The sequence below is a fragment of the Dorea sp. YH-dor226 genome (assembly GCF_039832105.1).
In the GTDB taxonomy this organism is placed as follows: Bacteria; Bacillota; Clostridia; order Lachnospirales; family Lachnospiraceae; genus Dorea_A.
This window is the reverse complement of sequence record NZ_JBDOHS010000011.1, coordinates 1-57671: the sequence shown is the minus strand read 5'-3', so window position 1 is coordinate 57671 and position 57671 is coordinate 1. Positions and strand designations below refer to the sequence as shown.

At 44.1% G+C, this 57671-nt stretch carries 56 protein-coding genes and 1 riboswitch (1 of these 57 running past the window's edge); of the genes, 10 read left to right on the top strand and 46 right to left on the bottom strand.

Going from position 1 to position 57671, the window contains the following annotated elements:
• On the bottom strand, positions 1-1248 hold the 5' portion of the coding sequence (locus ABE547_RS10555; protein ID WP_347378745.1) for a DUF512 domain-containing protein. 180 nt of this gene lie to the left of the window's left edge; the window shows 1248 of its 1428 coding nt (coding positions 1-1248); the start codon lies at positions 1246-1248; the stop codon falls past the left edge of the window.
• Between the two features lie 365 nt (positions 1249-1613).
• Complete coding sequence (gene gap / locus ABE547_RS10550) at positions 1614-2678, bottom strand: type I glyceraldehyde-3-phosphate dehydrogenase (protein ID WP_347378744.1); 1065 nt, start codon at positions 2676-2678, stop codon at positions 1614-1616.
• Between the two features lie 233 nt (positions 2679-2911).
• Here gap and ABE547_RS10545 point away from each other — a divergent pair, with 233 nt between their 5' ends.
• Positions 2912-4204 carry a LysR substrate-binding domain-containing protein gene (locus tag ABE547_RS10545; protein ID WP_347378743.1) on the top strand — a complete coding sequence of 431 codons (1293 nt, stop codon included), beginning with the start codon at positions 2912-2914 and terminating at the stop codon, positions 4202-4204.
• A 74-nt stretch (positions 4205-4278) separates the two neighbouring features.
• Here ABE547_RS10545 and ABE547_RS10540 read toward each other — a convergent pair whose 3' ends face one another.
• From ABE547_RS10540 to ABE547_RS10490, 11 genes are all read right to left on the bottom strand, one after another.
• Positions 4279-7035 (bottom strand): M64 family metallopeptidase, encoded by a 2757-nt coding sequence (locus ABE547_RS10540; protein WP_347378742.1) that lies wholly within the window; start codon positions 7033-7035, stop codon positions 4279-4281.
• A 230-nt stretch (positions 7036-7265) separates the two neighbouring features.
• Complete coding sequence (locus ABE547_RS10535) at positions 7266-11651, bottom strand: leucine-rich repeat domain-containing protein (RefSeq protein ID WP_347378741.1); 4386 nt, start codon at positions 11649-11651, stop codon at positions 7266-7268.
• Between the two features lie 119 nt (positions 11652-11770).
• Positions 11771-13105 (bottom strand): ATP-binding protein, encoded by a 1335-nt coding sequence (locus ABE547_RS10530; RefSeq protein WP_347378740.1) that lies wholly within the window; start codon positions 13103-13105, stop codon positions 11771-11773.
• 47 nt (positions 13106-13152) lie between these two features.
• Positions 13153-13827 (bottom strand): response regulator transcription factor, encoded by a 675-nt coding sequence (locus tag ABE547_RS10525; protein ID WP_347378739.1) that lies wholly within the window; start codon positions 13825-13827, stop codon positions 13153-13155.
• A gap of 60 nt (positions 13828-13887) precedes the next feature.
• Positions 13888-14541 carry a phosphate signaling complex protein PhoU gene (gene phoU, locus ABE547_RS10520; RefSeq protein ID WP_347378738.1) on the bottom strand — a complete coding sequence of 218 codons (654 nt, stop codon included), beginning with the start codon at positions 14539-14541 and terminating at the stop codon, positions 13888-13890.
• Between the two features lie 3 nt (positions 14542-14544).
• A complete protein-coding gene (gene pstB, locus ABE547_RS10515; protein ID WP_235248582.1) occupies positions 14545-15294 on the bottom strand; it encodes a phosphate ABC transporter ATP-binding protein PstB in 750 nt (249 codons plus the stop codon).
• A gap of 12 nt (positions 15295-15306) precedes the next feature.
• On the bottom strand, positions 15307-16170 hold the full coding sequence (pstA, locus tag ABE547_RS10510; protein ID WP_347378737.1) for a phosphate ABC transporter permease PstA: 864 nt from the start codon (positions 16168-16170) through the stop codon (positions 15307-15309).
• Positions 16163-17056: a phosphate ABC transporter permease subunit PstC gene (pstC, locus tag ABE547_RS10505; protein ID WP_347378736.1), complete on the bottom strand. Its 894-nt coding sequence runs from the start codon at positions 17054-17056 to the stop codon at positions 16163-16165. The genes pstA and pstC overlap by 8 nt, the downstream gene beginning before the upstream one ends.
• Positions 17057-17986 (bottom strand): substrate-binding domain-containing protein, encoded by a 930-nt coding sequence (locus tag ABE547_RS10500; RefSeq protein ID WP_347378735.1) that lies wholly within the window; start codon positions 17984-17986, stop codon positions 17057-17059.
• A 182-nt stretch (positions 17987-18168) separates the two neighbouring features.
• Positions 18169-18858, bottom strand: a complete 690-nt coding sequence (locus ABE547_RS10495; protein WP_347378734.1) for a zf-HC2 domain-containing protein — start codon at positions 18856-18858, stop codon at positions 18169-18171.
• 7 nt (positions 18859-18865) lie between these two features.
• Complete coding sequence (locus ABE547_RS10490; protein WP_347378733.1) at positions 18866-19339, bottom strand: sigma-70 family RNA polymerase sigma factor; 474 nt, start codon at positions 19337-19339, stop codon at positions 18866-18868.
• A gap of 517 nt (positions 19340-19856) precedes the next feature.
• Between ABE547_RS10490 and ABE547_RS10485 the strand changes: the two genes are divergently transcribed.
• Complete coding sequence (locus tag ABE547_RS10485; protein ID WP_347378732.1) at positions 19857-20723, top strand: class I SAM-dependent methyltransferase; 867 nt, start codon at positions 19857-19859, stop codon at positions 20721-20723.
• Between the two features lie 94 nt (positions 20724-20817).
• Here the strand turns inward: ABE547_RS10485 and ABE547_RS10480 are convergent, their stop codons facing one another.
• From ABE547_RS10480 to ABE547_RS10460, 5 genes are all read right to left on the bottom strand, one after another.
• Positions 20818-21468, bottom strand: coding sequence for an HAD family phosphatase (locus ABE547_RS10480; RefSeq protein WP_347378731.1), 651 nt, complete (start codon positions 21466-21468; stop codon positions 20818-20820).
• Between the two features lie 46 nt (positions 21469-21514).
• Positions 21515-21676 carry a hypothetical protein gene (locus ABE547_RS10475; protein ID WP_347378730.1) on the bottom strand — a complete coding sequence of 54 codons (162 nt, stop codon included), beginning with the start codon at positions 21674-21676 and terminating at the stop codon, positions 21515-21517.
• Between the two features lie 142 nt (positions 21677-21818).
• Complete coding sequence (locus tag ABE547_RS10470) at positions 21819-22784, bottom strand: zf-HC2 domain-containing protein (protein WP_347378729.1); 966 nt, start codon at positions 22782-22784, stop codon at positions 21819-21821.
• On the bottom strand, positions 22785-23300 hold the full coding sequence (locus ABE547_RS10465; RefSeq protein WP_347378728.1) for an RNA polymerase sigma factor: 516 nt from the start codon (positions 23298-23300) through the stop codon (positions 22785-22787). It lies immediately after the preceding gene.
• 95 nt (positions 23301-23395) lie between these two features.
• Entirely contained in the window at positions 23396-23905 is a 510-nt protein-coding gene (locus tag ABE547_RS10460; RefSeq protein WP_347378727.1) for an N-acetyltransferase, read from the bottom strand.
• Between the two features lie 92 nt (positions 23906-23997).
• On the opposite strand from ABE547_RS10460, the gene yfcE reads away from it, so the two are divergent.
• Positions 23998-24540 carry a phosphodiesterase gene (gene yfcE / locus ABE547_RS10455; protein ID WP_347378726.1) on the top strand — a complete coding sequence of 181 codons (543 nt, stop codon included), beginning with the start codon at positions 23998-24000 and terminating at the stop codon, positions 24538-24540.
• Here the strand turns inward: yfcE and ABE547_RS10450 are convergent.
• The gene (locus ABE547_RS10450) at positions 24535-25032 is read right to left on the bottom strand and encodes an O-acetyl-ADP-ribose deacetylase (RefSeq protein ID WP_347378725.1); all 498 of its coding nucleotides are present in this window, start codon (positions 25030-25032) and stop codon (positions 24535-24537) included. The genes yfcE and ABE547_RS10450 overlap by 6 nt on opposite strands.
• Positions 25033-25050: 18 nt before the next feature.
• Positions 25051-27489, bottom strand: a complete 2439-nt coding sequence (locus ABE547_RS10445) for a cation-translocating P-type ATPase (protein WP_347378724.1) — start codon at positions 27487-27489, stop codon at positions 25051-25053.
• Positions 27490-27702: 213 nt separating this feature from the next.
• Here ABE547_RS10445 and ABE547_RS10440 point away from each other — a divergent pair, with 213 nt between their 5' ends.
• Positions 27703-27942: a hypothetical protein gene (locus tag ABE547_RS10440; protein WP_347378723.1), complete on the top strand. Its 240-nt coding sequence runs from the start codon at positions 27703-27705 to the stop codon at positions 27940-27942.
• A gap of 24 nt (positions 27943-27966) precedes the next feature.
• Here ABE547_RS10440 and ABE547_RS10435 read toward each other — a convergent pair whose 3' ends face one another.
• The 8 genes from ABE547_RS10435 to ABE547_RS10400 all read right to left on the bottom strand — a co-directional run bounded on the left by ABE547_RS10435 (position 27967) and on the right by ABE547_RS10400 (position 32234).
• Positions 27967-28254: a hypothetical protein gene (locus ABE547_RS10435; protein ID WP_347378722.1), complete on the bottom strand. Its 288-nt coding sequence runs from the start codon at positions 28252-28254 to the stop codon at positions 27967-27969.
• A gap of 49 nt (positions 28255-28303) precedes the next feature.
• Entirely contained in the window at positions 28304-28939 is a 636-nt protein-coding gene (nth, locus tag ABE547_RS10430; RefSeq protein ID WP_347378721.1) for an endonuclease III, read from the bottom strand.
• A 20-nt stretch (positions 28940-28959) separates the two neighbouring features.
• Positions 28960-29520, bottom strand: a complete 561-nt coding sequence (locus ABE547_RS10425; RefSeq protein WP_347378720.1) for a chorismate mutase — start codon at positions 29518-29520, stop codon at positions 28960-28962.
• A 241-nt stretch (positions 29521-29761) separates the two neighbouring features.
• On the bottom strand, positions 29762-30208 hold the full coding sequence (locus ABE547_RS10420; RefSeq protein ID WP_347378719.1) for an Rrf2 family transcriptional regulator: 447 nt from the start codon (positions 30206-30208) through the stop codon (positions 29762-29764).
• Between the two features lie 27 nt (positions 30209-30235).
• Positions 30236-31168, bottom strand: a complete 933-nt coding sequence (gene cysK, locus ABE547_RS10415) for a cysteine synthase A (RefSeq protein ID WP_347378718.1) — start codon at positions 31166-31168, stop codon at positions 30236-30238.
• A 101-nt stretch (positions 31169-31269) separates the two neighbouring features.
• Entirely contained in the window at positions 31270-31590 is a 321-nt protein-coding gene (locus tag ABE547_RS10410; protein WP_347378717.1) for a heme transporter CcmB, read from the bottom strand.
• A 34-nt stretch (positions 31591-31624) separates the two neighbouring features.
• Positions 31625-31777, bottom strand: coding sequence for a hypothetical protein (locus ABE547_RS10405; protein WP_347378716.1), 153 nt, complete (start codon positions 31775-31777; stop codon positions 31625-31627).
• Between the two features lie 22 nt (positions 31778-31799).
• Positions 31800-32234, bottom strand: coding sequence for an Rrf2 family transcriptional regulator (locus ABE547_RS10400; RefSeq protein ID WP_347378715.1), 435 nt, complete (start codon positions 32232-32234; stop codon positions 31800-31802).
• A gap of 216 nt (positions 32235-32450) precedes the next feature.
• Between ABE547_RS10400 and carB the strand changes: the two genes are divergently transcribed.
• Complete coding sequence (carB, locus tag ABE547_RS10395) at positions 32451-35672, top strand: carbamoyl-phosphate synthase large subunit (protein ID WP_347378714.1); 3222 nt, start codon at positions 32451-32453, stop codon at positions 35670-35672.
• 138 nt (positions 35673-35810) lie between these two features.
• On the opposite strand, the gene ABE547_RS10390 is transcribed toward carB, so the two are convergent.
• Entirely contained in the window at positions 35811-36323 is a 513-nt protein-coding gene (locus ABE547_RS10390) for a hypothetical protein (RefSeq protein WP_347378713.1), read from the bottom strand.
• Between the two features lie 28 nt (positions 36324-36351).
• On the bottom strand, positions 36352-37143 hold the full coding sequence (locus ABE547_RS10385; protein WP_347378712.1) for a nitroreductase family protein: 792 nt from the start codon (positions 37141-37143) through the stop codon (positions 36352-36354).
• 121 nt (positions 37144-37264) lie between these two features.
• A riboswitch (TPP riboswitch) is annotated at positions 37265-37372 on the top strand.
• 204 nt (positions 37373-37576) lie between these two features.
• Between ABE547_RS10385 and thiS the strand changes: the two genes are divergently transcribed.
• The 5 genes from thiS to ABE547_RS10360 are packed head-to-tail and all read left to right on the top strand — an operon-like array spanning position 37577 to position 41120.
• A complete protein-coding gene (thiS, locus tag ABE547_RS10380; protein WP_347378711.1) occupies positions 37577-37774 on the top strand; it encodes a sulfur carrier protein ThiS in 198 nt (65 codons plus the stop codon).
• 5 nt (positions 37775-37779) lie between these two features.
• Complete coding sequence (gene thiF, locus ABE547_RS10375) at positions 37780-38424, top strand: sulfur carrier protein ThiS adenylyltransferase ThiF (protein WP_347378710.1); 645 nt, start codon at positions 37780-37782, stop codon at positions 38422-38424.
• 25 nt (positions 38425-38449) lie between these two features.
• Entirely contained in the window at positions 38450-39226 is a 777-nt protein-coding gene (locus tag ABE547_RS10370) for a thiazole synthase (RefSeq protein WP_347378709.1), read from the top strand.
• A gap of 13 nt (positions 39227-39239) precedes the next feature.
• Entirely contained in the window at positions 39240-40454 is a 1215-nt protein-coding gene (thiH, locus tag ABE547_RS10365) for a 2-iminoacetate synthase ThiH (protein WP_347378708.1), read from the top strand.
• Positions 40455-40481: 27 nt separating this feature from the next.
• Positions 40482-41120 carry a thiamine phosphate synthase gene (locus tag ABE547_RS10360; protein ID WP_347378707.1) on the top strand — a complete coding sequence of 213 codons (639 nt, stop codon included), beginning with the start codon at positions 40482-40484 and terminating at the stop codon, positions 41118-41120.
• Positions 41121-41246: 126 nt separating this feature from the next.
• Here ABE547_RS10360 and ABE547_RS10355 read toward each other — a convergent pair whose 3' ends face one another.
• From ABE547_RS10355 to ABE547_RS10280, 16 genes are all read right to left on the bottom strand, one after another.
• Positions 41247-42128, bottom strand: a complete 882-nt coding sequence (locus tag ABE547_RS10355; RefSeq protein WP_347378706.1) for a hypothetical protein — start codon at positions 42126-42128, stop codon at positions 41247-41249.
• A gap of 275 nt (positions 42129-42403) precedes the next feature.
• Complete coding sequence (locus ABE547_RS10350; protein ID WP_347378705.1) at positions 42404-43273, bottom strand: DUF2971 domain-containing protein; 870 nt, start codon at positions 43271-43273, stop codon at positions 42404-42406.
• A gap of 11 nt (positions 43274-43284) precedes the next feature.
• Complete coding sequence (gene crcB, locus ABE547_RS10345; RefSeq protein ID WP_347378704.1) at positions 43285-43650, bottom strand: fluoride efflux transporter CrcB; 366 nt, start codon at positions 43648-43650, stop codon at positions 43285-43287.
• Positions 43644-44996: a M18 family aminopeptidase gene (locus ABE547_RS10340; RefSeq protein WP_347378703.1), complete on the bottom strand. Its 1353-nt coding sequence runs from the start codon at positions 44994-44996 to the stop codon at positions 43644-43646. The genes crcB and ABE547_RS10340 overlap by 7 nt, the downstream gene beginning before the upstream one ends.
• A 39-nt stretch (positions 44997-45035) precedes the next feature.
• Complete coding sequence (fliB, locus tag ABE547_RS10335) at positions 45036-46181, bottom strand: flagellin lysine-N-methylase (RefSeq protein ID WP_347378702.1); 1146 nt, start codon at positions 46179-46181, stop codon at positions 45036-45038.
• Positions 46182-46283: 102 nt separating this feature from the next.
• On the bottom strand, positions 46284-46844 hold the full coding sequence (locus ABE547_RS10330; protein ID WP_347378701.1) for a DUF6323 family protein: 561 nt from the start codon (positions 46842-46844) through the stop codon (positions 46284-46286).
• Positions 46844-47689 carry a DUF6179 domain-containing protein gene (locus ABE547_RS10325; RefSeq protein WP_347378700.1) on the bottom strand — a complete coding sequence of 282 codons (846 nt, stop codon included), beginning with the start codon at positions 47687-47689 and terminating at the stop codon, positions 46844-46846. Before ABE547_RS10325 ends, ABE547_RS10330 begins: the two co-directional genes overlap by 1 nt.
• Positions 47690-48120: 431 nt before the next feature.
• Positions 48121-48552: a hypothetical protein gene (locus ABE547_RS10320; protein ID WP_347378699.1), complete on the bottom strand. Its 432-nt coding sequence runs from the start codon at positions 48550-48552 to the stop codon at positions 48121-48123.
• 97 nt (positions 48553-48649) lie between these two features.
• Positions 48650-50341, bottom strand: coding sequence for a Na/Pi cotransporter family protein (locus ABE547_RS10315; RefSeq protein WP_347378698.1), 1692 nt, complete (start codon positions 50339-50341; stop codon positions 48650-48652).
• Between the two features lie 282 nt (positions 50342-50623).
• Positions 50624-51100, bottom strand: coding sequence for a low molecular weight protein-tyrosine-phosphatase (locus ABE547_RS10310; RefSeq protein WP_347378697.1), 477 nt, complete (start codon positions 51098-51100; stop codon positions 50624-50626).
• 210 nt (positions 51101-51310) lie between these two features.
• Positions 51311-52507: a tyrosine-type recombinase/integrase gene (locus ABE547_RS10305; RefSeq protein ID WP_347378696.1), complete on the bottom strand. Its 1197-nt coding sequence runs from the start codon at positions 52505-52507 to the stop codon at positions 51311-51313.
• Positions 52508-52589: 82 nt separating this feature from the next.
• Complete coding sequence (locus ABE547_RS10300; protein WP_347378695.1) at positions 52590-52946, bottom strand: excisionase; 357 nt, start codon at positions 52944-52946, stop codon at positions 52590-52592.
• Positions 52903-54870: an AAA family ATPase gene (locus ABE547_RS10295; protein ID WP_347378694.1), complete on the bottom strand. Its 1968-nt coding sequence runs from the start codon at positions 54868-54870 to the stop codon at positions 52903-52905. Before ABE547_RS10295 ends, ABE547_RS10300 begins: the two co-directional genes overlap by 44 nt.
• Before the next feature lie 15 nt (positions 54871-54885).
• A complete protein-coding gene (gene mobQ / locus ABE547_RS10290) occupies positions 54886-56424 on the bottom strand; it encodes a MobQ family relaxase (RefSeq protein WP_347378693.1) in 1539 nt (512 codons plus the stop codon).
• A 1-nt stretch (position 56425) separates the two neighbouring features.
• Positions 56426-56776 (bottom strand): DUF3847 domain-containing protein, encoded by a 351-nt coding sequence (locus ABE547_RS10285; protein WP_235395657.1) that lies wholly within the window; start codon positions 56774-56776, stop codon positions 56426-56428.
• Positions 56777-56928: 152 nt separating this feature from the next.
• The gene (locus ABE547_RS10280; RefSeq protein ID WP_347378692.1) at positions 56929-57336 is read right to left on the bottom strand and encodes a single-stranded DNA-binding protein; all 408 of its coding nucleotides are present in this window, start codon (positions 57334-57336) and stop codon (positions 56929-56931) included.
• Positions 57337-57671: the final 335 nt, after the last annotated feature.

Below are 57671 nucleotides of genomic sequence, written 5' to 3'. Positions count from 1 at the left end.
TACCTCTTCACCGCTTCGAAGCATATTACAGGTAATTAACAGCGTATCTCCAAGATCAGTTCCGTTTTCCTGCCGCTCCTTCAGCTGGCATTCCAGATCCTGACCCGTGATCAGACCGGATACTGTAACCGTCTCTCCAAAAAAGTCATTGCGTATTGCAAACACGTGGATATGAAGTCCCGGAAATACTTCCATCATCATTTCTGCAAACTTCCGGATCGTTGGGTAAGCCAGTTTGCCGGTAGCAATTGTCAGCGTACGTTTTATCTTCTCTCTCCATACAGGATATTCTTCCATCTGAAGAATCCGTTCCATCTCATCCTGTACTTCTGAATACAAAAGCCGCATCATCCCGACACCGTTCTCCAGCTGAATATACCCGTCATAGCGCTCTTCCTCCGGAAATTCTCTTTCCGCCAGAATATACCACTCGTCACTGGCGTGGATAAAATGAAGACCATATTCTTCATAGAATCTCTGCTGATATCCCTCGATCTGATCAATGACCTTTTCTGCATCCTCTTTCGTAAAAAGTGCAAGCGGATACAGGCCCTCTCTGTATTTGGTCAGTCCGGCCGGCACTACCGATACACTTCGCATGAACGGAAGATACCGCGACAGATCCCGGATAGAGCGATCCAGTTCTTCTCCGTCATTCACACCTTTACACAATACGATCTGGCCATTCATCTCAATATGTGCTTCATACAGATCATTGAGAAACTTCAGTTTTTCTCCTGCGAACCGGTTGTGCAGCATCTTACAGCGAAGCTCCGGATTCGTCGTCTGTACGGAGATATTGATCGGTGCAAGCTGCATATGGATGATTCTGTCTATATCTTTCTGCTTCATATTCGTCAATGTAATATAGTTACCCTGAAGAAATGACAGTCTGGAATCATCATCTTTAAAGTATAATGTCTCACGCATGCCCGGCGGCATCTGATCAATGAAGCAGAAAATGCATTGATTGCTGCAGGAGCGATATTCGCTCATCAGACCATTTTCAAATTCTACCCCCAGCTCTTCATCATAGTCCTTGTCGATCTCCAGAAGCCATTCCCCGCCATCCTGCTTGCGAATCAGAATCTCCACATACTCATCCTTCATCAGATAACGATAATCAAATACATCTTCTATTTCTTTATCATTAATCGCAAGAAGAACATCTCCCGGTTCAATCTCCAGTTCTTCCGCAATCGAACCCGGATATACCGTTTTTATGATATGTCCCTTCTCTTTTTTCATCTGCGGCTACTCCCTCCATCTGTTTATATCGATCCTTATCAGTCAGAATCTATTATAATCTTATCCAATTATATACGTTCTACACAAGAAATGCTACCATTTCTTATCTCTCACATCGCAACATGATTTAATCAGTTCTTAAGATTTTTTCGATTTCTTTAAGAGAATCAACATACTTTGGACATATTTTCCTCTTATAATGTGAAACAGATAGTTGAAAGACACATTCAACTATCTCCCCCCTCATAAAGTAGGCACCGGTTACAAACCGGTGCGACACTTTACTCTCATTCCTTTAGATAACTATAACAACAACGAGAACCCGTTAGCCATAAGGTTAACGGGTTCTCGCCGTATCTGTCTTCTTATTCGATCGTTACATCCGGCTCTGATGGCGTAGCCGCATGAATCGCTTTTTCATCCTGTCTCGCAATATACTGAACCAGGCTGATACACTGATTGGAATATCCCCACTCGTTATCATACCATGCGATCAGTTTGACAAATGTTTCATCCAGCATCAGTCCCGCTTTCACATCAAATACACAGGTATTGTAGTTCGCTCTGATATCACCGGATACGATCTCGTCATCATTGTATTCAATGATACCCTTCATTGTCGTCATACTGGCATCTTCCACAGCTTCACAGATCTGCGCATACGTCGTCGGTCTGCTGAGCTGCATCGTCACATCAATCACAGACACATCATTGGACGGAACACGGAAACTGATTCCCGTCATCTTTCCTTTCATCTCCGGAAGCACAAGTCCAACTGCTTTAGCAGCTCCCGTTGTTGACGGAATAATATTATTAAATACAGAACGTCCGGTTCTCCAGTCACGTCCTCCATTGGAATCCACCGGCTTCTGCTTGGAAGTCGAAGAGTGGATCGTTGACATCAGAGCCCGCTCAATTCCAAATACATCATTGATTACCTTTGTTAAAGGTGCCAGGCAATTGGTCGTACAGGACGCATTGGATACCACCGTCATACCCGGATCATACATCTTATGATTGACACCCATGACAAACGTCGGAAAATCTTCATCTTTTCCCGGTGCCGTCAGGATTACTTTTTTGGCACCTCCGTTCAGATGCTTCCGGCAGTCCTCCAGTGTGCGAAATACACCTGTTGACTCAATAATATATTCTGCTCCGCAGGAAGCCCAGTCGATCTGTGACGGATCTGATTCAGAAAAGACCTTGATATGTTTTCCGTTCACTACCAGACAATCCTTCTCTGCTCTGACTTTCCCGCGAAAACGTCCAAATACAGAATCATACTCCATCTGATAAGCCATGCGCTTCACATCTGCATTTCGAAGATTGATACCGCATACTTCAATATCTGTATCCCTCTCCTCCAGAATCCGCATGATCACTCTGGCAATTCGTCCAAACCCGTTAATACCCACTTTTACTACCATTTTTACACTCCTTATAAAAATCTTTCTTTCGGACAACTCATCCTTTTCTAATTATAGATTTCCATATGAGCACTGTCTAATATTTAAAACGCAACACGTATTATAAGTAAAACGCAATTATGATAAAAATATTTGAATAATTGCGCATGGATTTTCTTCATTTTCCGGGCAATACGTGATACACTATCTTTATAAATAGAACACTTTTTTCACAATCTCATCGGGAGGTATCCATGAAACGAAATCAATTAGAATTACTGATCATTCTGGAGACATGCACTACACTCAAAGAAGCCGCAGGCGTCCTGCAAAAAAGCCCGTCCACGGTCGGAAGAACTCTGAAGAGCCTTGAGACTGAGCTGCAATGTACTCTTTTTCAGCATTCCAGAAACTATCTGCTTCCCACGCCTGAGGGAAAACTTGTCTTGGAATATGCGCATACATTTGAAGAATTAACAAAGAAAATGGAGCAGTCTTTTCTGTCTTTATCAACGCAAAACATTTATCACAACTGGTCAGAGCGGGAAGTCCAATGTCTTCTGCTGATTCAAAAATACCGCAATCTTTCACGCGCAGCGGAAGAACTTTTCGTCAGCCAGCCTGCGCTCAGTCAGATGCTGAATACTCTGGAATCTTCCTATTCTATTCCTGTTTTTGAAATCTGCCGAAACCGGCTGCAACCGACTGTGATGGGGAAAACTCTGTTGGACTATGCCCAGAAGCTGGACACTTTATTTCAAATGATCCGACAGGATCTGAAAGAATTCCAGGATCTGAGGCAGGGAACCATAAAGATCGGAATCCCAACCAGCCTCAGCAGTAACCTGATTCCTCTCATTGCCCCGGCTTTTCTGAATCGCTTTCCCGGAATCAAGCTTCGCATTCTGGAGGATCAGTCCCGGAAATTAAAACATATGTTAAAAGAAAAGCAGGTAGATTTTTGCATTCTGCATACAAGAAATGAAAAAAGCGCCCGAAAAGTCAATCAGACAACAGATGATACGATCTCCTATTATGCCTATTATGAAGAACCTTTCTTCCTGGTCATTCCCCGCAGATGGAAGGATCTTCTTGCACTTCCGGAAGACAGGCCGCTGGAGGCCGCTGATCTTCTGGAATTGTCGGATATTCCTTTTGTATTGGCAGCTAAACGTCAGCCTCTTCGCAATGTGATCCAGAGAATCTTCCGAAACGTCTATGCGATCACCGGAACCCCCTTCAATCCCACTGCATGCTGTTCATCCAAGAATATGGAAACCATCCGCCGCCTTGTACTTGCGGAAACCGGCATCTCCTTTCTTCCGACCTCTTATCTGCATCTTTATTCCGAACAGAATGATCTGATAAGCTATCCTCTGTCTGCTTCCCTCGGAGGTGTATGGTCTCTTGCCATCGCACTTCCCAAGCAGATCACTCTGTCCAGAAGTACCAGAGAATTCATAGAGGTAATGAAAAAAAGCATTGAACATATCTGCTTTGAGGATACCGACTATCCGATACAGCCATCTTCTCAGAATATGTCATAGAAAAAAATTTCCCGGGAAACAGCTTTTTGCTGTCCTCCCGGGAAATTTGCTTTTAGATTTCCAATGATTCTGCTTTATCTTCTACGTCTCTTTACAATTACAGATCCACCCGCAACCACAGCTCCTGCAAGGAGAATGAGATACAGTGCGATCGGAGCTGTATCTCCGGTCTTTGCTGCGCCCTTGGCATTTACATCAGATGCTGTATTCGAAGAACCTGAATTGTTATCGGTCGTTCCACCGGTGCTTCCATTATCAGAACCGCCTGCATTACCAGAATCACCATTTCCCGAATCTCCTTTTCCCGGATCCTCGGAAGATGATCCTGCTGCTAAAATGGTATATGGAGAGTAACCTCTTGCACGCGGAACGTGATAAGTCACGTCATTCATTGTAATACCAAATACTTCATCCGGAGAAGGAATTAATTCTCCCAGCACATAATAGTTGCCCGGTTCAGATGGAGCGCCATCCAACTCATTTCCTTCACTATCATAATAGGTCAGGACATATTTTCCTTCCATTTCAGATTTCGGTACTTCTTTGCCCAGAATATATGTCTGGAAGTAATCATCCAATTCAATCGGTGATCCATTTGCAACAAATTCATGTCTATATGCATCACTTACAACAACTGCATAGTCAGTACCATACCATGTAAAGTACAGTGCGCTCATAAGTTCATCATGCTGTGCAGCGATCTCCTCTTCTGTAGAAGCTTCATAACCCACCTCATGTCCGGTCATATAATTAAGAAGCTCTCTCGTAACATAATCCATGCTGTCTTCATCCGTTCCACCATAGATTACTCTTCCATCTGCGGTACCCTCTTTTACATTTTCATCATTGACAATAACAATAGCAGATTTGTAACGTGATAACACGCCATAATAAGCCAGATAGTGAGCTGCGTCATAAGAAGTCTCTGCCGGAACAATCTTGCCATTTTCATCATACGTCAACCCAAAATAAGTATCTTTTGCTTCCGTACCGATACCGGACTCATCGGATTCTGCTTCGATTGATGAGAAGTTAAAATAAATCTGTGTTTCTTTGAATGGTTCTGTATTCTGGATATGCTCCATATATTTTTGAGCCAGTTCTTCAAATTTGTCCTGCTCATCTGCAGTAAATCCTTCACCTGTAATTACAATTGTCTTATTATTGTAATATACTGCCGCACCCGGATAGGTTGATGCATCATCATGATTTACCAGTGTGGTCAACTTATAATTGATATCGAAAGAAGCCTTTCCTTTTCCCACAACCTCTGTCGGGTTACTCTTATCATATGCCAGAATTTCCACATTGTAGCTTCCAGGTTTTGCAGGAGCATCTTCGCTCTCATACTCATTTGTAACTTTCTTTGTATACGGCATAGTACCTGTATATTTTATTGATACGTCATAAGACCCTTCCGGCAGATCTACCGTGTAGTTCACGTCTGCAGGCTCTCCGTCATATACCTTTGTAGCGACATCAATGGAGATATTATATGGTGGCTCAATGGTATATGCTCCACTCAGAGAACATTTTTCAAAAGTATCGTTTCCTGCAAATTCAGCTTTAAATGTATAATTTCCTTTCTTTACAGGCGCACTTTCCAGTTCATTTCCGCTTGCATCATAATATGTAATCTGCAAATCCGCACTCAGAGCTTCACCTTCTACTGTATTGCCTGCTTTACGAAGAATAAAGTAATTTTTAATGTCTGTTTCTCCGCCTTCGCAGAATTCTGTTGCATATGGCTGGAAGAAAAGTTTTGTTACATTGGACTTTGCAGAAAACGCTTTACGAAGTTCTTCCTTACACACTTCACAGAATGCAAACTGCTTACCAAGATAACGCATCTTACAGTTTTGAGATGGACGATACCAGCCATAGCCACCTTCATCATATTCATATACTCCTACACCATTTTTCCCAACAAACTTAGCCCATGGAACTTTTGCAGGGTCGGATTCCGCTGTCATATTGGCATACTCACCCTCATATCCTGCGGAAAAATACTCATCCGCAAGATCCGGAATGGTATGTCCCAATTCATGAAGCATCATCTCCAATGCTTCTGAATTCAAAGATGCTAAGCAGACCTTTCCGCCACTTCCACCGTAAGTTGTGGAATTGACAATGATAACACTATAGTCAGCTTCCGGAACTGTAACTGCCTTCAATGCATCCAGCTTCTTCATTCCTTCATCCCCAACCGTAACCAGACGCTGCATACCGCCTGACCAGAAAGTTGTGCCAAAATAAGTGTCACGTGTATCTGCATCGGCTGCCTCTTGTGTCTGTGCATTATCAGCACGGGCGCCTGATTCATTCGAAGCAGTTCCAACTGCATAAAACTTTACAGAATCTTTATACTCATCCCACGGAGATGTTTCCATAACATAATTTGCAGTCTTTTCTGCCTCTTCAAAGAACTTATCCTGCTGGTCAGCCGTAAATCCATCCCCGAAAATCAAGAGAACCAACGCATCTTTATCAGCCAGAGCTTTGTCACCATACACGAGTTTCCAGTCAGTGATGTCGTCCTCCACTGAAGCAGTCATAATCCCTTCTTCATCGACTTCTTCCGAAGCTGTTGTTTCTTCTGCACCATCACTTTCTAAAACTTCAGAAGCATCCGGGGTTTCCGGTACAATTACAGGAGTATCTTCTCCTGCGACATCTTCCGTCTCCTTCGCATCTGCATCTTCAACAGATACTACATCTGTATCGCCTTCTGCATGTACAACAGCTCTGCTGATTGGTGAAATGCAGAGAGAAAACACCAGAAGCACTGCAAGCAAAGAAGTCATCAGATGTCTGTTCATTTTTTTCTTCATTTTCTTCCTCCTTTAATAATTATAGTTGTTCAGAATCTTTCACTCCAGATTACTATCGTTTAGATTCCGTTAAGCAATTATGCTCTATATTATGTAATATTACTATAAGCCAATAAATTTGTGAAGGATTTTTTGAATATAATTTATTGTTTTTTATTATTATTTTTTTTAATTTCATTCATTATAACCAAAACGAAGGCGCAAATTTACATTCACGCCTTCGTTTCATCTTATTCTTCTATCGTTTCAGCTGCTTTTGACGGATCCCACTTTCCATTTGCATCTACATAGTAAGGTCCGATCCACTGATCTCTTGCCATGACTCCGTCCGCTCCCAGATAGTAATTGCCAACCCACTGACTGACTACTTTCTTTCCATTTGTTCCAAAGTAATAATAATTATCTCCGATCAGAAGCCAGCCGGTTGCCATTGCTCCGCTGTTCTTTACGTAATAGGTATCTCCGATCCACTGATCTATGCACATGATTCCCGTTGCCGGATCCATATAGTACCAGATATTCCTGGACTGAACCCATCCGGTCAGTTTCGCTCCACTGCTCTTCAGATAATACCAGTTTCCGCCAAGCTCCAGCCAGCCGGTTGCCATTGCTCCACTGCCTTTTACATAATAAGTATCTTCGATCCACTGATCTGTGCACATGATTCCCGTTGCCGGATCCATATAATACCAGATATTTTTTGATTTTACCCAGCCGGTTACTCTTGCACCACTGCTGTTCAGGTAATACCATCCTTCATCCAGCTTCAGCCAGCCGGTCGCCATTGCTCCGTTGCTCTTCACATAATAGGTGTCTGTGATCCACTGATCTGCACACATAATTCCTGTTGCAGGATCAAAATAATACCAGACATTCCTGATACTCTTCCATCCAGTCACACGATAGCCTTTTGCATTGAAATAATACCAGTTTCCATCAATTTTTTTCCAGCAGCTGTATGGATAACTTCCATCCGGATTCCGATACCACCATCCTCCGGCACCCTGCACCCAATTGTTGTCTTCCGGTTCTGGATCTGGTTCCTCTTCGATTTCTTTCAGAACAAACCGAACCTCTTTTGTACCGCTTAATGCCTCTCCGTCTATTTCCACAATAATTACATCTGAACTGGTAGACTGAACGGCAAACTCATGCCATGCAGGATCAGCTGTGTATTCCTTTTCACCAATGATTATCGTTTCATCCTGCGGTGCAACTGTAATCTTCTGTGTACCATAGTCCGCTGTACTCATTGCATATTCAATCACGCCGTTATAACTGTACTGTGTACGCTTATATCCATCCAGTGCAACGGTAAATGGAATTCGGTCCGTCAACTTATTTCCATCCGAATCTACAACCTGAATCCGAATCGTATACTTATCACACAATGCCGGTTTTTCAATTTCTATCAATCCTTCTCTTGCTGCCTTCAGATTGTTTGCTGCTTCATTCACCTGTTCCTGCGTTGCATTCTCATCATGATATACACGTCTGGCTTCCGCAAGGGCATTTGAAAATGCTTCATAAGACTCTGCCGTATAATCATCTGCTTTTCCTTCATATGAAGATGCAAAGAATATCTGATCATCCAGTTCCTTCTTATCGACAGCCTCTGGTTCTGATCCTCCGCCGGCAGGATGTATTACATATGTCAGTTTGATGCCATCAACGAACGGCTGATCATCTACCGTCGCAATACTTGCCATATAACTGCTGTTTGTTACCGTAAAACAGTGCTCATCTTCCGTCGTATATCTACTGTCGGCCAGTCGGATATACGTTGTGTAATCATACTGCAACGGTCCATATACATAATATGTAATGACTCCGTTTGCATCAGATGTAAGCGGCATTTCTTCATCCACAGTCTCACCGATCCATGCCTTAAATGCAACTCCGGATACCGGATTACCTTCTCCGTCTACGATCTTAGCACGGAAACGACCTGCCTGACATGAGTAATCTACTTCTGCCGGTTTCTTCACCAGTGCGCTGATTGCATTCTCAATCGCCTCTACCTGTACATCAACCTGATTCTGTGTAGCTGCTTCATCATCATACACAGCCTGTGCTTCTGCGATCACCTGCTGGAGTTCTTCGAACCCGCTCTGATAATCATCCGCATTCAATGCTCTTGCTTCCGTAAGCTTACTCTCTAATACACTTTTATTGACTTTCACCACAAGTCTGTTTCTTGCCTGAAGCAGCGCTGCACATGCCTCATCAACCTCCTGTTGTGTCGCATTGCCGTCCTCCAGGATCGCTTCTGCTTCTGCCAGTCTGCTCTGATATTCTGCCCAGCTTTCTGCAGTATAATACTCCTGTGAATAACTGTACTGCATGTTGACTTCTTTCTGTAATTCAGATTTGTTTGCAAGCTTTGTAAGTCCTGCTTCTGCCTGTTTGATTGCCGCAGCAGCTGCATTATAGTCATTCTGTGTCGCATTGTCGTCTGCAACAATATTTTCCGCATCGGAAACGGCAGTTATCAGTGCACTGTAGCTGCCCGGTGTATAGCTTCCGCTTTTATACTGTTTTGCAGCTTCTATATATTCTTCCAGCACTGTGCTGTCCGGTTTTCTCTCATTCGTTTTGTCCGGCGCACCGTCTGCTCTCAGTTTTACCGTTACTACTTTTTCATAATCAACATCAACCGGAGATCCATCCACTGTCTTGTAATATCTTTTTCCATCCTTTACCCCGATTGTCACAAGGAAAGGTTCCACATCATAGGGTTCTTCATGACATGCCAGAACTTCCCATGTCTTTCCATCTTCCCAGCCCGGAGAAGCCTGAAGATAAGCAATTCCCGTATACGGATCAGACAACTGATTCCATGCTTCTGCTCCGGTTTCCGGCACCCGGATCTGGAACTTGAACGGACGGGTAAAGAGATTGCCATTTTCGTCTTTTACAATTAATTTTAATTCCGTCAGAATATCTGTTTTTTCCAGTCCGGACATCGCTTCGTTCAATCCTGAGATGGCTGCTTCCACATCTTCTTTTGACGCATCTGCATCTTCATATACTACTCTTGCCCGGTTCACTGCTTCTTCAAGATTCTGATAGCTGCTGTCCGTATACTTGTATGCTTCCGTTATCTGTTCTGCGCTTTCAAGTAATTCCTGCAGTCCGGATTTATCCACATATTCATCCTTTGGAATCAGAACAAACTTCAGATCCTCCAGACCCGTTGCGAGATTCCCGTTCACAGTCGCTGTAGTATTCCCCCAGTTTACTGAATAGGTAATAGCTGCCGGTTCTGCAACATAGATATCTCCTGCCGGAGCGATCTCGATCTCGTCATACATTGCATCCGTTGCAGTATGTGTCAGAGTCAGCTGTCCAAAGGAATCTGTTTTTACGGTTTTGCTGGTCTCAGAAAATGCATTGCGAGATGTCTTGGTAAATTCAGCATCTGCGATCGGAACACCTTTCTTATCTACCACCTTGATTTCCAATCGGTTCCATATCGGCTGTCTCTCTCCGTCAATATCGTATTCCGGATAATACTCAGGTTCTCCGCCATTCTCCACTTTCTGCTTGTTAGAGCGTGCTGCTTCCACACGGTTTTCATCAATATAGGTCTTCTGTTCTGTACTCAGTGCATCGTAAGCATCCAGTGCATTCTGCACATTGGTAAGATCAGAAGTCTGCATTTTACTGATATTAAACAGGCTGAACAGTTTATTAACCTCGATGGCCGCAAAGAGATCCTCTTTTTTCGACTCATCCGGAAGCACCGTCTTGTCTTTGTCAAGTTTTAACAGTCCGGCGAGCGGAGTGATATCTGTAATCTCACTGTTTCCTGCCAGATTCAGTTCCTGGAGTTCCGTCATACCTGCAATCGCCGATACATCTGTCAGCTTATTATGAGAAGCATCCAGAAAATACACCTTTTTCAGCTTACTCACATCCGGCAATGAAGCGATCTGATTCTGAGAAATATCAACATATTCCAGATTCTCCAGCTCTGCGATGGCATCCACACTTGTAATCTTATTGTAGGACACATTCATTCTCTTCAATTTCTTCATGTCCTTTACTGAAGAAATATCTGTAATCTCTCGATTAACTGACAGATCCAGCAATGTCAGATTCGTAAGCGTACTTAATGCCGATATATTATTGATCCCATTCTGCTTCAGAATCAGCTCCTGAAGCTGTGTCAGTTCCGAAAGAGGAGACAGATCTGCCAGACTCTTTCCTTCTACCGCAGAAGTGTATGCAATATCAACCATGGTCGCAGACTTTGCGTACTGAATTCCTTCCAGACTTTCGATCCAGAACTGCTTTCCTTCCCACGCTTCCGTTTCAAAATCCTCCGGATGTGCACATAACTCATAGGAAATATTTTTAACAGACTTATCACCAACCACATCGGCTGTCAATTTGATATTTCCCTGAATTGAATTCATGGCTGCACGAATCGCCCAGTGAAGAATCGGGTCTTTAATGACTTCCTCTTCCGAAGGCGCATAGACATCCTCCGGCTCAAGTCCGCCGCAGGTGTCTGCCCTGGCAGTCATCCCCATGCCTGCCATGCCGCTTACCACCATCACTGCAGCCAGTATCGCAGCAATCATGCTTCGCTTTCTTCTCATTTTTTTCATTTTTCTCCTCCTCTGCAATTAAAAAGCATACCTTAGTATAGTAATTTTTATTATAGTATAGGCCCTGTCAATCGTCCAATTGATAGGGCCTATATACCACATATATTTATTATCATTTTCTATATTGAGGATTTCTCAGGCAAAGAAAAGATAAGTTCCATCTTCGTCCCTTTTCCAACCTTACTCTCCACCTTAATTCTGGCATCGTGGATCATCGCTCCATGTTTTACAATAGAAAGGCCAAGTCCTGTGCCTCCGGTTTCTTTCGAATGGCTCTTATCCACACGGTAAAACCGCTCAAAGATCCGCTCCTTCTGGTCTTCCGGAATCCCGATTCCCGTATCTGTGACGATCACTTTCTTCCCCTGCAGGGTATTACCGACCCACACGCTGAGAGATCCGCCTTCCTTATTATATTTAATTGCATTTTCACAGATATTATAGATCATCTCATCCAGAATATGTCGAATTCCCATACAGGATACCGCTTCTCCTGTTACCTCGATATGCACTTTTTTCTGCGACGCCTGAGGTGCCAGCCGACTGCAGATCTCTCTGGTAAGCTGATAGAGGTCCACTTCTTCTTTCGCAATCTCTATATCTCCCTCATCCAGCTTCGAGAGCTTAATGATATCTTCTACCAGAGTAATCAGCCGCCTTGCTTCATTATATATGCGTTCTGAGAAGAGCTTCATATCCTCCGGCTTCACAAGTCCATCCTTCATAATCTCTGCATATCCGGAGATGGAGGTAAGCGGTGTCTTCAATTCATGAGAAACATTGGCTGAAAATTCTTTTCTCATATTGGCAACTGCATCTTTTTCTTTGTTCTGTCTGTCAATCCTCTGAAGCAGCGGAGTCAGTTCTTCATATATCTCATTGTCCAGCGGATGCTCCAGATCCAGCTGATTGATCGGACGAATCAGTCTCGTCACCTGCCATCTTGCCAGGACCCACGCAAACACAAGCATGACCACCGCTATAAGCCCCATGATGGGAAGCACGCGGATCGCTGTTCGAAATGCTGTATCCACCGTCCTTGATACTCTGAGAATATCTCCGTCTTTCAGACGAACAGCATAGTAGAACATCTCCTGGTTCAGCGTATCAGACTCCCGGATATCCTGCCCGCTTCCATGTTCGATCGCCATCTGGATCTCCGGTCGGTCTTTATGATTCTGAAGGGTCACCTCATCCTCTTTGGAATCATATCTTACATTGCCCTGCGGATCAATCAGTGTAACACGGGTATTTTTTCTGACCGCATCCATCTGATCCAGATAGGCTTCACCGGAGATATCGATCGCCGCACAGATATAGTCTGCTTCCTGACGAATCTCATCTTCTATGATGCTGATTGTCTGCCTGTATACAACAAACGTGGTGATTGCATATGCAATCAGCAATGTTGTCGTAATCACCAGAATCATACTCTGTTGAATCTTTTTTCTCATACTGCACTCCCGCCTGCATTCTTCTCTCTCAGCTTTTTGTCTGCTTCTTATTCACTCATACGATATCCGACGCCGCGGACGGTCTCTATGCGTTCTCCGGATTTTCCAAGCTTCTGCCGGAGCGTCCGGACATGCACATCCACAGTTCTGGTCTCTCCGTCAAAATCATACCCCCAGATATCCTCCAGAAGCTGATCTCTTGTCAACACGATGTTCGAATTCTTCATCAGCCGCTTCAGAAGCTCATATTCCTTCAAAGTCAGATTGACCACTTCTCCTCCGGCCGTCACTTCATGCTTCTTGGTATTGATCTCGATATCGTCCAATACAATTGTATCTTCATTGCGTGCACTTAAGGAACTGCTTCTTCTGAGAACCGCCTTGATCCTGGAAACAAGCTCCATCATGCCAAATGGTTTTGTCACATAGTCATCCGCACCGGAATCAAGCCCTTTTACCTTGTCGTATTCCGCTCCTTTTGCCGTAACCATAATGACCGGAATATCCCTGGTCTTGGGAGAAGCCTTCAGTTTTTTAAGAAGTTCCATTCCGTCTTCCCCCGGAAGCATGATATCAAGCAGAATAAGCTCCGGCGTTTCCAGCGCCAGAGCTTTTAAGAAGGAACTGCCATCCTCATATCCACGGGCTTTGAATCCTGTACTTTCCAGGGTGTACACTACCAGTTCACGTATATTACTGTCATCTTCCACACAAAATATCATTCTCTCTGTCTCCTTACATGTTCAGGATCTCCACCTGCCCGGTCTGACCGGTTCTGTCCCTTATACTTTACTTTCTTTATGAATGCCTGTGATTGAGAATTCCACCCATTCAGCGATGTTCGTTGCATGATCTCCGATACGCTCCAGGTATTTTGCCACCATGATCAGATCGATTGCCTCCCGACCCTGATCTCCCTTCTGATCAGCAATAAAATGAATCAGATGGTTTTTGTTCTCCTCAAACATTTCATCCACCTCATCATCTGCATTCATGACTCGTCTGGATAATTCCAGATCTTTTTCCACATATGCAGTCACACTGTCTCTGACCATCTTGCCTGCCGCCTCAGACATCTTTACGATCATCGGAATATCCATTGCTTCCGACTTATTTTCGGAGATAATGATCTCCGCAATATCTGCGGCCTGATCTCCGATACGTTCCATGTCGGTGATCATCTTAAGTGCTGCGGAGATCTGACGCAGATCTCTTGCAACCGGCTGCTGCTGGAGAAGGAGCTTCAGACACAGACGCTCAATATCCTTTTCCATCTGGTCGATCTCTTCATCTGCTTCTCTTACCTCTCTCGCCTCTTCCATGCTTCCCTTTTCCAGTGCCTTTGTCGCTCTGTTGATTGCGATCTCACACAATTCACCCATATGAATGAGCTGCCTGTTAAGCGTCTCAAGCTGCATATCAAATCTATTACGCATATCCTAACCAAACCTCCCTGTAATATAATCTTCTGTTCTCTTATCTGCCGGTATCGAGAATAATTTTTCTGTATCGTTATACTCTACAACTTCGCCCAACAGGAAGAAGGCTGTATTATCGGATACACGCACCGCCTGCTGCATATTATGCGTTACCATAACGATAGTATAATCTTTTTTTAATTCCATCGCAAGGTCTTCAATCTTAGAAGTGGAGATTGGATCCAGTGCCGATGTCGGTTCATCCATCAGCAACACCTCAGGCTGAACTGCAAGTGCTCTTGCTATGCACAGTCTCTGCTGCTGTCCTCCGGACATTCCAAGTGCGCTTGACTTCAGACGGTCTTTACACTCATCCCAGATCGCCGCATCCCGCAGTGACTTTTCCACAATATCATCCAGTTTTGCCTTCGAATGGATTCCATGTGTTCTCGGACCATATGCGATATTATCATAGATGCTCATCGGAAATGGATTCGGTTTCTGGAATACCATTCCCACTCTCTTTCTCAACAGGTTCACATCGATATCTTTATATATATCTTCGCCATCCAGCAAAAGCTCTCCTTCAATACGGCAGCCTTCTACCAGATCGTTCATACGATTGATCGATTTCAGCAATGTGGATTTTCCACACCCGGACGGACCGATAAAAGCTGTGATCTTATTTGCTTCAATCTCAAGATTGACATTTTTCAATGCATGGAAATCACTGTAATACAGCTCCATATTTTTTATGCTTATTTTACTCATGCTTCTTCCTCTCTATGCTTTCGTTAACTTCTTTGCCAGTACGCTGGATAATGTATTAATCCCGACAACCACAACAAGCAGAATGACCGCAGTGGCATAAGCCTGATCCATATACAGGCCTTCGCTTGCCAGATTATACATATGAACAGCAAGTGTTCTTCCTGAACTCATTACGCTCTTCGGGAAGTCCGCAACCGTTCCCGCAGTATAGATGAGAGCGGCTGTCTCTCCGACAATTCTTCCGATCGCCAGAATTACACCTGCCAGGATTCCCGGAATCGCAGATGGAAGTACGATACGAAAGACCGTACGCAGTTTTCCCGCCCCCAGTCCAAAGCTTCCTTCTCTGTAAGAATCCGGCACGGCTTTCAGCGCTTCCTCCGTACTTCTCATGATCAGCGGCAGCACCATAATCGACAGGGTAAATGCACCCGCAAGCAGTGAAAATCCCCATCCGCAGGTCGTCACAAAGAATAACATACCGAACAATCCATATACGATCGATGGAATTCCCTGAAGTGTCTCTGTCGTCAATCGTATGATCTCTACAAATTTATTTCCGCGGGACGCATATTCCACCAGAAATATAGCAGAAAATATACCAAGCGGCACCGCAATCAGAAGGGATAACAATGTCATAATAATGGTATTGATCAGTGCCGGCATCAAAGATGCATTTTCAGAAGAATAATTCATGGAAAACAACGATGGTTTCAGATACGGGACACCATGAATCAATATATATGCGATCAGGAAGATCAGTACCGTAAATGTCAGGATTGCGGACAGCATGACCAGAAGCATTACAATCAGGGATCCCGGTGTTCTTTTATATGATTTCATTTTTTGCTTAAATGTAACTGTATTACTACTCATGATCGTTCCTCCTGTTTAAAAGTGCCACACAGAAATTAATGATCAGAATAAATACAAACAGTACAACACCTGTTGCGATCAATGCTTCTCTGTGGAGCCCTGCCGCATATCCCATCTCAATTACAATGTTTGCAGTCAGAGTTCTGACACCTTTGAAGATACCGGCCGGCATTCTTGCCTGGTTTCCGGCAACCATGATCACTGCCATCGTCTCACCGATCGCACGTCCTACACCCAGCACGATCGCTGCAACCACACCGGACTTTGCAGCCGGAAGAATTACCCGAAAAATCGCTCTTTCATGTGTAGCTCCCAGTGCAACCGCACCTTCATAATATTGCTCCGGAACAGCACGCAGCGAAGATTCCGTCAGTCCGATAATCGTTGGAAGAATCATCATACCAAGTAGCAGCGAGGCTGTAAGAATACTGCTTCCATTACCGGCGCTTTTCAGGATTCCCATCTCTTTTAAGCCGCGTCCGAATTCTCTGATCATCGGAACCAGAACGACCAGTCCGAAGAAACCGTATACAACAGAAGGAATACCTGAAAGAAGCTCCGTAGCTGTCTTCAGCGGTTTATATATCCGCTTCGGACAATAAAACGCCATAAATACCGCTGTCAGAATACCTATCGGAACACCAAATACAATGGCTCCTGCCGTTACATACAGACTTCCGACGATCATCGGAAGAATTCCATAGATATCATTATTCGGTTTCCAGATCTCTCCTGTCAGGAATTTACCAAATCCAATTTCTTTCATTGCAGGAATCCCATTTGCGAATAAAAATACACAAATGAGAGCTACCGCCAGCACCGAAGCGCAGGCGGCAATGAAGAACACTCCCTGCATGAATTTTTCAGTCCATGCTTTCGATTTCATTTATTCGATTACCTCATCCCATGTAAGAGTTTCACCAGTGTAGATTGCTTTTACCTGATCACTGCTCAACTCATCCAGTGTATTGTTTTTATTTACGATGACTGCGATACCATCTGTTGCAATTACCTGTGGTACAAGTCCTCCGCCAAGTTCCTCGTCTTTCAGCTCACGAGATGCCATACCGATATCATAGCTTCCGTCGATCGTAGATGTCATACCTGTCGTAGAATCCGTTGTCTGCAGTTCAATCTCAGCGTTCGGATTCACTTCCTTATAAGCTTCGATCAGCTTTTCCATAACCGGTGATACAGAAGAAGATCCACCAACAACTGCTTTTCCGGACGGAGCAGATCCTTCATACGGAGCAGCATCATCCAATGGGATATATCCGTTGTCTGCAACGACTGCCTGTCCTTCTTCACTCATGATAAATGCAATAAAATCACTTGCTACTTCGTTGTCAAGTCCTTCTTTTGTTGCAATATTGAAAGGTCTTGATACTTTGTAATCACCACTCTTGATGTTCTCAGCTGTAGCTTCTGCTCCGTCAATCTTCAGTGCCTTTACGCTGTCATCCAGAGATCCGAGAGATACATAACCAATCGCATAGTCATCACCGGCTACTGTTGTAAGCATAACAGATGTACTGTTTGTAATCTGTGCTTCTTCAGTTGTCATATCAACCTTCTCACCGGCATCATTTTTTTCTTCAATTCCAAACAGTTCGATGAAAGCTCCTCTTGTTCCAGAACCATCTTCTCTGGATACAATTGTGATATCCATGGAAGAATCCCATTCAGCAGCTTCCTCTGTCTGCTGTGTCTCGCCTTCTGACTCTGTCTCAGCCTCAGAGCTGCTTCCGCATCCTGCTGCCAGACCTGCGATCATACCAACGGTTGCCAGTACTGCAATAAACTTTTTCAATTTCATAATCAACTTCTCCTTTGATTTTGTTTTTTATTTTCTTCACAGTTGCTATCATAAAGGAGCAATGTTAAATCTGAAATCCGACGAATGTTAAAAGAATGTAAAAAGTCAAAGAGGACGATTGCACCTCTACCTTTTGCAATCGCCCTTTTCTTCCTCTTTTCTCCAAAATTTTCTTAATATTATTATTTTAATTCTTCCATGCCTTTTTCTGTATAGAGATCTTTAATCGTCACTGTCTTTGTAACGTCGTTAAACTGTATTTCCAGTGTTTCATCCCCGCTCAGATCAATGGTTTCTCCTCCGTTCGGACTTAGAATGGTATCTTCATCGACAAAGGTAATTCCCCAGTAACCGCCTTCACGGGTCGATCGACTGAACGGACTTACAAGTGCCTTTATGATTCGGATACTTTCTTTTTGATCTTCCTGAATACTCAGATCCAGGTCCATGTCTACATCAATATGGATATCTTCTCTCTCTGGATGGAATCCAATTGTCACCACACCACCTGTTTTTTCATAAGAGATTCTAACATCATCATAATCTGCCGTCTGTCCCCGTTCTGAATATTCTGAATAAAATGCAAAGACACCGGGCACTACAAAGCAGATAATCGCCGTAATCAGAACTGCAATACCAATCTTTCGCAGATTCACTTTTCGTACTTTTCTCAAAGGCTGGATTTCCTTCTGCCTTTTTTCTCTCTCCTCCTGAGTCAGTTCTTCAGAGGCAATCTCTCTTTGCATTTCTTCCAGATATCGCCTGCATTCTCTGCAGCCCTCCAGATGTTCTTCGATTGCCTGGTTACTTTCTTTGCTTGTCAGTCCGTCTATATAACTCGGAAATAAATCCCTGATAATCTCACACTTCATATATTTTTCACCCTTTCATAATTTTCTGTTTTGCGCGGTAGAATGTTACGCGCGCCCAGTTCTCATTTTTTCCGAACAATTCCCCGATCTCTTTGAACGAGAATGCTCCTGTAATCCGAAGAAATACTATTTCCTTGGATACTTCATCCAGAATGTGCACCTTTCGGAATAATTCCATCTTTTCTTCTCTGAGACACAGCTTCTCATCCAGCGCAGCCTCCCCGGATGTCATGGCCTCCGGGATCGGAATCATTCCTTTCTTTTTTCTTCTCTCCAGTTCTCTGTACCAGTGGTGCTTCGCGATCTGGCACAGCCAGGTGGAGACCTTACAGCTGCCGTCATACCGGTAGGAAGACTGAACCGCCTGACAGAATGTTTCCTGGGTCAGTTCCTCCGCGGTATCCTCTTCATGACACAGAGACAACAGATATTTATATACAAACTCTGCGTGCTCCTTATATATGAAATCCATATCTAACATTCTCTCACCTCCTTGTACCCATATATCCGAAAAACATAACTTTCGTTACATATTTATTACATATTTTTTTCTTTTTTAGAGCCTTCCTCAGAATAAAATTGTAAAGTGAATTTGCAGATAGATTTCTATTTTCCGCCAAAATCAGATGCTTTTTTCCATCCTTTTTCCCCATTTTAGAGTGCCGAAAGCAAATAGAATTATGATTTTAAGCTTTTCTCGATGAATATTCCTCCTGGTTTTAGCCATTTTCAGCAGATAGATAATCCCTTTCAGGTAATTCTATCTGAAAAACCAAATTATTTCAGCATTTTTCTACGTCTAGATTCCTCATTTCAATGATAGCTATCTGAAATTATTAATTTAAAAGTCTATATCCCCGGCAATTCCGCAGACACTGTCCCTGTACAGTAATTCCGGCTTTTCTTTTCTTTTTCACCATGCTATAATCCTATTGAAATTCTAATACAGCAGTATGTATTTGTATATCAATATTGCCATAAAGAGAGGATTATAGAGTATGTGGATTGCAGATCAATGGAAAGATTATGAAGTAATAGATTGCAGTAAGGGTGAAAAACTGGAACGTTGGGGAGAGTACCTTCTGGTACGTCCGGATCCGCAGGTCATCTGGGACACGCCTAAAACGGAACACGGCTGGAAGCATATGAACGGTCACTACCACAGAAGTAAAAAAGGCGGCGGGGAATGGGAATTCTTCGATCTGCCGGAACAGTGGCAGATTCATTATAAAGACCTGACATTCAACCTGAAGCCATTCAGTTTCAAACATACCGGATTGTTTCCGGAGCAGGCCGCAAACTGGGACTGGTTCTCTGAAAAGATCCGAAGTTCCGGACGCCCGGTCAAGGTGCTGAATCTGTTTGCCTATACCGGAGGAGCAACGCTGGCCGCTGCTGCTGCCGGAGCCAGTGTTACACACGTGGATGCTTCCAAAGGTATGGTGAACTGGGCAAAAGAAAATGCCGCTTCTTCCGGACTGTCTGACAAGCCGATCCGCTGGCTGGTTGATGACTGTGTAAAATTTGTAGAACGTGAGATTCGAAGAGGCAACCATTACGATGCCATTATTATGGACCCTCCTTCCTATGGACGTGGTCCGAAGGGTGAGATCTGGAAGATTGAAGATGCGATCCATCCTCTGATCAAGCTGTGTACCCGGATTCTGTCGGATGATCCTCTCTTCTTCCTGGTAAACTCCTATACCACCGGACTTGCTCCGGCAGTTCTTACCTACATGCTAGGAACAGAGCTAAAGAAATGGAACGGACATGTGGATTCCCAGGAGATCGGACTTCCGGTCACACATTCCGGACTTGTACTTCCATGCGGTGCATCCGGAAGATGGGAGGCCAACGATCACTAATCTCTTTCAACACAAAAACAGGGCGGTGGCAAAACAGAGATATCATGTGTATATCCCGATTTTGCACCGTCCTGTTACAGTTATTAAGATACAGTTATAAAGATTCCAGAAAAGGAATCACCTCTCTCAGCGAATGAAATTTCCGATATACGAGGGAAAGAATCTCCTCCGTCGGCTCCACCAGATCCGGTATCATAACCGGAAGCATTCCGGCTGCATGCGCCGATCGAATCCCTCCCGGTGCATCTTCCAGCGCAATACAGGACTTTGGTGTTACACCGATGCATTCAGCTGCTCTCAGGTAGATCTCCGGATCCGGCTTCGCATGCTGCACCATATCTCCATATACAGCTCCGTCAAAATACGATTCTATCCCTGCATCTTCCAGATTCTTCTGTGCATATGCTCTGCTCGACGATGTTGCCACAGCCATCTTGTATCCCTGCTGTTTTGCATATTCCAGCAGTTCTCCTGCACCCGGCTTCATCGGAAGTCCTTCCCGTTCCACGATCCTGTAAAAGCTGACACTTGCAAGTCTTCCAAACTCTTCAAATGGAAAGTCTTTCCGGATTGTTCTGGCAAAGTATGCATATCTGCCGGCCCGGTTCATCCCAAGCGTATGGTAGATCTGATCTCCCATATGTGGAATTCCCAGTTCATTGCCTGCCTCTTCCCAGGATCGCTGGACAATCCGCTCCGAATCAAAGAGCAGACCATCCATGTCAAATATCAAAGCCTCTGTCATTATGTATAACTCCCCTCGTATGTCTATTTTTTAGAATTCCATATTTTTAGAATTCGATGCCTTTTCCAAGCGCATCTTTCAGATAATCCGCCACTTCCTCAAGCTTATGGACGGCATTCATCTTCTCTTCCCACTCTTCCCCTTCCGTTTCTTTATTAACCAGACATTGTTGAATATGTTTTATTTCTTTTATCAGATCTTCTGTCATATAAATTCCTCCTTTGTAAGAATACACCTTGTGATTCACTGTTTATTGCCTTTCCGTCTTTATTATATCATAAGATATACTATCCCGCTACAAAAGAGGCCTGAATCCCCTGTATAAAAGCAAATCTTTCTTTTCCCTGAAGTTAATGCTCCTCATACTGCGGCAGTAATATCGTCTCATAGTTGTTCGAAAATACGACACTATCTCTAACATCATAACCGCTGGAATATGTTTGCCTGATATTCAGGTCTTCCCGATATATCTTCACAATTTCTTCACTGCTGTCCCAACCCAGCTTTTCACACTCCCGAACTGCTTCCTCTATCTGATCGTTCCGTACATATTCGGCAATTGCTTTTCGTTCTATCTCCTCCGGAGCTTCCTCTACTTTCTGTCCTCTTTTCCAAATGGTCATACAGTCTGATTCGGTCTTTCCACGATATCTGATTTCACTGCAGCGCTGAATAAATTCTTTTCCGCTTTCTTCCTGCACTCCCAGACGTTCTGTAGAAAATATCGCTGTCATCTGATGAATCTTTGCATGGTTCCCGCTTTCCCATGGTGTCAGCTGACGAAAACAGATTTCAAGGGATGCATCATCTGTATTCCGGTCAACTTCATCTTCCGGTATCATAAAATCGCTATACTGATAGATTCCAATCTTCTTATCGGATTCCAATGTGCAATAGATGTCTCCATTCTTCAACCGGTATAACTCGGTTATCTTAATCTGATCTGTCGGTATCGTATAAACCATGCCAATAATTCCCCAGTTATTATTTGACAGACGATTACACACCTCATTAACCACCACAACTGCCAGGAGAATCACTGCCAATATAACCCCTAAGACAGCCATACTTTTATAAGTCATTCTTTTCTTAAATTTTTTCATAATACGCGCCGCCTGGTCCGCCTGTTCTTCCTCGGAAGACTCCTTTTGAATATCACTCACTTTCAGATCCTTCCTGCCATTTTCATATATCTTCATACATTCCTCACAGCCTCGTATATGCTCCTCAACCATTTGTCTGCTTTCTTCCTGAAGTACATTATCTTCATACAGCACCAGAAGATCCTGTACAATGGCACACTCTTTTTCCTTCATTTATGGCTCCTCCTTTATCATTTCCTGAATCTTTATTTTTGCCCGGTAATGGGTAATTCGCGCCCAGCCTTCCCCATGTCCGAATATTTCTCCGATCTCTTTATATGATAATTCTCCCAGTGTTCTCAGTATAAATACCTCTTTGTATGGTTCTTCTAATATATGTAATATTCTGTAAATAGATAACGCCTCCTCTTTAAGAATATACCGGGATTCCGGTGTGGTTTTTTCTTCACTTGCGGTTACTTTCACTTCTGTCTCATTGATATTTTCCAGATTCACTTCCCCTCCGGTGAGACGTTTTTGCTTCTTTTTCCAGGAAATATACACATTTTTCCCGATTCGGCAAAGCCAGGTCTTAAAATGACACTCTCCTTTAAAGCGATCGATATATTTCAGTGCCCTGTAAAACGTTTCCTGCGTAAGATCCTCAGCGGTCTGTGCATCACCGGTCATTGACAGCAGATAATAGAACACATCTCGATAATATAATTTGTATACATCCTCAAATTGCAATGTTCTCACCTCCTCGTTTCTTTACCTATACAGACTTCCATACTTTTTTTTCGTTACAAAAAAACCAGAAATTTCTTTCTGGTTTTCTCATCATTCTAATAAATCATCACTTTCCCGAATACATATCTCGGAAGGCCTCCGTATTTTTCTGTCTTTGTAAGAATCTCATATCCAAGCTTCAAGAAGTTATTGACACTGTATACATTATCCGGATGCGCTGTCCCCATAAGATAATGATATCCTTTTTGTTTCAGAATACTTTCTCCCCGGGCCATCAGCTCCTTCTGAATCCCTCTTCCTCGATAATCCGGATGAACCGCCGCCGATTCCATATGCGCAACCTGATGCAGCTTTTCATTCGCCAGATCCCAGTATTTCCCCAGGTTGTCTTCTGCATCCCCGGGATATCGTGCAATGAAGAATCCCTCCAGCTGATCCTCCTCTACTGCTTTCAATATAAATCCCTCTTCCGTAAGATGCCTTCTCACAAATGCTTCGTCATCTGTACTGTACCATTCTTTATTCTCCGTCAGTTCTTTTGCAAGATTCATCAATGCCATAATCTCCGGAACATCTGCGGCATCTGCATATTTTATCTGTATCATATTCCACCTCCGGCATCAGTATAACATCTTTTGACCCTGTCTTCAAACTGTGCTACAATCCTTTTATGATGATAAAGCGAGGTATTTGTACTATGAAATTAATGATAGCATCCGATATTCACGGTTCTTCTTACTATTGCCGGAAGATGACAGAAGCTTACAGAAGGGAAAAGGCAGACCGTCTCCTTCTGCTTGGCGATATCCTCTATCACGGTCCCAGAAATGATCTTCCAAAGGATTACCAGCCCAAAGAAGTGATCGCCATGCTGAATGCCATGAAGCAGGAGCTCCTCTGTGTCCGCGGCAACTGTGACACAGAAGTGGATCAGATGGTTCTGGAGTTCCCGATCCTTGCAGATTACTGTCTTTTGGAACTCGACGGCCATACCATATTCGCCACACACGGTCACCATCACAACCCGAAGAATCCTCCGATGCTGAAGCAGGGCGATATTCTTCTGAACGGGCATACGCATATCCCTGCCAACCGGAATATGGGAGCTTATATCTATATGAATCCAGGTTCCGTATCTATCCCAAAAGAAAACTCCGCACACGGATACATGATCTATGACGGAGTATTTCTCTGGAAAGACCTTGACGGCAATGTTCTGGATATGCCATGTACCTTATAAAGCCTTTTCATAATATGTCTTTGTGCGCTGATCAAAACACACCATCCGGACTTCCTCTATCTGAGGATGATCTTTACAGAACGTGCGGATGGTATGGACTGCGATCGGCGCTGCTTTTTCTAAAGGGAATCCATAGATTCCGGTACTGATGGATGGGAATGCTATCCTTTTTATTCCATGTCCTGTAGCCAGTTCCAGACAGCTTCTGTAACAGGACGCAAGCAGTTCTTCTTCTCCGTATCTGCCGCCCTGCCAGATTGGTCCCGGCGTATGGATCACATACTTCGCAGGCAGGCGATAGCCTTTCGTGATTCTGGCCTCTCCGGTCGGACAGCCGTGAAGGGTACGGCATTCTTCCAAAAGCTCCGGTCCTGCTGCTCTGTGGATCGCCCCATCGACACCGCCTCCTCCAAGCAGGGATGTATTTGCGGCATTCACGATCGCATCACAATCACTCTTCGTAATGTCTCCCAATACAACCTTCAGTTCCATATATCTCCCTCCATTTCTCTATTCGTCATCCTCTCTGTGACGCAGCTTCCGATACCCTTTCCGAAGTCCACCGATCAATAGCGTCAGATATCGAAGGATCGGCTCTGTGGCAATCGAAAATACCACAAACAGCATAATACATTTTTTTGACATACCCGTAATTGCAAATAATTCCGGAAGGAAGATGCAGCAAAGGACACAGCCGATCATACATCCAACCCAGATGACGCCACGATATATATTGGCAGGCTGACAGATCTTATACAGGATCATAAATCCTACGATCAGCAGAAGTATCGTTGCTGCTGTTGATATATCCGTTGAATTTACTCCAAATGTCTTGCCAAACACCACAAGTGCACCAACGATCACCACATCTGTAAGACCTGCCGGCAGTGCCTTTAACAGCACATTCGTCAGGAAATGCCCCTTAATCCTCTCTTTATTCGGCTGGAATGCCAGGAAGAATCCCGGAACTCCGATCGTAAACATACCGATCAGTGATATCTGTGAAGGTTCCAGAGGATAGGTAATCATAAATATCACAGAGAACAATGATAACAGGAATGAGAATATGTTTTTTACAAGAAACAGACTGGCCGAACGCTGGATATTATTGACCACTCTTCGTCCTTCCAGTACAACAGAAGGCATGCATGCAAAATTGGATTCCAGCAGAACAACCTGGGAAGCCTGTACCGCAGCATCACTTCCGGATGCCATTGCTACACTGCAGTCCGCATCTTTCAACGCAAGCACATCATTGACACCGTCCCCTGTCATGGCAACCGTTTTTCCCTGCTCTTTCAGGGCCTGTACAAACTGGCGCTTCTGATTTGGAGTCACGCGTCCGAATACCGTATACTCAGCAACCGCATCCGCGATCTCTTCATCCGTCTCAAGTGTTGCCGCATCCACATAACGATCCGCATTGATAATTCCGGCTTTCCTTGCGACTTCAGATACAGTCAGCGGATTGTCTCCGGAGATAACCTTCACTTCCACACCCTGTTCCGCAAAATAGGCAAATGTCTCCGGAGCTTCTTCACGGATCGGATTGGCAAGAAGTACATACCCCAAAGGTGTTACTTTTTCCGTCAGCGGTCTTCCGTCCAGCGTTCCTTCATATGTTCCGAACACCAGCACTCGATATCCCTTTTTCGCATACTCCTGAATCTCCTCCTGATATGTATCATAATCATCTCTGAGGACGAATTCCGGAGCCCCCAGTACATGAGCCTCCTCTTCATAAGTAACACCACTGTACTTTGTTGCAGAGGTAAATGCAGTCACAGAAACTGCTTTTTTTCCGGTTCCCTCTTTAAAATACTCCTTCATTGCCTCCATCGTACTGTTGTCGCTGCTCATAGCCGCAGCAAAATCTCCCAGCATCTTCGACAGTTCCGGCATGGTATCTTTTTTGTATTCTGAAGTCGGAACCAGTTCCTGTACGCTCATGGAATTCTCCGTAATCGTTCCGGTCTTATCCACGCACAGAACATTAACACGCGCAAGCGTCTCTATACTTTTCATATCATGAAGCAGAACCTTTTGCCTTGCAAGCTTCATCGAACTTACCGCAAGTGCCACACTTGCCAGCAGATATAAGCCCTCCGGGATCATACCGATCACCGCTGCGACCATGGATGTAATACTGCTGCGGAATTCTTCTCCGTTAAAGAAGAAGCTCTGTACGAACAGGATGATCCCTATCGGAATCAAGGCAATTCCAACCAGCTTAACCAGCTTGTCCAGAGAACGGATCATCTCTGACTGCTCTCCTTTCTGCATTGCTTTCGCTTCCAGTGTAAGCTTCGAGATATAAGAATCCACGCCGACCGCATCCAGTCTTGCATGACACTCTCCCGCTACGATAAAGCTTCCGGACATCAGATGATCCCCCGGCATTTTCGTGATCTCATCGGATTCACCGGTAAGCAGGGATTCATTCACCCGTACATTTCCCTCTACAACCTCTGCATCTGCACAGACCTGATTTCCCGCCTTAAATATTACGATATCATCCAGCACCAGCTCTTCCGAATCCACTCTTGACACCTTGCCGTTACGTACGACATTGGCATGTGGTGCATTCAGCATGTTCAGTTTTTCCAGAACATTCTTTGCTCTCACTTCCTGGACAATACCAATCAATGTATTAAAAATGATTACCGGTAAAAAGGTAAGATTACGAAAAGATCCTACCATACAAAGTAATACTGCCAGAACTGCAAATATCAGGTTGAAATAAGTAAATACATTCTGATGGATAATCTCCTTTGTCGTCTGTGCCGGCGGATCAACGGTTACATTCGTCCATCCGTCCTTTTTATGTTCCGCCACCTGACGACTGGTAAGTCCCTCTTTATAATCCGGCTGATATCTTGTTGTCGGATTCCGCTCTATCTCATAATCAAACGTCTCATCTGTTACGTTATATCTGCCTTTTCGTTTCATATCGTAACCTCCTCATATGTCTGAAAGATATTATACGCTCTTTCTCTTAAATAAAAAGGAACATTCTGTTAAATTTGTCTAACTTTTCCGTGATTTGGGTTCTTATACATATTCCCGGTTCATTTATGGATTCTCCTTTGACTTCCTGCCGCATATCTATTATAATTCCCTTTATATCTGAAAAAACAAAGTACACAGACAGGAGGTTTTTCTATGGATTTTAATCAGATTGCCATGATACAGAAAATAAAAAGCGGCATGGATCGTTTTCGTGCGAACCATCCAAAGTTTCCGCTGTTTCTAAACGCAGTATCCCAGAATGCACTTATGGAGGGTACTGTGATCGAAATCAATGTCACTACACCGGAAGGCAGGAACTACTGCACCAACGTAAAACTTCAGGCCGATGACATGGAATTCCTGAACTCATTAAAATCAATGGGACAGCACTAGCCGTTACAGCTGTCCCTGTTCCGCTCACTCTTCCAGATTCGCAAAAAACAATTCATAAAAATCATCTTCATCTTTGAGCATCGGCGAATTCTCTCCGCCTCCATTGGTACTCCTTTTCATCGCAGCATGGAATTCTTCCCCTGCCACAATCAACTCCATCTCATACAATTCATACCCCATCTCCCGACAGGTTCTGCAAAATGCAGAAACAGGATCCTCTTCTGCTCTCGTCGCAAGAAGCTTTTTTCTCAGTTTCTCATCTTTCCTCGCCTTGTTCTGCAGTTCATCCAACATCTCCACTACATCTGCCATCTTCTCGTCCTCCTGTTTCTGTTGATCGTTGTTCTCATTGCTTCGTCTTCTAGATTCCATTTTTTGCACATATATCCGCCAGACAACATTTTTCACAGTATGGCTTCGTACGTGCCGTACAGACATCTCTTCCATGATATACCAGCCGGTGGCAGAAGTCACTTCCTTCTTCCGGTGGAATGATCTTCCACAATGCCATCTCTACTTTTTTCGGTTCCTTGATCCCGTCCACCAGGCCAATCCGATTGGTCAGGCGTATACAGTGTGTATCCGTTACGATTGCCGGCTTTCCAAAGACATCTCCCATAATCAGATTAGCGCTTTTTCTTCCGACTCCCGGAAGTTTCAAAAGTGCATCAAAGTCATCCGGTACTCTGCCGTCATACTCATCTCTAATCATCTTCATGCAGGCACTGATATCCCGTGCCTTGCTCTTTCCAAGACCACAGGGTCTTACAATCTGCTCAATCTCTTCCGGCGAGGCCTCGGCGAGCGCATTTACGTCCGGATATTTTGCATACAGATCCTCCACGACCACATTGACCCTGGCATCCGTACACTGTGCCGCCAGACGCACACTTACCAGAAGCTTCCATGCATCGTCATAATCCAGAGTACATCCTGCATCCGGATATTCCTTTTTCAAACGTTCAATAACCTCCTGTGCCAATTCCTTTTTATCCATGTACATTCTCTCCTCTTCCTCTATTCCAGTGCCAGAATGGTAAAACGATCCGATTCTTTTCCGATCTGACAGAGAAACTGCCGCATATTTCCATCATTCATATTCCCCATGAGCGTCATATCGATCACCTGCTCATCTGCTTCTGTCGTTACACTCATCTTCTCTATCGTTATCTGATTCAAGGCTGCCATATTCAGATACAGATGCAGGTTACTGCAACTGGCCTTACAGGAACAGGTAATTCTCACTTTCTCGTGCTCTGTTTCTCTACACAATCCTGCTCCTGCGAGTGCTCCATCCACCACTTCATTTTGCATACATTTCAGATATCCGTATTCATACCTCCTGCAGACACTCATCAGATGTCTTAAAAAAGCCGCATACTCTTCCCGGATGTCTTCGTCTACATCTTCTGTCCTCTTCTGAACGATCTCCAATTCCCGTTCCAGAACGAATACCTCTCCGCCGGTCCTTGCTTTTTCCTCCGCCACTTGTCCGGCACATTCCATTCGCTGTAAAAACAACGGCTTTATCTGTGAATCCACCGTATCTATCTGTCTTCGAATCTCTTCTAATGTCATCACTATATCCTCCAACTACTCAATGCATGCAGATCAGATGATCCTGATATACATACTTCTATATTAACAGAGAGCATAAAATATATCCAACAAAAACTGACAACATACAAAAAATGTGGCAGATACATCTGAAATATCCAGATCTGTCTGCCACATTTATCTTTCATATTACGTTTCCACGCCAGTCTGTTTCTATTCTACAGGATTTGAATCCATCTGAGAATCGAAAGTAATGCAAAAATCAGATATAATACATATCCTGACCGTAATCTGTATACTCCTGTGCTTCCTTTTCCAGATCATGCAGTGTGATAGAACTGAGTACTTCCCCAGTCTTCTGATTCACTGTATCAATCACAAGTTTCTGGATTGCCTGGATATTGCCTCTGCAGCCTCCTTCTTCCGGCAGAGATTCATCTTCGAGACAATAATTTCCTTCCAGTGCCTCAATAATAGAGGACACCGTAATCTCATTGGCAGGACGACTCAGAAAATAGCCGCCCTGTGATCCTTTGATACTTTTTACGATTCCAGCCTTTCTGAGGCTTGCAAATACCTGTTCCAGATATTGCGGAGATATCTGATTACGCTCTGCAATGCTGTTAAGCGCCACCTGCTCATGTTTGGAATTCACAGACAGATCAATGAGTGCCCGCAGACCATATCTGCTCTTTTTTGAAAGTTTCATATAATATCTCCACGCTCCTGTTCCTGATTATTCTGTAAATAATGGGGTTGAATAATATCTGTCCCCGGAATCCGGAAGTAAGGCCACAATGGTCTTTCCTTTATTCTCCGGACGTTTTGCAAGTGCAATTGCTCCGGCAAGCGCTGCTCCTGAGGAAATACCTACCAGCACGCCCTCCTTCTTTGCCAGAAGCTTTGCTGTCTGAAATGCTTCTTCTGCTTCTGCTTTGTAGATCTCGTCGTATACTTCTGTATTCAGTACATCCGGCACGAATCCGGCTCCGATTCCCTGAATCTTATGCGGTCCTGCCTTTCCTTCAGAAAGTACCGGAGATGCGGATGGTTCAAGTGCAACAATCTTTACCTCTGGTTTCCTGGACCTCAGATACTCACCGATACCCGTCAGTGTTCCGCCTGTTCCGACTCCTGCAATAAATATATCCACTTCTCCGTCTGTATCATTCCAGATCTCAGGGCCGGTTGTGCTTCTGTGTGCTTCCGGGTTTGCCGGATTCACAAATTGTCCCGGGATGAAGCTGTCCGGGATTTCCTTTGCAAGCTCCTCGGCCTTTGCAATGGCTCCCTTCATTCCTTTTGCTCCTTCCGTAAGAACAATCTCTGCACCATAAGCCTTCAATATATTTCTTCTCTCAACACTCATGGTTTCCGGCATGGTAAGGATAATTCTGTATCCTTTTGCTGCTGCAATAGATGCAAGACCAATTCCTGTATTGCCGGATGTAGGTTCTATGATAACGGATCCTTCCTTTAGGATTCCCTTTGCTTCCGCATCTTCAATCATTGCTTTTGCAATTCTGTCCTTGACACTTCCTGCCGGATTGAAGTATTCAAGCTTTACCAGCACACGCGCTTCAAGTCCAAGCTCTTTTTCAATATTCACAACTTCAACAAGCGGTGTGTTTCCGATTAATTCTAAGGCTCCTTTATAAATCTTTGACATTTTATTCTCCTACCTTTCCTATATCTTCGGTATGTTATTCTTGTTGATGTTAATATATCACTTCATATCCTATTTGTCAACTATGTTTTGTGTATTTTTGGTTACTGTTTACGACAAACGACTCCCATTCTCTTATGATACATAAACAGATGTATCGACAGTACTCCCACACTTACGATAGATATCACTCTGTGAAAATCCAGAACCCATCGCATTTCTTTCAGGATCATTCCAAGAATTCCACTGCCAAAATCAACCAGAACCAGCATCAAAAGCAGATATTTGTTTCTGTTCATATATTTTCTTTCCACAAGCGTATGAACAACACACAGAATCAAAAATATAAGTGCCGCAAGTTTGTGTATGATTATTCCCGTGACCGGCACCGCAATGGTAAGCATCAGGCTGATTAATAGAAGCATCTGTAAAATTTCCTTTCTCTGGAATTATCTGACATCAGATCATATCCAGAAAATACTGATGAACACGGATATCATCATCCAGTTCCGGATGAAACGCTGTCGCCAGCTGCTTATTTAAAAGATTGCATCCTGTTACATAAAAAACAGAAGTACCTATTCCAGATACTTCTGTTTTTCTTGTTGCCATCTATGCTATTCCCTGTTACAAATTACGTTTCTTCATACCCAGGCATCGCCCGATGCTGCTTTATCAGATCTTCCAGGGTCACACTGTCAACATATTCGTTTATCACATCCCACAGTCCCTCCCAGAATGTGAGAGTTGCACACTGTTCCTTTCTGTCGCACCGGTTTGGCTGATCATCCAGACATGCGATCGGAGCAAGACTTCCCTCTGTCGTACGGATAATATCACCTGCCGTATATTCACCGGCAGCCTTCGCCAGCATATATCCCCCGTTATTTCCCCGATAACTTCGGACATAGCCCGCTTTCGTAAGAAGAGGCATGATCTGCTCCATATATTTTAACGTAATCCCCTGCCTTGCAGAAATATCTTTCAGACGAATATATTCTCCATTCTCGTGTTCTGCAAGATCAATCATAATTCGCAGGGCATACCGACCTTTTGTTGATACTTTCATAAATTGTCACCTCACAACAGCATTCTTTCCAAAATCAATTGAATTAACTACATTTAATTGTAATTTTAACACATTTCTTCTCAATATCCAAGCATTCCCATCAGATTTCTGCCATTCAAAATGACCATACAAAAATTTTTGTATTTCTACTTTTCTATCTCCCCATTATCCTATATAATGAACCGTAGAAAATATGTCATATACTAGGAGGTTTTTATGCCAAAGAGAACAGATATCCATAAAGTACTGATTATCGGGTCCGGACCTATCATCATTGGTCAGGCATGTGAATTTGATTATTCCGGTACCCAGGCATGCAAAGCTTTAAAAAAGCTTGGCTATGAGATCGTGCTGGTCAACTCCAATCCGGCCACCATCATGACGGATCCTGAAACCGCTGATGTTACCTACATTGAACCACTGAATGTTGAACGTCTGGAACAGATCATTGCCAAAGAAAGACCAGATGCTCTTCTTCCGAATCTCGGCGGCCAGTCCGGTCTGAATCTTTGTGCGGAACTTGCCAAAGAGGGGATACTTGACAAATACCATGTACAGGTCATCGGTGTACAGGTAGATGCTATTGAACGCGGCGAAGACCGTATCGAATTCAAAAAATCCATGAACGCTCTCGGTATCGAGATGGCACGAAGCGAGGTTGCCTACAGCGTTGAGGAAGCACTTGCAATTGCAGATGATCTTGGTTACCCGGTTGTTCTGCGCCCGGCATATACGATGGGCGGCGCAGGAGGCGGACTTGTCTACAATAAAGAGGAGCTGAAAACAGTCTGTGCAAGAGGGCTTCAGGCATCTCTCGTCGGACAGGTACTGGTCGAAGAATCCATATTAGGCTGGGAAGAACTGGAACTGGAAGTTGTTCGCGACGCTGAAAATAACATGATCACCGTATGTTTTATTGAAAATATCGATCCTCTTGGGGTGCACACCGGTGATTCCTTCTGCTCTGCTCCAATGCTGACCATATCTGAAGAATGCCAGAAGCGTCTGCAGGAACAGGCTTACCGTATCGTAGAATCCGTACAGGTCATCGGCGGAACCAATGTCCAGTTTGCACACGATCCGGTATCTGACCGTATCGTCGTAATTGAGATCAACCCGAGAACTTCCCGTTCTTCCGCACTGGCATCCAAAGCTACCGGTTTCCCGATTGCTCTGGTATCTGCCATGCTTGCAACCGGTCTGACACTGAAAGACATTCCATGTGGAAAATACGGCACTCTGGACAAATATGTTCCGGACGGAGACTATGTTGTAATCAAATTTGCCCGCTGGGCATTTGAAAAATTCAAAGGCGTAGAAGACAAGCTTGGTACACAGATGCGCGCAGTCGGCGAAGTCATGAGCATTGGAAAGACATACAAGGAAGCATTCCAGAAAGCGATCCGAAGTCTGGAAACCGGGCGCTACGGACTTGGTTACGCTAAGAACTACCACAATAAAACAAAGGATCAGCTTCTACAGATGCTGATCACTCCATCCAGTGATCGTCATTTTATCATGTATGAAGCCCTGAGAAAAGGTGCTTCTATTGAGGAGATCTACGAACTGACCAAAGTAAAGACCTGGTTTCTTGAACAGATGAAAGAGCTGGTGGCAGAAGAAGAAGCTATCGCAGCCTCCAAAGGAACGCTTCCTGCTGATGAGCTTCTGATTCAGGCGAAAAAAGATGGATTTTCCGACAAATATCTGAGCATGATCCTGGAAGTACCTGAAGATGACGTCCGCAATCGCCGTATTGAGCTCGGTGTCGAGGAAGCCTGGGAAGGCGTTCATGTAAGCGGAACTCCCGACAGTGCTTATTACTACTCCACCTACAATGCCAAAGATAAGAACCCTGTATCCGACAAACCAAAGATCATGATCCTCGGTGGTGGACCGAACCGTATCGGTCAGGGTATCGAATTTGACTACTGCTGTGTACATGCATCCCTGGCATTGAAAAAATTAGGATTTGAAACCATTATTGTAAACTGTAATCCGGAAACAGTTTCCACAGACTATGATACTTCTGATAAGCTCTACTTCGAGCCACTGACTCTGGAGGATGTCTTAAGCATCTATAAGAAAGAGCAGCCGGTCGGCGTCATCGCACAGTTCGGCGGTCAGACACCTCTGAACCTTGCATCCGAGCTTGAGAAAAACGGAGTAAAGATCCTTGGAACCTCTCCGTCTGTCATTGACCTCGCAGAGGACCGTGACCTGTTCCGTGAGATGATGGAAAAACTGGAGATCCCGATGCCTGAATCAGGAATGGCAACTACCGTAGAGGATGCACTTGCCATCGCAAAAGAGATCGGTTACCCGGTTATGGTACGTCCTTCTTACGTACTTGGCGGACGCGGCATGGAAGTTGTCTATGACGATGAAAGCATGGAGGGTTACATGAAAGCTGCAGTCGGTGTTACTCCGGACCGTCCGATCCTGATCGACCGTTTTCTGAATCATGCTCTGGAATGCGAAGCTGACGCCATCAGCGACGGAGAACATGCATTTGTCCCTGCAGTCATGGAACACATTGAGCTTGCCGGTGTACACTCCGGAGACTCTGCATGCATTATTCCATCCGTACACATTTCCGAGGAAAACGTAAAGACGATTAAAGAATATACTCGTAAGATTGCGGAAGAAATGCATGTCAAAGGTCTGATGAACATGCAGTACGCAATTGAAAATGGAAAGGTATATGTACTGGAGGCAAATCCACGTGCATCCCGTACCGTTCCGCTGGTATCCAAGGTCTGCAACATCCGCATGGTACCACTGGCAACCGACATCATTACCTCCGAACTGACCGGACGTCCATCTCCGGTTGCAAACTTAAAGGAACAGTCTATTCCTTACTTCGGAGTAAAAGAAGCGGTATTCCCATTCAACATGTTCCAGGAAGTAGACCCGATCCTCGGACCAGAAATGCGCTCTACAGGAGAAGTGCTTGGTCTTGCCTCTACTTATGGAGAAGCATTCTATAAAGCTCAGGAAGCAACGCAGTCCAAACTGCCTCTTGGCGGCACTGTTCTGATCTCAGTAAACCGCAAAGACAAGGCTGAAGTGATAGAGGTCGCTCAGGACTTCGCCAATGCTGGATTCCGCATTCTGGCAACAGACAACACTTACAATCTCATCCGGGAGGCGGGAATCGAAGCTGAAAAAGTGAAAAAACTGTATGAAGGCCGTCCGAATATTCTGGATCTGATCACCAACGGAAAGATCGATCTGATCATCAACTCTCCGGTCGGAAAAGACAGCATTCACGATGACAGCTATCTGAGAAAGGCTGCGATCAAGGCAAAAGTGCCTTATATGACTACCATCGCTGCCGCAAGAGCAACTGCAAAAGGAATACGTTACGTGCAAGGACACGGAAACGGAGAAGTCAAGTCCCTGCAGCAGCTGCACAGTGAGATAAAAGATAAGTAAAATAACGGTACCCCAGAGAACGCATCGACGCTATTCGCTTACCTCTGCTTTTCTCTGGGGTACCGTTTTCGTTTTCTGAAGGTTAGAACGCTTCGACGCTATTCGCTTACCTCTGCTTTTCTCTGGGGTCCTTTCCTTTTACTGCTCCGGTTTTACTTTTGTAATCAACCCTTCGGAATCATGTGTGAATATCAGTGTCACAGTCTCTTCTTTCTCCCCTTTCAACAAAGATACCTGAACGGTTTCATTCACATCTCCCTTTTCTTTCAATTCTATATTTTGCACTTTATAGGTGAGATTTTCCTGTTCTGCTTCTGCAAAATACATGGTAGCCATCTGATTCAGAAAGGTATCAAGTGCATTTTCCGCAAAACAATCACCAACTTCTTTTTCCCAGTTCTCCCGTATTGCTTCGCATTTTTCCTGTATTTCTTGTTCCTCCGGCTGTGCGTCTTCCACATTGTCACCAATGACATAGGCTAAAGACGAGTCATATAATTCCGGATTCGGACAGTTCATGATTGTCTGAATAATCTTCTGTGCTTCTTCACTGACTCCCTGCTCTTCCTCCTCTTTTGAAGAACACGCTGTCAGCACCAGTACTGTCAGTAACATACTCATGATAGCGATGGTTTTCATCACTTTCTTCATTGAAAATTCCTCCTTTCCAATGAATCAACTATTTCCATTCTATGTTTTTCTTTTTTCTAGGTGCAGTACGCCGATATGTCACTGCCGGGTATCCCAGAAGCATACAGCAGGAGACAGGCGTATCTGTAATCCCAAGCCATTCCTGTAATGTATCACTTGCTTTGATCACACGCATCATATATCCGTTATACAGAACTCCCGCACCTTCTGCAACTGCCATATTTTCTATATTGGCCGCTGCCAGTCCTCCATCCAGCGGATTCTCGGATGCGATCACAAGAAAAGAAGTCGAGTTGAAAAAAAATACATCTTCTCCCGGATCTTTCTGATGTCTGAGATAAAACAACTCAAACACTCTTGCATACTCCGGATTGTCTGTTTTAAGTTTCTCGACAATATTCGGCATCTCTTTCCATACCAGTTCTTTAAATTCTTCCAACTGATTCTGGACCAAGATAAAACGGCATTCCTGACGGTTCTTTGCCGTCGGTGTGTATCGTCCAACATCCAGGATCCGCTCCATCTTCTCCCGCTCAATCGGCTCATCTTTAAAATTTCGGATACTTCTTCTGAACTTTACTGCACGGAGGAAGTTCTCAGGCTGAACTGTGAAGGTATCTTTTTCGTACTCTTCTACATCTTCCATATCATATCCCGGAATGGAAACTGCACCCACCGGACAGATTGCCACACAATGCCCGCAATGCATACAGTTACGGACGTAATCCGCCTTACCGTCAATCAACTTGATTGCTTTCCCCAGACAGTCTTTTACACAGGCTCCACATCCAATACATTTTTCTTTTTTTATATTTATCATCTCACATCATTCCTTTCTTTCCATGAATAATAACTTGTCAGTTATTTTTATTTTACAACAAATTCCAGATTTTCTAAATAAAGATTGACATTTCTTCATAATCTTTTTATACTTAAACATGTAAATTGAACAGGGGAGCTTATGTACTAGGCTGAGAGGAAGTTGAGAACTTCGACCCATATACCTGATTTGGATAATGCCAACGTAGGAACGTAGAGAAATTGCGGGAGGTACTTTGGTATCTCCCTTTTTGTATCATCTACTGGTGATTCCAACCAGGAGTTTACATTTTAATACCGGATTAGTTGAGAGTGAACGAGAGTTCATGAAGGGGTGCACCACCACGGGTGTATTACTTCGTGAACTCTTTTTTCTACCTGCAACGGTATAAACTGAAACACTTAACTGCTAATCTGCAGAAAGGAGGACATCTATGGTTACCATTAACGGACGTGAAACTGTTCTGGAATTACCGATGACAGTCTCTGATTATCTCGCACAGAACCAATATCAGATCAATCGTATCGCAATCGAATTAAACGGCGAGATTCTCCCCAAATACCAGTACTCTGACACCATGTTGAAGGACGGAGACAGTATGGAGATCGTAAGCTTTGTAGGAGGAGGCTAGAAGTCATGACAGAACAGAAACTTACCCGCGAACAGATCAACGCGGCACTGAATGAACGCCACAGTCCCAGGATACAGTCGCTTCTCTCCAAAGGAAATGTAGCGATCGCCGGACTTGGCGGTCTTGGTTCCAACATCGCATATTCTCTGGCACGAATCGGGGTCGGTCACCTGCATCTGATTGATTTTGATGTGGTAGATATTACCAACTTGAACCGACAGCAGTACTTTACCCGGCATATTGGATTATACAAGACAGACGCGCTGAAATCCCTGCTTCTGGACATCAATCCCTATCTGGATATCCACACCGACTGTGTAAAAGTAACAGAAGAGAACCTGGCAGATCTTTTCCGGGAAAATGATATTATCTGCGAGGCATTTGACAATCCCGAGGCAAAAGCCATGCTGGTCAATGGCATTCTGGAACATTTCCCGGAGAAAAAGCTGGTATCAGCCTCCGGAATGGCCGGATACGAAAGCAGCAACACAATCCGCACCCGAAGAATCACAAAGAACTTCTACCTGTGCGGAGATCAGGTTACGGAACCCTCCCGGGGGAACGGTCTGATGGCCCCGAGAGTTGCCATCTGTGCCTCCCATGAGGCAAATATGATCACACGCCTGATCCTGGGCGAAGAAGATATATAACAACACAAGAAAGAAGGTAATTATTATGAACCAAAACGAAGACAAACTGATCCTGGGAGGTCACGAATTCACCTCTCGTTTTATCCTCGGCTCCGGAAAATTCTCCCTGGAGCTGGTAAAAGCATGTATTGAAAAAGCGGAGACGCAGATCATCACTCTAGCTCTTCGTCGCGCCAATGAAGGCGGACTTGCCAATATTCTGGATTATATTCCGGACAATGTCACTCTGCTCCCGAACACTTCCGGTGCAAGAAACGCAGAAGAAGCGGTACGTATCGCAAGACTATCACGTGAAGTCGGCTGTGGTAATTTTGTAAAAATTGAAGTGATTCACGATTCCAAATATCTGCTTCCGGATAATTATGAAACCATCAAAGCAACCGAAATCCTTGCAAAAGAAGGCTTCGTTGTGATGCCATACATGTATCCGGATCTGAATGCTGCAAGAGCACTCCGCGATGCCGGTGCTGCCTGCATCATGCCGCTTGGTGCTCCGATCGGTTCCAATAAGGGTCTTAGCACAAAGGATTTCATTCAGATTCTGATCGATGAGATTGACCTTCCAATCATTGTAGATGCGGGCATCGGTCGCCCTTCTCAGGCATGTGAAGCCATGGAAATGGGTGCAGCTGCAGTCATGGCCAATACAGCGATCGCAACCGCCGGTGACATTCCTGTCATGGCCGAAGCATTTAAGAAAGCCATCGAAGCCGGAAGAAGCGCTTACCTGTCAGGTCTGGGTCGCACCATCGAAAAAGGCGCCAGTGCTTCTTCTCCACTGACTGGATTTTTACAGGATTAGGAGGCATTCATTCATGGAAAAGGAACATATCAATGAAAGCATTTTAAATAAAGAAATTCTGGAAGATCAGAAAAAGAACCGCATCGACCATATGACCTATCTTCCCGGAATGGAAGCTCTGGAATCCGATATCATGGATCAGGTAATCTCTGCCATGGATGCGTATGATTACGACAAATATACAGAAGCGGATGTCAGACGTGCACTTGCACATGACGCGAAGACACCGGAAGATTTTGCCGCCCTCCTTTCTCCTGCCGCACTTCCACTTCTGGAAGACATTGCACAGGCAGCAAGAATTGAGACACGAAAACACTTCGGCAACAGTATCTATATGTTTACACCGCTCTATATTGCCAATTACTGTGAAAATTATTGTATCTACTGCGGCTTCAACTGCCACAACAAGATCAACCGAGCACAGTTAAAGCCTGATGAAATCGAAAAAGAAATGGCTGCAATCGCAAAAACCGGGCTTCAGGAGATCCTGATACTGACAGGAGAAAGCCGCATCAAATCTACGGTTGAATACATTGGAGAAGCCTGCAGGATTGCAAGGAAATACTTCAAAGTCATCGGCCTTGAGATCTATCCGGTCAATTCCGATGAATATGCCTATCTTCACGAATGCGGTGCTGATTATGTCACTGTATTCCAGGAAACCTACAACTCGGACAAATACGAAACTCTGCACCTGGCAGGGCACAAACGCATCTTTCCTTACCGTGTCAATGCACAGGAACGTGCGATCAGAGGCGGTATGCGAGGCGTTGGCTTCGGTGCACTTCTGGGACTGGATGATTTTCGAAAAGATGCATTCGCTACCGGATATCACGCATATCTCCTGCAGCGAAAATACCCACATGCAGAGATTGCATTTTCCTGTCCGCGACTGCGCCCAATCATCAACAATGACAGAATCAATCCAATGGACGTTCATGAGCCACAGCTTCTCCAAGTGGTATGTGCTTACCGGCTCTTTATGCCATTTGCAAGCATCACCGTGTCCACCAGAGAATGTGCCCGTGTGCGTGATAATCTGGTCAACATTGCAGCTACCAAGATCTCTGCGGGTGTCAGCACCGGAATCGGCAGTCATGTAGATGATATTGAAGAAAAGGGAGATGATCAGTTCGAGATTTCGGATGGTAGATCTGTAGATGAGGTATATCAGGCACTTCTTTCGAACAACCTGCAGCCGGTCATGAGCGATTATATCTATGTATAAAATATGAGAACTGCACGAGGAAATGAAATGGATAAAAACAGTAACCAAAAGAACGAAAATGCCGCATCGGATTCTAAATACGATCAGACATTGTTTCATCGGGTAATTGCCGTCAGCAACCGACATCTTTGCCGGCGGCCATTTCCGGAACAGATCGAACGGATCTGCCAGTGTCATCCGCAGGCGCTGATCCTGCGGGAAAAAGACCTGTCGGAGGATGAATACACCCTTCTTGCAGAACAGGTCATGAGGATCTGCGGATCCTATCAGGTGCCGTGCATTCTCCATACTTACTGGAAGACAGCGCTGGAGCTGCATTGCACATCGATCCACCTGCCGCTTCCACTGCTTCGGGAGTGCAAAAAGCAGCCGGAGGTACCTATAAGTTCCTTCTCGCAGCTTGGGACTTCCGTTCATTCGATCGAAGAAGCAGTCGAAGCAGAACGACTCGGTGCCACTTATATCACCGCGGGACACATCTATGCAACCGACTGTAAAAAAGGCCTGCCGCCGAGAGGACTGGACTTTCTCCGAAGTGTGTGTCAGGCAGTTGATATCCCTGTCTATGCAATCGGGGGAATGAAACCGGATAAGGCTCAGTTCGCTGAGATCCAGGACTGCGGTGCCGCCGGAGGCTGCATTATGTCCGGAATGATGGAACTTTGAGAATATACAAGAAATTCATCTGGGTAATATACACTTTTCACAGGAAAAATCAAGGTTTTCATAAACAGATTTTTCTTGTGGGAAGCGACATGTCTCAGAGGCGATAAGTACTATTACGCAGGCTTTTTATTCCCTTTTCCAGCACTCGTCCACTAATTCTTCCGCTTTTCGCTGTGTCAATTCATATTTCTGTGCAAGTTGCAAAACCGCATGTTCCCGATCTACACCAAGATCTTTACAGATTTGAACTGCTTTTTTTATTGCAGACATTCTCCCCTCTTCCCAGCCCTCTTCTCTCGTCTGTCTCATATGCCTTTCTTCATCATATTCATAAATACTCACCGACTTCGCCTCCGCTCTGTTCTCTGACAGGAAATCTGCCAGAATTCCCTCTCGAATACACTCGGCAATTGCCTGATCCACTGCATCTTCTAATGTCATCTTTTCAGCATACTGCCTTACACGCCAGGTATATTCTGCGTAATCTTTCAGCGTCTTACACGCATCCTTTAATCTTTCATTCTTCCCCGGATTAATATTCAACAGAACCGCTTTCAACTCCAAAGCAGGATCTTTATCCGGGATTTCATACAAATCAGACAAATTTAATTCCATTTTCTCTGGAAGATTCCTGGTACCATTAAAAAAGATAATAAAATTCGGTGTCGGCAGCATCACTTTTTTCTCTCCATAAAAGTTGCTGTCCTTTGTAATTAAAGAATATAAATCTGAAATATAAAACAAATATCTCAACGGTAAATTGGGACTATACGTAGATTGATGTTCATATAGCGACAATCTGGAATCAATAATAAAAGAAACATCATTATGCATAGACATATAAATAGCATTCTCTAATGTGTTAATTACCAGTTGTTCCGGATCTGTATAATTTGTATTATTGACTGCATTATAAAGTCCCAGTGATTCCTTTTTATTTCTAAACACCATTTCAAACACACTGGCTTTATAGGTTCGTTTCACAGCTGTTTTTTTTACTTCGGTCATTCAAGAGCCCTCCTTTTTATTCGGGGCTCTAAATGAAACCTGCACTTTAATCGCACCAGAAACCCCTTTGCTATTATTGTCTGAAAAGCATTGAGATTTCTTATTAGATATTACAGATGATATCAGATGCGTCTCCGCCTAGAAATTAGAAATGTAATGCTTGAAATATACTATAACACACTTTTTATAAACTTACCAGTATATTTTATTTATTTTATAACTTTTATTTATTCTCACTGAAATTCATACTCATTCCCAGGATCTGCAAAACGAAATTAATACCTCAGCTTGATATCTGAGAGATGAACGGGAACACGATATCCCTTGCTTTTCATCATATATTCCATGCCTTTTTTCGCAAGATCGATGTGATTCTGGGGTGCCACCATGATCTCTTTGACGGGAAGATTCTCTTCACTTAGCTGAATTTTGATAAATGGGATCATAAATCCGTCTTTTTCACGAAAGTTTACCTCTGTACCTTTCTGCTTTTTGAAGATAAACCGGTATTCTTGCTCTTCCTTGAAGGCTTCATGCTTGAAAAACATCGCATACACGGCTGCGATCTTCTGGAATTTGCGGCAGGCCTTCCGATAGACCGGATCTTCCGGATTCTTCTCTCCGGCTTCCAGAATCCTTTCAAAAGGTGTCTGAAAAAGCTCCGGAAGGTAATCACTGATGATCTTGCGAATCAGTCTTTTCTGCTGTTCGGAATCATAGATAACAAACCCATGATAATCGATGACATTTGCCTCGCCGATACGCTGCACGATCTTCTCGCTGTCAAGTCCGATATTATAACCGGTCTTGCTGCCGAATTCAGACCACATGGTGATACTGTCCCTGCAGTTGGAAAATGACAGCACAAAGTATTCCTTGTTTTTACCGCCTGCCAGGAATACCGCCTCCTCCAGCACGTCTCTCAGGAACATTTTCTTCTGAGATTCTTTTTTGATATTTTCCTCGCAGACGGCTTCAATAATCCGCGTAATATATGAAAATTCATCCGGGTCATTCAAGAAATCACTCTTCGTTGCCCAGAAGCAATTATGATTCACGATTCCGTTAATTCCATTGCTTTTTGTATAATGATACAGAATACTTCCCGGTTCTGCCTGTGTAAGTTTCACCTGTCTGCTCGCCATTTTCTCTCCTCCTATTTCACCAGAACCTGTGCTGCAAACACCGCCAGCACTCCCAACACGACACTCAGAACCGCATACGTAAGTGCGACCCCTGTATTTCCACTCTGGAGCAGATCTGTCGTCTCAAATGCAAATGTAGAAAATGTTGTAAATCCGCCGCAGATACCCACTTTCAGAAACAGAATCAGATGTGGATCCACAGATGAATTCTTCGCTGCCAGCGCTGCGATCAGGCCAATTGCAAATGCACCTATGATATTAATGAGAAATGTTTTCACAGGAAATACGGGCTGTGCCTTCATCGGAATCAGACCGATCAGATACCTGCATACTGCCCCGATGAAACCGCCCAGTCCCACAAATATACAATTTACCATAACTTATATACTCCTTCGCTTTCTTCCACAACAGAAGTCTGATAGAACTGCTTGGCCGCACGGATCAGATAATCCGTATCTTTCACACCGCCGGTCTCATACGGTGAGTGCATGGCAAGCTGTGCCAGGCCGACATCCACCGTATTCAGCGCCACCTGCGTATTAGAAATATTGCCAAGAGTTGAACCACCCGGCAGATCCGAACGGTTCAGGAATGTCTGATACGGAACCTTCGCAGCTTCACAGATCCTGGTAAATACCGCTGCCGCCATTCCGTCCGTGGTATACTTCTGATTCGCGCTGTATTTAATCACGACGCCGCCATTGGGATACGGGCGGTTGGTCGGACATGCCTTATCCGCCTGATTCGGATGAACCGCATGTGCATTATCCGCGGACAACATAAAGCTGGAAGCCAGTGCCTGATGATACTGTCCGTTTGTCCGGCCGAGACCTTCATTGATACGAAGAAGTGTATCCAGAAGAAATGTAGATGCCGCCCCCTGCTTCGTACCGCTTCCGACTTCTTCATTGTCAAAGACACAATGTACCGGGATACTGTCTCCATCCTCTGCTGTCAGAAATGCCTGCAGGGACGCAAACGCGCACTGCAGATCATCCAGCTTACCGATGGACATGAATTCCTCCTCTGCTCCCCAGATACTTCCTCCCATCCGGTTATACAGGAACAGGTCATTACCCACAATATCCTCTGCACATACTCCGGCCGCCTCTGCAATCTGCTTCATGAAAGTTCCCTTTTCACATCCCATTCCATAGAGCGGAAGCAGATCCTTCTGCGCATTGTATTTATAACCATCATTGGCTTCCCGGTTCATATGGATTGCCAGATTCGGAATCATCACAAGGTCCCGGTCCACAGATACCAGCTTCGTCACCAGACGACTGCCTTCCCGCACCACCAGTCTTCCCGCCACCGAAAGCGGTCGGTCAAACCATGGTGCACAGAGCATCCCGCCATAACGCTCCACATTCAGCTTCACATATTGTCCTTCCACTTCCATCTCCGGATGTTCCTTGATCTTAAAAGACGGGGAATCACTGTGACTTGCCATAATCTGAAATCCCCGGAAATCTTTCTTCGGGATCCGAAATGCCAGAATCGAAGATCCGTTTCTGGTCACATAATATCTGCCGCCTTCCTGTAATTCCCAGCTGCGGCTCTCCAAAAGCTGCTGATAGCCCTCTGCCTCCAGCCTCTGCCTCATATTCTGTACTGCATGAAACGGGCTTGGACTTGCCGTAATAAACTCAAATAACTGCCGAACCGTTTCACGATTTTTCTCTCTGTCTGATTCTGTCTGGTAATTTCTATTCTCTTCCATATATCTATTCCCTTCTGTCACCTGTCATTCATATGCCCTTTATATCTGCTTCCAGAACATCGGCACCAGCTGCTCTTCCATCATCTCTTCCATCTGATTCAGATTCGGATCAGAATGCTCAAGCTCCCTGGAATACCGATACACAGTCTCCACCACATCCTGCATCTCCAGCATTTTTTCATTCTTCAGCCACTGCGCCGCCAGAAGTTCCCGGATCAAAAGTACGCTGATCACCGCCATCTGCACTTTCGCATAGGCTCTTCCGTCATACACTGCCCCGCAGAAATAAGTACTGAGAAAGTAAACCAGAAGCTGTTCACACTGTACACTCCATTCCGGCATGTGTACGCCAATCCAGTCAGAAAATTCTTTCCGAACCTCCAGGTAATGCTTCTGTCCCTTCCGATAAAGCAGGGCTTCCGCTTCCCGAAGATACGGCTCCCAGTCGTCCCGGAGACGTTCCAGCTGATCCAGATTCCAGAACATCTGTCTGACATAGCGAAACTGCTGTTCTTCATTGCTCTGAGCCTCTTGAACCTTCTTCTGAACATATGCCTCCGCCGCTTTCGTCTGATACCGTTCCAATACCTCCTGACAGGAGAATATCTCTCCCTTTTTGATCCGCACCTGCATATCATGTGCAATCGCAAGGATCAGACCGGCTCTCAGATCCAGCGGTTTCTTCCGGTCCTGCAGAATCCGGATCATCAGATCCCGCCCGTCCAGAAGCTCCGAATACAGAAATGGATCAAAATCCTCATATTCCTCTTCGCCCTCTTTTTCATACGACAGGAACTTCACCGGCTCTTTCTTTGCAAGCAGAATCTTCGCCACCTCCGGACAGGAAACCGACAACGTGATCTCTCTGACATTTTCAAATTCCTCCACGTGCCTGGGATAACGTCTGCAGGTTCTGCACAGGCTGTCTTTCCCCAGTTCGGTATACATCTCACATAAGTTATCCTCTTTCAGAAATGCACACCTCTTATCTTCAGACTGCCGGAAAGTCCCCTCCTTCCAGTCCACAGAACTTCGAAGCTTTTTTCGGAAAGGCCCTCTTACCTTTCGATATCTCTCCAGCGCTCTCCGATCTGCTACAATCTGCCAGCCCGCACAACAGGTATCCTCACACCGATCTGCCACGCACTGGAACTGATGATAATAATCCGGTATCGTATATAACAAAGTATCTTCTCCCTTCTGCAGCCACATGCATTACAATCGCATCATTTACAGTCACATCTTCTGCAATCATATTTTCTATGATTATATCACAGAAACATCCATTTACTCCATATCTTCCAGACTTGCACGATATAATTCATAATCCCATCTGCTCTCCTCGGACAGGTTCTGATATTCATTATCTGTCACATGAAGACGATACTCATCCCGCAATCCCTTGTAAAATGTATCAGCATGTGTTTCCCGGATCTTCCTTGCATATCGCTCCAGACAAGTGCTCTCCAGATATTCCAGATCTCCGAAACATACCTCCTCAAACTGCTGCCGCATGAATTCCAGCAGCTCCTGATCCGTCAGTTCATCCATCGATTCATTTTTATAATGATAAAAGATCTCCTGCAATCTTCCCAGCGTTTCCACATAAGTGCTGCTGTCTATGTACTGAGAATCGCAGAAGTTCTCGATAATCTGCGGCAGAATTCCTTCCCCGAATTCCACTCTCCGATTCTCCTTCAGTGTATCTTTTCTGTGAACCATCAGCTCCTGCGCCTGTTCTTCAGTCAGCGCAAGCCCAAATTGTTCCGAATGGCGGTTACACTCCATCACCCGCGCAAGCTCCTGTTTCCTCTGTTCCTCCTCCATCAGCGCAAACATCTCATCCATTATCCAATGACCTCCTTCAGACAATGATTCTCTATCCCGTTTTTCAGTTCAAATGCCAGATCATCCAGGTCTCTGCTCAGATATCGATACAGTTCTTCCTCTCCTCCATATATCTGATTGACAAGAATCTTCAGTGCCACTTCCAGTCGACCTTTCAGCTCCTTTGCCTTCACCTCATTCATGTACAGCGCCTCTTCGATCTGCAGATATTCTTCTTTTGAAAGCTCCGTTTCAGTCAGGTCAATCTCCGCCAGCATACAGCATAGTATTCTGCGAAGCGGCGTCTGACACACATTTACAAAGTACTCCTCATACTCCGGATACCGCTCCCTGTTCACAGCTCTCACATATGCCTTCGGAAACCGTGAAAGAAACTGCTGTTCCTTGTCGATACTCCAAAGATACTCATATATCCGGTCAATTCCACAGACTTTCACATCGTTTCCAAGAGCTGGATAATCCAGTGTCAGTATATGCTCCTGTGGTTTCAGTCTCGCATCATACCACAGGAAGAATTCCGGGATCCCTTTCCGAAACGTCTCCTCATACGCCCGGTTTCCGTAGCTGTCAAAATATTCCACAACCTGATTGTAACATTCTCTCGCATCCTGCGTCTTCTTGAGAACCAGCTCATATCCCAGTTCATATGCTTCTCTGGCAGACACCTTCTTTCCCGGGCACAGAACGTCCTTCCCTGCCCCAAAAGTGTATTCCTGAATGCAGTATAACACTGCCTTCATCAGCTGCTGCGCCGCCTCATAGGTAATGGATGTGCTGGCTTTTCCCGTATACTTCTCCGACAATTCCTTTACCAGCGGCAATAGTTCCTCCGGTCTGTACCGCATCCGTTCTCCCTCCCTGACATTACTTTACATATTTCCTTTATGGAACCTTATTCTACTCCTGCCAGAAAATGGTTACAAGGCTTGAAAAAGCCTTGTTTTTATGGTAATGTGCCACTGCTGTTAGGGACAAATACACATTTGATTCGCCAGGATGTGGGGACACAGATAAAATCTTGTCACGGATAAGATGGAACGCGTAGAACGACGTAGCGCACATGTTTTGGGCGTATAGGAAATATCTTGCCGCTGCCTGCCAGAAGATACGCTTCTCAACTGTGTTCCGAGATTGAAAGAGGGCAATAATGCATGAATTTTGCATTATCGCCCTTTTTATTATGCACAAACCAAAAATATCATCAGGTATAAGAAGAAAATGGGATGTAAGAAAGCAGAAAACATCCATACGCCCATCCCAACTGTTTCAAAGAAACTCATAGGAACTTCTTCATCTCTTCCGCCAGCTTCTCATTGCACTTTTCAAACTGTTTCGCCAGCGAAATGCTGTCTCCGGATGCATCCGGGCACTGATTCCTCTTTTCTGCGATTGACTTGACTCCCATGTTCCCGCCATCCATCATCATCTTCGCAATCTGTGTACTGTCATCCTTAATCTTTAGCTTCACTTCCGCTGTCACCCAGGAAAATGCTTCCGCCATCTTATCAGATGCCGTCTCTTCCTGCGCACATCCTCCTGACAGACGAATGGCTTCCTCCTCCATCTTCCGGTACTTGTCGCGATATTCCCTGAACACCCGCTTCAGCTCTGTATCCCTTACATATTCACCGATCTGCTCGATGCTGTTTAGCGCCATCCGACATCCCCGTCTGCATTCCTTTAATAATTTCGTTGTCTGCTGATCCATTTTCCGATTCTTCCTTTCACACATTTCACTAAAATACACAGGCAGTGATCACTCATCCTTATATTCTGCAAAATTCATCGGAAATATACTTCAGGCATTATTTTTCTTCTACCGTCAGGAAATAATTGAAGCTGACATCATTGATTGCCACATCTGCCAGGTTAATACAGCTGTTGCCCATACGGTCGATACTGTGCAGGATTCTGGTAAACGGTGCCGTAAGACTTGCCTTACACTGTCCTTTGCTGACACGCTGCACATGATCTTTTCGCATCTTAATATCCAGATCCAGGATCTTGTCCTTACGCTTCAGGATCTTATCCGCCTGATCCGGAGCGCCGTTCTGCAAAGCATCCATCGCCGAATCAAACATCTTTGAGATGGCTTTTAAGCTCTTTGCGAGATCATCCATTGCATCCTGCGAATATTTGTACTTATTTGTCACCTTTTCCCGAATACAGTCTGCCAATTCCACAGACAGATTACCCATACGATCCACGTCACTTAAGATATACATCAGACTCGCCGTCTGAGACGCCTGCTGCTCTGTCAGCGAACCGGAAGAGAACAGCCCTGCCAGATATTCTGTGATCCGGTCATACAGCTCACTGATCTGTACACCTTTTTCTTTCATGGTATCAATCTGCTTTGTATCTTCACTTTTCACAATTTCAAGAATGCCCTGAATCTGCTCTTTCACCAGATCACTTAAATGAACCACTTCTTTTGCCACCAGCTGAAGTGCGGCTGCCGGCTGACTGATCATCTTATCATCCAGATACAGCGGAGTTGACAACTCCACAATCTCTTTCTTTCCGTCCGGAACAAGCTTCGTTACAATCTTTACCATCAAACCGATCAGGCCAACCCAGATAACCGTCATTGTCAGATTAAACAGAGTATGTGCATTTGCGATCTGTCTGGAAATCACGTCTACTTCCGGTCCCTTTGGAGAGAGATACTGAATCAGTGCGGCATATGGCTTTACAAACCAGATGAACAACAGACATCCGGAGATATTAAATACACAGTGTGCCACCGCTGTTCGCTTCGCATCTTTCGACTGCCCCACACTCGCCAGAAGCGCCGTGATCGTCGTACCGATATTATCTCCGAGAAGAATCGGGATCGCACCTGCCAGTCCCAGAATACTGGTCACACCATCCGGTCCTGCCTGAGATGCGAAGTTCTGAAGCACCGCGATCGTCGCACTACTGCTCTGCACCACCAGTGTCATCAATGTACCAACCGCAACACCCAGAACCGGAATATCTGCAACCTTTGCGATCATATCCGTAAATACCGGGCTGGAAGCCAGCGGCTTCATCACACCGCCCATGGTCTCGATTCCAAGGAACAGAAGACCAAATGCAAAGATCGTCTGTCCGATATTCTTTACCTTTTCTGATTTGGACAAAAAAGACACGATAAATCCCATAAAGATAATAATATATATGTAATCACTGATCTTAAACGCAATGATCTGTGCCGTCATAGTCGTACCGATATTCGCACCCAGAATAATGGAGATTGCCTGCGGCAGACTCATCAGCCCCGCGCTTACAAAACCAATCGCCATAACCGTCGTCGCACTGCTACTCTGCAACACAGCCGTTGTCAGCGCTCCGGCGAGCACTCCCATGATCGGATTCCTGGTAAGAAGCGCCAGGATACTCTTCATCTTCTCACCGGCTGCCTTCTGCAGACATTCGCTCATCAGATTCATGCCATAGATAAATACCGCCAGGCCACCTAACAATCCAAAAACAATCTGTAATTTTTCATTCATATTTTTTCCCTCTTAAACAAATCTCCTTCATCGTCAGACATTGTTTCCTATGTCGGAATCATTTTATCGAAAGTGTGTATGAGGGAAATAAGATTTGTGTTAAATCTGTGTAAAATCTTATTAGTTCCGTATAACTGCCTTATAATAATTCAGAACCTCTAAGAATTCATAAACAGAGCTATCTTCATTCACTTTTATAAAAATGTAGGGAAATTTATCTGCCAGACTTGGCTAAAATAAGAAATCTTCGGATGCATAGCAACAGAAAAAATGCAGCATCGGTTACCGCCACCGGTGCTGCGTTTCATTCTCGAGAAGATAGGAAAGCAATGCCTCGCATCCTTCCACAACATCTTCATAAGTTCTGTCAAAATTACCTGTATACCATGGATCTGCAATATCCCTTGACGCTCCGGCGAACGCCAGAAGCTTGTGGATCTTCCCTTCCGGATCCCCTCCCGCAATCCGATTCATATTCCGGATATTGGCCGAATCCATCCCGATCAGGTAATCGTATTCATCATAATCCCTTCTGGTCATCTGTCTTGCTCGATGCTCCAGCACAGGTACACCTACCTGTCGTAACTTCTGTACGGTTCCATAGTGCGGGCCGTTGCCGATCTCCTCCCGGCTGGTCGCAGCCGAAGAAATGTAGAAATCTGCCTGGCAGCCAGACTGGTTGACCATATTCTGAAAAACAAATTGTGCCATGGTGGAACGGCAGATATTGCCGTGGCAGATGAAAAGTACTTTAATCATGTGTTTCAACCTCCATATTTTGCTCGATTTTGCCAAGAAATGCCGTATTTCCAAGGGTTTGAGCATTTTCATGTTTTCATACTCTCCTGGCGTATCTTAGCAAGATTTTGCATATCTTTTCCTTTGATTGTGGGAAAAGTGTGGGAAATTCAACTGGTTTTCCCACAGTTAGTCTGCCATGGATGAAATCCCTTAAAAATGCCTAAAACACTAGGCATTGACTAACTTTAGTTTCTGTAATTCTTCCTTCGCATCTTCAAATCTTACATGAGTATATGTGTTAAGAGTAACACTGATATCCGCATGTCCCATCAGATACTGTAATGACTTTGGATTGATTCCTGTCTTTGCCATGTTGCTGCAGTAAGTATGACGGCATACATGAGGTGTCACTTTTGGCATCTGGATTCGATAAATCTTATTGTATTTTTCGCGAATATGCTGAAAATACTTCTGCCAGTGAAGTGCTACCATAGGTTTTCCATTCTTATCCAAATATAAGAAACCAGCTTTTCCATCCACGATTGGTTCAACTTTTGGTTTCTTCCTGTTTTTCAAAATGGTTTTAAAGCACTCATAAACCTCATTAGTCATGGGAAGCACTCTGGTTCCTGATGTGGATTTGGTATCTTCAATGATGTACTTCATTCCCGAAGTGCGAAGTAATTGATGATCTATATTGATGGTTCGCTCTCTCATATTGATGTCAGATATCGTCAATCCACAGAACTCAGAGATTCTCATACCGGTTTTGAAAAGAATGTATATTGCCTCATAATATCTTGAGAAGTGCTTATCATTCTTCACAAACTCCAAAAACTGTCTCTCTTGCTTTCTGGTAAGAGCTTCTCTCGTTTCTGAATCATTTACCAGAACCGTAGCAAGTTCAAAGGCAAATGGATTCTTATCTAAGATATCATCTTCCAAAGCCATCTGAAATGCAGGTCTTACCACACCTCGAATGGTATGAATGGTGCTGTATTTCTTACCATTTTCCTGCAACTCAATCAGCCACAGCTTAGCATCAGAAATACGAATCTCATCAATAAATCTTTCTCCAAACGGATCCTTTTTCAAGGTATTTATCACTGTCTTATAACCGGCTCTGGTACTTTCACGCACACCCTGCTTTTGCTTGATGTAACGCTCTACCAATTCATTTACTGTCATTTTAGGACAATTCGGTTTCCCCAAGAGCTGTTTCTTCAGGATCTCTTCTTCCATTGTTCTCAGAGCAACACAGTCTCTCTTTCCTGCAGGCAACTTATCTGTCGGTTCTAATTTCCAACTGTAAACATCCTTTCGTTTTCCGTTTTCTAAATAACTATATCTGTAACGACCATCCTTGCATTGGCTCTCTCGGTCGCGTAATACACGTTTTTTGCTATCACGTCGCTTCTGACTCATATGTGCTAACCTCCTAAATTTAAGAGAGCCTCTGCCATAGCACACAGTTAGTATATCATGAAGAGGCTCTTTGCGTAATCCCTTAAATTGCTGATGTTTTATCCAAAAATGACTCGAATTTTTTCCTCTTAATTTGGACACGATTGCCGTTATAAAGAATAAAATCAGCACCTTCGTGGTCAGCCACTATCTGACGCAATTTCTTCTGCCCGATTCCAAAGTAATCAGCAGCCTGTTCTATACTTAATGAATATTTTTCAAAAATCGGTGTTTCATAATTACGATTCAAATGTATCTCCTTCATTTCCTTATTATGTTCTATTCCCCTTTGGCAACTGGCAGGCAGGCAAGGTATCTGGGAATTCTTGCCAACCTGACCAGTTCCTTTGCCAAACTCACTTCTTAAGGCAAACTGTTTTCTTGGAATTCTCGAACCCATAATCCAGTTCGTCTTCTAATTTTCTTCTTGCATCTCGCATGGTTCGATCTGAGATTTTAAGTTTCTTGCCCTCTGCATCCAAATCCGCCACGTACATAAGATTTCTTGTTGTCAGGATTTGTCGTATCAATTTCATTGCCTGCTCCAACTTTGTTTCCTTCTGCTTTCCAGCTTTTCCTGACATCAATTCCTGCTCGGTGATTTCATATTCACCAATCCACTCCAACTTACTGTTTTCCAATGTAAATGCGACCGGTGTAGGTTTTGGCGCCAATGAACTTTTTGTTTGAATCACTACTCGCACATCCCTTTCGGTTTCTTTCTCCACTTTTCCGACTAATATAATGCTTCTAACCGCAGCTGAAATATCTACCGATCCAAGACCTCTATAATTAGCATGTGTTCCGGCATTCTTATTCAAGTGTCCGATCAGAACAATTGCTGCACCTGTTCGTTCTGCCACTCCCCCTAGATATCGAAACAATGGACGAATCTCATTTGCTCTGTTCATATCCACATCCGGTCCAAGATAAGCCTGAATCGGATCCATGATTAGAAGCTTTACATTGTTCTGCTTAATTGCCAGTTCCAACCTCGGATCAGTAAGGGACAGCATGGCATCATCTTCTACAATGACACGCACACGTTCCATATCTGCTCCACATTTCATCAACCTCGGCTTAATCGTATCTCCAATTCCATCTTCTGCAGTCTGGTAAAACACATTGAAAGAATCCATCGGGAGCTCATTCGGCAGTTCCTTTCGATTGGTACACGCTGCAGCCAGATGCATGGCAAGCCATGTTTTTCCCTGTCCCGGATCACCCTGAATCAATGTAACCTTACCAAACGGAATAAATGGATACCATAACCACTCCACTACCGTCTCTGTAATCTCTGTCATCTTTCTGACTGGAATCATTTTTTCACTAGAACCCCGAAGTTCCACATCCGATATGTAGTACTTCTCGCCCGGGTCTCCACTTCGATTTACCAGCACTTCGTTCCAGTCTTTTCTACTCGGTACCAATTGGTTCACTGCATATCGTGATGGAATCGCATCAAATAACTTTGCGCAGGCCTCGTGTCCAGCTTTATCATTATCCAGACATAGAATGATCTGTTCTATTTCAGAGCGTTCAGAAAGAAAAGTCTTAAGTGCTTTCGCACTGACTCCTCCCAGTGACAAATAATGATTCTCATGCCAGTACTTTGGATATAATGTAATAAAAGACAGTAGATCAATGGGTGATTCGAATACATACAACTTTCTTGCTAATCTTTTTCTTTGCTTATCCTCATCCCAGAATGCTACGCTTTTAAAACCATATTCCTTTTGCGAGCCAGATACATCTCCACGTAATTGTTCTTCTCCTGCATTTCTCCAGCTGGCATATCGTGGATTACCTTCGGAGTCTCTACCAACAAAAACAACTCTTTGATGGTCTTTCTCCTGGTAAATATCTCCTCGCTTGATAAATTCACTCACAATATCTTTATCCAGTTTTCGTTGATCAACCAGATACTCCATAATGTGATTTTGATTCTCATCTGCTTCAGGAAGCACCATCTCTTTTGTGGGGATGGGGTCTGCTACTGCAAGGCCACCATCCTCCACATAGGGAATTGCCCTTTTCTCAGAAAGAGAAGTTTTCAAACCAACCCTGGCCTCCTCTCCACCCAGTAACTCCTTTACTGCATCTGGAAAACTCAAATCATAAAACTCCATCATAAAATCAACCGGCCAACCACCTTTGCCCTGACTGTGCCGATACCATTTATTTTCACAAATGGTCACACTGTCATGCTTTTCCCAACGATATTCTCTGCCTGCTTTCTTGAAGCGTTCCCCTCTTGAAGAAAGAAATCGAACCAGATTCACTTCGTTGGCTCTTGTAATCTGATCCTCCGTATATTTTTCCAACGCATCACCTTCTCTCTATAGTTCCATACCACGATTCCGTTTCCTTGGTTTCTCAACTTCTCTTTGTTTTACTTCCACTTGTTTTTTTTCAAGTGCTTCTAAAACAGAGTTCTCATTTTTATCATCTAAAACAGTTTCAATATTTTTCTGTATCTTCTGATATGTTTTCAGTTCTCTAAATAGAGCATCTTTCTCTTCTTTCAATGCGGCTATCTCACCGGGTAAAACAGATTTATCATATTCCCACTTATGAACCGGAACCTTTCCATCATCATTTCGATTTTCCTGTAACACTCGCCTGGCACGATAATATCGATTCAGCTCTGACTTGTGTTCCTCTTTGTATTTCTCCTTAAACCATTTCTTCTGGTTCAGTTCATCATATATCGGCTGCATTTTCTGATATTCATCCCAGGCACGGATTCCTTCTTTTGCTAAAGACAGCGTTGCTGCCTTGTCCTCGATTCCTTTCTTTTTCTCCCGAATTAATTTTTCTAATGTTTGCATCCTTGCTGTCAGTTCATCCGGAGTATCTATGTGTTCTTGTTGTAGAAATGAAATGGTGGTTGTAAATTCTTTCAGATTTGTTGTCTTTGCCTTTTGTGTTCCATATGCAAATGTCTCTGCCACTTCATTTCTCTGCTCATAATATTCCATCAAATACTCTGCAATGGTAGGTTTCTTTGTAAGCATCATTTTTTCCTGAAGCTGACCTTCCTGAAACATTGCTTTCCACAAAAGTTCTTTTGCATCTTGAAGCATCTGATTAAATTTACGGATCATCCGATTCAGGCTTCCAAGAGCAGTTTCCATCCCTTTTGCTTCCATAGCTCGAACCGATGGTCCTTCGTGAACTGTTGGAATCTGATTCACACCAAGTTCCTCATAAGAACGCCAGTCTACTCTTTGTGGCAAACCTTTTTCTTCATAGAGCTCGTTGCACAGATTCGCCCATGCTTTTCGAAGCTCCGTCAAAGTTTCCTTACTGCTCCAATCATTTACCGGCACAGCTTTCATTTTTGGTTTGCCATTTTTATTTAAAACCGGTGTCCCATCTTCTTTCAGAATCGGAATCTTTTTCTGCTTTACATCCCATGTACCATCTTCCTTCAAAGGACGGATTGGAACCATGATATGCATGTGAGGATTTGGTTCTTTATCATCTAATCGCTTTGGATCATGAATCGCCAGATCTACAATCATACCTCGACTAACCAACTGTTCCCGGACGAATCTTCTTGCCAGTTCGATATTTTCTTCCATAGAAAATTCATTCATAAAAGCAATATCAAAACTGTGTGCCAGCTGTGCTTTCTTATTTGACTCTTCCCACTCCAGTTCATTCCAGAGAGTTTCTCTGTCTTTAAATCTTTCAGGAGCATGATCGGGCAAATGAATTTCTGAAAGAATCACTCCACCTTTTCTTGTGTAATCATTCACTTCGCCATAATAACTACTGTAAAGTTTTTCACCGGAACGATACGCCGCACTTGCAATTGCTGACTGTCCATGTCCTCTGGATAGCTGCGTTAAATGAAAATGATAACACCCCAAATTACTCCTCCTCTACAATTCCCATTCTTCCCTGTACCATATCGGCTACACGCAAATGAAACTGCAGCTCTGGAATATTCAACACTTCATCCATCAATTCATAAAACTCCGATTCCATCAGATACTGTGTATCTTTGCAAATTGCTTCAATCGCAGCACCCTTTGTAATCAGACGATGTACTCTGGCCTTATCTTTTTTCTTTCTCTGGTAACCGATCTGATTTTCTGCCCGTTGAATACAATGCTCTGCCTGCAACTGTTTTAATCTTGCATCTTCAATCTGCTGTTTGATTTTTTCCTGTTCTCTTAAATTTTCTTCTCGATACTCTTCAAATGATTTCTTTCTTGCCATATGTAAATAACCTTTCTTTAAAAACCTTTCTCTTCATCGGATTTCTAATCCGCAAAACCTTTTCTGAAATAGCTTTCAGAACGGTTTCCTTCGGAGAACGCACATACTTTGCTAAAAGTATATAAGTGCGCTCTTCAGCCTTGCTTCAGAGATTATTCAAACGGTAATTCCTCACCTTCCGGAACTTCCATGAATCCCTCACTGTCTGTTTTTGTTTCCTGCGTATTATCTACTTCAGCTGCTTTGCCTTCCGCAAAATAATGCTCATCTACAACGACCTCTGTGGTATAAACCTTTCTATCATCTTTACCGGTATAACTACCAGTCTGAATTCGACCACACACAACTATCTTCATTCCCTTCTTCAACCACTTCATGGCAAACTCAGCTCCCTTGCCATAAACCACACAATTGATAAAATCAGATGCGGTACTGTTGCTTCCACGATATCTGCGATCAACCGCAAGCGTGTACTTCACCATCAACGTGTCACCGGAACCTCCAACATATTTTGATTCCGGATTTCTTGTTAATCTTCCCATTAACTGAACCTTATTCATATAATTCACCTTTTTAACCTTTCATCTTTGCTAAGCCAACAAGTTACAATTGCACCTTCCCACCTCATCATTCCCTGCCTCAGTTATTTACTCAAGCGTATGCACTGATCAGACGTGCAGGATAAAAATTCCCAAATGCACATTCAGATCAAGCATCCTCGTGCAAAAGAGCTATGAAGTTGTCAAGGTGCGGTGAGGAGATGTAGATTTCTGTTCTGTATAGGTGTCAATGATTGGTAACACTTCACCCCCAAGATAATGTCAAGGGAAAGGTGGAGATTCTCGAAGAGAATACTACCTGACCTTGACATTATCCTTCATGATATACTGGTTCA

Coding starts and splice junctions, on each gene's coding strand:
- gap (WP_347378744.1), bottom strand. CDS start 2,678: ATGGTAGTAAAAGTGGGTATTAACGGGTTTGGACGAATTGCCAGAGTG.
- ABE547_RS10545 (WP_347378743.1), top strand. CDS start 2,912: ATGAAACGAAATCAATTAGAATTACTGATCATTCTGGAGACATGCACT.
- ABE547_RS10540 (WP_347378742.1), bottom strand. CDS start 7,035: ATGAAGAAAAAAATGAACAGACATCTGATGACTTCTTTGCTTGCAGTG.
- ABE547_RS10535 (WP_347378741.1), bottom strand. CDS start 11,651: ATGAAAAAAATGAGAAGAAAGCGAAGCATGATTGCTGCGATACTGGCT.
- ABE547_RS10530 (WP_347378740.1), bottom strand. CDS start 13,105: ATGAGAAAAAAGATTCAACAGAGTATGATTCTGGTGATTACGACAACA.
- ABE547_RS10525 (WP_347378739.1), bottom strand. CDS start 13,827: ATGATATTTTGTGTGGAAGATGACAGTAATATACGTGAACTGGTAGTG.
- phoU (WP_347378738.1), bottom strand. CDS start 14,541: ATGCGTAATAGATTTGATATGCAGCTTGAGACGCTTAACAGGCAGCTC.
- pstB (WP_235248582.1), bottom strand. CDS start 15,294: ATGAGTAAAATAAGCATAAAAAATATGGAGCTGTATTACAGTGATTTC.
- pstA (WP_347378737.1), bottom strand. CDS start 16,170: ATGAGTAGTAATACAGTTACATTTAAGCAAAAAATGAAATCATATAAA.
- pstC (WP_347378736.1), bottom strand. CDS start 17,056: ATGAAATCGAAAGCATGGACTGAAAAATTCATGCAGGGAGTGTTCTTC.
- ABE547_RS10500 (WP_347378735.1), bottom strand. CDS start 17,986: ATGAAATTGAAAAAGTTTATTGCAGTACTGGCAACCGTTGGTATGATC.
- ABE547_RS10495 (WP_347378734.1), bottom strand. CDS start 18,858: ATGAAGTGTGAGATTATCAGGGATTTATTTCCGAGTTATATAGACGGA.
- ABE547_RS10490 (WP_347378733.1), bottom strand. CDS start 19,339: ATGTTAGATATGGATTTCATATATAAGGAGCACGCAGAGTTTGTATAT.
- ABE547_RS10485 (WP_347378732.1), top strand. CDS start 19,857: ATGTGGATTGCAGATCAATGGAAAGATTATGAAGTAATAGATTGCAGT.
- ABE547_RS10480 (WP_347378731.1), bottom strand. CDS start 21,468: ATGACAGAGGCTTTGATATTTGACATGGATGGTCTGCTCTTTGATTCG.
- ABE547_RS10475 (WP_347378730.1), bottom strand. CDS start 21,676: ATGACAGAAGATCTGATAAAAGAAATAAAACATATTCAACAATGTCTG.
- ABE547_RS10470 (WP_347378729.1), bottom strand. CDS start 22,784: ATGAAGGAAAAAGAGTGTGCCATTGTACAGGATCTTCTGGTGCTGTAT.
- ABE547_RS10460 (WP_347378727.1), bottom strand. CDS start 23,905: ATGATACAGATAAAATATGCAGATGCCGCAGATGTTCCGGAGATTATG.
- yfcE (WP_347378726.1), top strand. CDS start 23,998: ATGAAATTAATGATAGCATCCGATATTCACGGTTCTTCTTACTATTGC.
- ABE547_RS10450 (WP_347378725.1), bottom strand. CDS start 25,032: ATGGAACTGAAGGTTGTATTGGGAGACATTACGAAGAGTGATTGTGAT.
- ABE547_RS10445 (WP_347378724.1), bottom strand. CDS start 27,489: ATGAAACGAAAAGGCAGATATAACGTAACAGATGAGACGTTTGATTAT.
- ABE547_RS10440 (WP_347378723.1), top strand. CDS start 27,703: ATGGATTTTAATCAGATTGCCATGATACAGAAAATAAAAAGCGGCATG.
- ABE547_RS10435 (WP_347378722.1), bottom strand. CDS start 28,254: ATGGCAGATGTAGTGGAGATGTTGGATGAACTGCAGAACAAGGCGAGG.
- nth (WP_347378721.1), bottom strand. CDS start 28,939: ATGGATAAAAAGGAATTGGCACAGGAGGTTATTGAACGTTTGAAAAAG.
- ABE547_RS10425 (WP_347378720.1), bottom strand. CDS start 29,520: ATGACATTAGAAGAGATTCGAAGACAGATAGATACGGTGGATTCACAG.
- ABE547_RS10420 (WP_347378719.1), bottom strand. CDS start 30,208: ATGAAACTTTCAAAAAAGAGCAGATATGGTCTGCGGGCACTCATTGAT.
- cysK (WP_347378718.1), bottom strand. CDS start 31,168: ATGTCAAAGATTTATAAAGGAGCCTTAGAATTAATCGGAAACACACCG.
- ABE547_RS10410 (WP_347378717.1), bottom strand. CDS start 31,590: ATGCTTCTATTAATCAGCCTGATGCTTACCATTGCGGTGCCGGTCACG.
- ABE547_RS10405 (WP_347378716.1), bottom strand. CDS start 31,777: ATGGCAACAAGAAAAACAGAAGTATCTGGAATAGGTACTTCTGTTTTT.
- ABE547_RS10400 (WP_347378715.1), bottom strand. CDS start 32,234: ATGAAAGTATCAACAAAAGGTCGGTATGCCCTGCGAATTATGATTGAT.
- carB (WP_347378714.1), top strand. CDS start 32,451: ATGCCAAAGAGAACAGATATCCATAAAGTACTGATTATCGGGTCCGGA.
- ABE547_RS10390 (WP_347378713.1), bottom strand. CDS start 36,323: ATGAAGAAAGTGATGAAAACCATCGCTATCATGAGTATGTTACTGACA.
- ABE547_RS10385 (WP_347378712.1), bottom strand. CDS start 37,143: ATGATAAATATAAAAAAAGAAAAATGTATTGGATGTGGAGCCTGTGTA.
- thiS (WP_347378711.1), top strand. CDS start 37,577: ATGGTTACCATTAACGGACGTGAAACTGTTCTGGAATTACCGATGACA.
- thiF (WP_347378710.1), top strand. CDS start 37,780: ATGACAGAACAGAAACTTACCCGCGAACAGATCAACGCGGCACTGAAT.
- ABE547_RS10370 (WP_347378709.1), top strand. CDS start 38,450: ATGAACCAAAACGAAGACAAACTGATCCTGGGAGGTCACGAATTCACC.
- thiH (WP_347378708.1), top strand. CDS start 39,240: ATGGAAAAGGAACATATCAATGAAAGCATTTTAAATAAAGAAATTCTG.
- ABE547_RS10360 (WP_347378707.1), top strand. CDS start 40,482: ATGGATAAAAACAGTAACCAAAAGAACGAAAATGCCGCATCGGATTCT.
- ABE547_RS10355 (WP_347378706.1), bottom strand. CDS start 42,128: ATGACCGAAGTAAAAAAAACAGCTGTGAAACGAACCTATAAAGCCAGT.
- ABE547_RS10350 (WP_347378705.1), bottom strand. CDS start 43,273: ATGGCGAGCAGACAGGTGAAACTTACACAGGCAGAACCGGGAAGTATT.
- crcB (WP_347378704.1), bottom strand. CDS start 43,650: ATGGTAAATTGTATATTTGTGGGACTGGGCGGTTTCATCGGGGCAGTA.
- ABE547_RS10340 (WP_347378703.1), bottom strand. CDS start 44,996: ATGGAAGAGAATAGAAATTACCAGACAGAATCAGACAGAGAGAAAAAT.
- ABE547_RS10330 (WP_347378701.1), bottom strand. CDS start 46,844: ATGGATGAGATGTTTGCGCTGATGGAGGAGGAACAGAGGAAACAGGAG.
- ABE547_RS10325 (WP_347378700.1), bottom strand. CDS start 47,689: ATGCGGTACAGACCGGAGGAACTATTGCCGCTGGTAAAGGAATTGTCG.
- ABE547_RS10320 (WP_347378699.1), bottom strand. CDS start 48,552: ATGGATCAGCAGACAACGAAATTATTAAAGGAATGCAGACGGGGATGT.
- ABE547_RS10315 (WP_347378698.1), bottom strand. CDS start 50,341: ATGAATGAAAAATTACAGATTGTTTTTGGATTGTTAGGTGGCCTGGCG.
- ABE547_RS10310 (WP_347378697.1), bottom strand. CDS start 51,100: ATGATTAAAGTACTTTTCATCTGCCACGGCAATATCTGCCGTTCCACC.
- ABE547_RS10305 (WP_347378696.1), bottom strand. CDS start 52,507: ATGAGTCAGAAGCGACGTGATAGCAAAAAACGTGTATTACGCGACCGA.
- ABE547_RS10300 (WP_347378695.1), bottom strand. CDS start 52,946: ATGGGTTCGAGAATTCCAAGAAAACAGTTTGCCTTAAGAAGTGAGTTT.
- ABE547_RS10285 (WP_235395657.1), bottom strand. CDS start 56,776: ATGGCAAGAAAGAAATCATTTGAAGAGTATCGAGAAGAAAATTTAAGA.
- ABE547_RS10280 (WP_347378692.1), bottom strand. CDS start 57,336: ATGAATAAGGTTCAGTTAATGGGAAGATTAACAAGAAATCCGGAATCA.